The 57,671-nt window shown below is 66.5% G+C and carries 47 protein-coding genes, 1 pseudogene and 1 riboswitch; of the genes and pseudogenes, 18 read left to right on the top strand and 30 right to left on the bottom strand.

Annotated features, from left to right (window positions below; translation table 11 throughout):
* Nucleotides 1–63: 63 nt before the first annotated feature.
* The 5 genes from A5766_RS13055 to sdhC form a co-directional block, all read right to left on the bottom strand.
* Nucleotides 64–483 (bottom strand): hypothetical protein, encoded by a 420-nt coding sequence (locus tag A5766_RS13055; RefSeq protein ID WP_005207863.1) that lies wholly within the window; start codon nucleotides 481–483, stop codon nucleotides 64–66.
* A gap of 183 nt (nucleotides 484–666) precedes the next feature.
* Nucleotides 667–1,449 carry a succinate dehydrogenase iron-sulfur subunit gene (locus A5766_RS13050; protein ID WP_064864265.1) on the bottom strand — a complete coding sequence of 261 codons (783 nt, stop codon included), beginning with the start codon at nucleotides 1,447–1,449 and terminating at the stop codon, nucleotides 667–669.
* Nucleotides 1,449–3,209 carry a succinate dehydrogenase flavoprotein subunit gene (gene sdhA / locus A5766_RS13045; protein ID WP_005207861.1) on the bottom strand — a complete coding sequence of 587 codons (1,761 nt, stop codon included), beginning with the start codon at nucleotides 3,207–3,209 and terminating at the stop codon, nucleotides 1,449–1,451. The genes A5766_RS13050 and sdhA overlap by 1 nt, the downstream gene beginning before the upstream one ends.
* A gap of 14 nt (nucleotides 3,210–3,223) precedes the next feature.
* Nucleotides 3,224–3,682 carry a succinate dehydrogenase hydrophobic membrane anchor subunit gene (locus A5766_RS13040; protein ID WP_005207860.1) on the bottom strand — a complete coding sequence of 153 codons (459 nt, stop codon included), beginning with the start codon at nucleotides 3,680–3,682 and terminating at the stop codon, nucleotides 3,224–3,226.
* Between the two features lie 12 nt (nucleotides 3,683–3,694).
* Nucleotides 3,695–4,102, bottom strand: a complete 408-nt coding sequence (gene sdhC, locus A5766_RS13035; protein ID WP_005207859.1) for a succinate dehydrogenase, cytochrome b556 subunit — start codon at nucleotides 4,100–4,102, stop codon at nucleotides 3,695–3,697.
* 220 nt (nucleotides 4,103–4,322) lie between these two features.
* Here sdhC and A5766_RS13030 point away from each other — a divergent pair, with 220 nt between their 5' ends.
* Both A5766_RS13030 and A5766_RS13025 read left to right on the top strand, forming a co-directional pair.
* On the top strand, nucleotides 4,323–4,724 hold the full coding sequence (locus tag A5766_RS13030; RefSeq protein WP_005207858.1) for a cytidine deaminase: 402 nt from the start codon (nucleotides 4,323–4,325) through the stop codon (nucleotides 4,722–4,724).
* Between the two features lies 1 nt (nucleotide 4,725).
* A complete protein-coding gene (locus A5766_RS13025) occupies nucleotides 4,726–6,027 on the top strand; it encodes a thymidine phosphorylase (RefSeq protein ID WP_005207857.1) in 1,302 nt (433 codons plus the stop codon).
* Between the two features lie 196 nt (nucleotides 6,028–6,223).
* Here the strand turns inward: A5766_RS13025 and A5766_RS13020 are convergent, their stop codons facing one another.
* Entirely contained in the window at nucleotides 6,224–6,589 is a 366-nt protein-coding gene (locus tag A5766_RS13020) for a hypothetical protein (protein ID WP_005207856.1), read from the bottom strand.
* A gap of 186 nt (nucleotides 6,590–6,775) precedes the next feature.
* On the opposite strand from A5766_RS13020, the gene A5766_RS13015 reads away from it, so the two are divergent.
* Complete coding sequence (locus tag A5766_RS13015) at nucleotides 6,776–7,903, top strand: adenosine deaminase (protein ID WP_005207855.1); 1,128 nt, start codon at nucleotides 6,776–6,778, stop codon at nucleotides 7,901–7,903.
* Between the two features lie 30 nt (nucleotides 7,904–7,933).
* Here the strand turns inward: A5766_RS13015 and A5766_RS13010 are convergent, their stop codons facing one another.
* The 3 genes from A5766_RS13010 to A5766_RS13000 are packed head-to-tail and all read right to left on the bottom strand — an operon-like array spanning nucleotide 7,934 to nucleotide 10,561.
* On the bottom strand, nucleotides 7,934–9,235 hold the full coding sequence (locus A5766_RS13010; RefSeq protein ID WP_064864259.1) for a hypothetical protein: 1,302 nt from the start codon (nucleotides 9,233–9,235) through the stop codon (nucleotides 7,934–7,936).
* Nucleotides 9,236–9,293: 58 nt separating this feature from the next.
* Nucleotides 9,294–10,241, bottom strand: a complete 948-nt coding sequence (locus tag A5766_RS13005; RefSeq protein ID WP_005207853.1) for a C40 family peptidase — start codon at nucleotides 10,239–10,241, stop codon at nucleotides 9,294–9,296.
* Complete coding sequence (locus A5766_RS13000) at nucleotides 10,238–10,561, bottom strand: type VII secretion target (protein WP_064904993.1); 324 nt, start codon at nucleotides 10,559–10,561, stop codon at nucleotides 10,238–10,240. The genes A5766_RS13005 and A5766_RS13000 overlap by 4 nt, the downstream gene beginning before the upstream one ends.
* Before the next feature lie 104 nt (nucleotides 10,562–10,665).
* Here A5766_RS13000 and upp point away from each other — a divergent pair, with 104 nt between their 5' ends.
* Nucleotides 10,666–11,289: a uracil phosphoribosyltransferase gene (gene upp / locus A5766_RS12995; protein WP_039856600.1), complete on the top strand. Its 624-nt coding sequence runs from the start codon at nucleotides 10,666–10,668 to the stop codon at nucleotides 11,287–11,289.
* Between the two features lie 46 nt (nucleotides 11,290–11,335).
* On the opposite strand, the gene A5766_RS12990 is transcribed toward upp, so the two are convergent.
* Genes A5766_RS12990 through A5766_RS12975 form a run of 4 tightly spaced genes read right to left on the bottom strand, consistent with a single transcriptional unit; the run spans nucleotide 11,336 to nucleotide 15,443 of the window.
* Entirely contained in the window at nucleotides 11,336–12,130 is a 795-nt protein-coding gene (locus A5766_RS12990; RefSeq protein ID WP_005207850.1) for an ABC transporter ATP-binding protein, read from the bottom strand.
* Between the two features lie 53 nt (nucleotides 12,131–12,183).
* A complete protein-coding gene (locus A5766_RS12985; protein ID WP_039856599.1) occupies nucleotides 12,184–12,852 on the bottom strand; it encodes a hypothetical protein in 669 nt (222 codons plus the stop codon).
* Nucleotides 12,853–12,900: 48 nt separating this feature from the next.
* Nucleotides 12,901–14,598 carry a phospho-sugar mutase gene (locus A5766_RS12980; protein WP_064905002.1) on the bottom strand — a complete coding sequence of 566 codons (1,698 nt, stop codon included), beginning with the start codon at nucleotides 14,596–14,598 and terminating at the stop codon, nucleotides 12,901–12,903.
* A 32-nt stretch (nucleotides 14,599–14,630) separates the two neighbouring features.
* On the bottom strand, nucleotides 14,631–15,443 hold the full coding sequence (locus tag A5766_RS12975) for a purine-nucleoside phosphorylase (protein ID WP_039856598.1): 813 nt from the start codon (nucleotides 15,441–15,443) through the stop codon (nucleotides 14,631–14,633).
* Between the two features lie 58 nt (nucleotides 15,444–15,501).
* On the opposite strand from A5766_RS12975, the gene A5766_RS12970 reads away from it, so the two are divergent.
* Nucleotides 15,502–16,215, top strand: coding sequence for an enoyl-CoA hydratase/isomerase family protein (locus A5766_RS12970; protein ID WP_005207846.1), 714 nt, complete (start codon nucleotides 15,502–15,504; stop codon nucleotides 16,213–16,215).
* Entirely contained in the window at nucleotides 16,212–17,378 is a 1,167-nt protein-coding gene (locus tag A5766_RS12965; protein WP_005207845.1) for an amidohydrolase, read from the top strand. The genes A5766_RS12970 and A5766_RS12965 overlap by 4 nt, the downstream gene beginning before the upstream one ends.
* 34 nt (nucleotides 17,379–17,412) lie before the next feature.
* Here the strand turns inward: A5766_RS12965 and A5766_RS12960 are convergent, their stop codons facing one another.
* Entirely contained in the window at nucleotides 17,413–17,895 is a 483-nt protein-coding gene (locus A5766_RS12960) for a gamma-glutamylcyclotransferase (protein ID WP_039856596.1), read from the bottom strand.
* A 166-nt stretch (nucleotides 17,896–18,061) separates the two neighbouring features.
* Between A5766_RS12960 and A5766_RS12955 the strand changes: the two genes are divergently transcribed.
* From A5766_RS12955 to A5766_RS12935, 5 genes are all read left to right on the top strand, one after another.
* A complete protein-coding gene (locus tag A5766_RS12955; RefSeq protein ID WP_005207843.1) occupies nucleotides 18,062–19,465 on the top strand; it encodes an NAD(P)H-quinone dehydrogenase in 1,404 nt (467 codons plus the stop codon).
* A gap of 282 nt (nucleotides 19,466–19,747) precedes the next feature.
* On the top strand, nucleotides 19,748–20,995 hold the full coding sequence (locus A5766_RS12950) for a hypothetical protein (RefSeq protein WP_141630927.1): 1,248 nt from the start codon (nucleotides 19,748–19,750) through the stop codon (nucleotides 20,993–20,995).
* On the top strand, nucleotides 20,992–21,477 hold the full coding sequence (locus tag A5766_RS12945; RefSeq protein ID WP_005207841.1) for a hypothetical protein: 486 nt from the start codon (nucleotides 20,992–20,994) through the stop codon (nucleotides 21,475–21,477). Before A5766_RS12950 ends, A5766_RS12945 begins: the two co-directional genes overlap by 4 nt.
* 36 nt (nucleotides 21,478–21,513) lie before the next feature.
* Nucleotides 21,514–23,256: a glycerol-3-phosphate dehydrogenase/oxidase gene (locus A5766_RS12940; RefSeq protein WP_005207840.1), complete on the top strand. Its 1,743-nt coding sequence runs from the start codon at nucleotides 21,514–21,516 to the stop codon at nucleotides 23,254–23,256.
* Between the two features lie 85 nt (nucleotides 23,257–23,341).
* Nucleotides 23,342–23,764 carry a pyridoxamine 5'-phosphate oxidase family protein gene (locus A5766_RS12935; RefSeq protein ID WP_005207839.1) on the top strand — a complete coding sequence of 141 codons (423 nt, stop codon included), beginning with the start codon at nucleotides 23,342–23,344 and terminating at the stop codon, nucleotides 23,762–23,764.
* Nucleotides 23,765–23,774: 10 nt separating this feature from the next.
* Here A5766_RS12935 and A5766_RS12930 read toward each other — a convergent pair whose 3' ends face one another.
* Complete coding sequence (locus A5766_RS12930; protein ID WP_064865173.1) at nucleotides 23,775–24,587, bottom strand: DNA-formamidopyrimidine glycosylase family protein; 813 nt, start codon at nucleotides 24,585–24,587, stop codon at nucleotides 23,775–23,777.
* Nucleotides 24,580–29,247: an ATP-dependent helicase gene (locus A5766_RS12925; protein WP_005207837.1), complete on the bottom strand. Its 4,668-nt coding sequence runs from the start codon at nucleotides 29,245–29,247 to the stop codon at nucleotides 24,580–24,582. The genes A5766_RS12930 and A5766_RS12925 overlap by 8 nt, the downstream gene beginning before the upstream one ends.
* Nucleotides 29,248–29,300: 53 nt before the next feature.
* Nucleotides 29,301–29,455: riboswitch (cobalamin riboswitch) on the top strand.
* Nucleotides 29,456–29,477: 22 nt separating this feature from the next.
* Between A5766_RS12925 and A5766_RS12920 the strand changes: the two genes are divergently transcribed.
* On the top strand, nucleotides 29,478–29,705 hold the full coding sequence (locus A5766_RS12920) for a CbtB domain-containing protein (protein ID WP_005207836.1): 228 nt from the start codon (nucleotides 29,478–29,480) through the stop codon (nucleotides 29,703–29,705).
* Nucleotides 29,706–29,729: 24 nt separating this feature from the next.
* A complete protein-coding gene (locus A5766_RS12915; RefSeq protein WP_005207835.1) occupies nucleotides 29,730–30,548 on the top strand; it encodes a CbtA family protein in 819 nt (272 codons plus the stop codon).
* A 78-nt stretch (nucleotides 30,549–30,626) separates the two neighbouring features.
* On the opposite strand, the gene A5766_RS12910 is transcribed toward A5766_RS12915, so the two are convergent.
* Complete coding sequence (locus A5766_RS12910) at nucleotides 30,627–31,298, bottom strand: (2Fe-2S)-binding protein (protein ID WP_005207834.1); 672 nt, start codon at nucleotides 31,296–31,298, stop codon at nucleotides 30,627–30,629.
* 130 nt (nucleotides 31,299–31,428) lie between these two features.
* Between A5766_RS12910 and A5766_RS12905 the strand changes: the two genes are divergently transcribed.
* On the top strand, nucleotides 31,429–32,658 hold the full coding sequence (locus A5766_RS12905) for an acyl-CoA dehydrogenase family protein (RefSeq protein ID WP_064865180.1): 1,230 nt from the start codon (nucleotides 31,429–31,431) through the stop codon (nucleotides 32,656–32,658).
* Between the two features lie 10 nt (nucleotides 32,659–32,668).
* Here the strand turns inward: A5766_RS12905 and madC are convergent, their stop codons facing one another.
* The 11 genes from madC to A5766_RS12850 form a co-directional block, all read right to left on the bottom strand.
* Nucleotides 32,669–34,204: a MadC family VWA domain-containing protein gene (gene madC / locus A5766_RS12900; RefSeq protein WP_064865184.1), complete on the bottom strand. Its 1,536-nt coding sequence runs from the start codon at nucleotides 34,202–34,204 to the stop codon at nucleotides 32,669–32,671.
* A gap of 1 nt (nucleotide 34,205) precedes the next feature.
* Complete coding sequence (locus tag A5766_RS12895; RefSeq protein ID WP_064865594.1) at nucleotides 34,206–35,303, bottom strand: MadB family AAA-type ATPase; 1,098 nt, start codon at nucleotides 35,301–35,303, stop codon at nucleotides 34,206–34,208.
* A gap of 132 nt (nucleotides 35,304–35,435) precedes the next feature.
* A complete protein-coding gene (gene mdo, locus A5766_RS12890) occupies nucleotides 35,436–36,707 on the bottom strand; it encodes an NDMA-dependent methanol dehydrogenase (protein ID WP_005205843.1) in 1,272 nt (423 codons plus the stop codon).
* 190 nt (nucleotides 36,708–36,897) lie between these two features.
* Entirely contained in the window at nucleotides 36,898–37,608 is a 711-nt protein-coding gene (locus A5766_RS12885) for an MgtC/SapB family protein (protein WP_197500809.1), read from the bottom strand.
* 321 nt (nucleotides 37,609–37,929) lie between these two features.
* Entirely contained in the window at nucleotides 37,930–39,207 is a 1,278-nt protein-coding gene (locus tag A5766_RS12880) for an Nramp family divalent metal transporter (RefSeq protein WP_064865194.1), read from the bottom strand.
* Between the two features lie 183 nt (nucleotides 39,208–39,390).
* Nucleotides 39,391–42,240 carry a molybdopterin-dependent oxidoreductase gene (locus tag A5766_RS12875; protein WP_064904992.1) on the bottom strand — a complete coding sequence of 950 codons (2,850 nt, stop codon included), beginning with the start codon at nucleotides 42,238–42,240 and terminating at the stop codon, nucleotides 39,391–39,393.
* A complete protein-coding gene (locus A5766_RS12870; RefSeq protein WP_005205839.1) occupies nucleotides 42,237–43,082 on the bottom strand; it encodes an FAD binding domain-containing protein in 846 nt (281 codons plus the stop codon). Before A5766_RS12870 ends, A5766_RS12875 begins: the two co-directional genes overlap by 4 nt.
* A 28-nt stretch (nucleotides 43,083–43,110) precedes the next feature.
* Nucleotides 43,111–44,490 (bottom strand): 8-oxoguanine deaminase, encoded by a 1,380-nt coding sequence (locus tag A5766_RS12865; RefSeq protein WP_005205838.1) that lies wholly within the window; start codon nucleotides 44,488–44,490, stop codon nucleotides 43,111–43,113.
* Nucleotides 44,491–44,589: 99 nt separating this feature from the next.
* On the bottom strand, nucleotides 44,590–45,081 hold the full coding sequence (locus A5766_RS12860) for a hypothetical protein (protein WP_005205837.1): 492 nt from the start codon (nucleotides 45,079–45,081) through the stop codon (nucleotides 44,590–44,592).
* Nucleotides 45,082–45,174: 93 nt separating this feature from the next.
* Entirely contained in the window at nucleotides 45,175–45,780 is a 606-nt protein-coding gene (locus tag A5766_RS12855; protein WP_005205836.1) for a L,D-transpeptidase, read from the bottom strand.
* Nucleotides 45,781–45,865: 85 nt separating this feature from the next.
* A complete protein-coding gene (locus tag A5766_RS12850) occupies nucleotides 45,866–47,320 on the bottom strand; it encodes a short-chain fatty acyl-CoA regulator family protein (protein WP_064904991.1) in 1,455 nt (484 codons plus the stop codon).
* Between the two features lie 118 nt (nucleotides 47,321–47,438).
* Here A5766_RS12850 and prpD point away from each other — a divergent pair, with 118 nt between their 5' ends.
* The 4 genes and pseudogenes from prpD to A5766_RS12830 all read left to right on the top strand — a co-directional run bounded on the left by prpD (nucleotide 47,439) and on the right by A5766_RS12830 (nucleotide 54,528).
* Nucleotides 47,439–48,950 carry a 2-methylcitrate dehydratase PrpD gene (gene prpD / locus A5766_RS12845; protein WP_064863274.1) on the top strand — a complete coding sequence of 504 codons (1,512 nt, stop codon included), beginning with the start codon at nucleotides 47,439–47,441 and terminating at the stop codon, nucleotides 48,948–48,950.
* A pseudogene (prpB, locus tag A5766_RS12840) lies at nucleotides 48,950–49,895 on the top strand (methylisocitrate lyase). Before prpD ends, prpB begins: the two are co-directional and overlap by 1 nt.
* Entirely contained in the window at nucleotides 49,892–51,022 is a 1,131-nt protein-coding gene (locus A5766_RS12835; protein ID WP_005205831.1) for a bifunctional 2-methylcitrate synthase/citrate synthase, read from the top strand. Before prpB ends, A5766_RS12835 begins: the two are co-directional and overlap by 4 nt.
* A 116-nt stretch (nucleotides 51,023–51,138) precedes the next feature.
* Nucleotides 51,139–54,528, top strand: a complete 3,390-nt coding sequence (locus A5766_RS12830; RefSeq protein WP_005205830.1) for a pyruvate carboxylase — start codon at nucleotides 51,139–51,141, stop codon at nucleotides 54,526–54,528.
* 25 nt (nucleotides 54,529–54,553) lie between these two features.
* On the opposite strand, the gene A5766_RS12825 is transcribed toward A5766_RS12830, so the two are convergent.
* Both A5766_RS12825 and metE read right to left on the bottom strand, forming a co-directional pair.
* Nucleotides 54,554–55,186 carry a nucleoside/nucleotide kinase family protein gene (locus A5766_RS12825; RefSeq protein ID WP_064904989.1) on the bottom strand — a complete coding sequence of 211 codons (633 nt, stop codon included), beginning with the start codon at nucleotides 55,184–55,186 and terminating at the stop codon, nucleotides 54,554–54,556.
* Between the two features lie 94 nt (nucleotides 55,187–55,280).
* The gene (metE, locus tag A5766_RS12820) at nucleotides 55,281–57,605 is read right to left on the bottom strand and encodes a 5-methyltetrahydropteroyltriglutamate--homocysteine S-methyltransferase (RefSeq protein WP_064904980.1); all 2,325 of its coding nucleotides are present in this window, start codon (nucleotides 57,603–57,605) and stop codon (nucleotides 55,281–55,283) included.
* Between the last annotated feature and the right edge of the window lie 66 nt (nucleotides 57,606–57,671).

Here is a 57,671-nt window from a genome sequence, read left to right as displayed (position 1 = left end):
GGGCGGGAGCCAGAACCCGCCCCCGAACCGCGCCCCCGACCCGGCCGGCAACCGCGCGGCGTGTCAGCTCTTTCGACGCGGCGTCGGGCGGTCGCACGTCGCGAGGGCGTGGGCGCCGCGGGCGGTGTGGTCGCGGACCTTGACCTTGCCGACCCAGATCTCGCAGCGAGCGAAGCGACCCGTCGAGCCGAAGGAGACGTCGATGTTCTGATTGCGGGACCGGCTGACAATCGTGAGCGATCCCGACCAGAGGCCGCTCGCGTCGTCGTGCGTCGGAAGCCGCACGTCGGATTGGTGGCGGATTTTGTTGTCGGCGTCGAACCAGACGATCTGCTCGTTCCACTCGCGGTCGGAGCTGACAGAAATGGTCACCACGTCGCCGGTGCCCGGGAATCGGGTCGACGCCGCGGCGGGCGTGGCGGTGCTCAGTAGCGCTCCGCACACGAGGATCAGCAGGCTGACGAGGATGGATCGGATGGTCATGGGTTCGCTCCGTTCGGCGTGTCGAGTCCACGGCTGTGGCCTTGAGGACTTGGACGCACGCGAACCCCGATCGGTTTCATCGGGGACGAAAAAACAGCGAACCCGAAAACAGCGAACCCCACCATCCGTGAATGGTGGGGTTCGCCGGGGCTGCAGAGAGAGTCTGCGTCGGTGATGCCGAGATCAGCGCGAGAACATGAGCGCGCGCTTGACCTCCTGGATCGCCTGGGTCACCTGGATGCCACGCGGGCATGCGTCGGTGCAGTTGAAGGTGGTGCGGCAGCGCCACACACCGTCGGAATCGTTGAGGATGTCCATACGCTCGACGGCGCCCTCGTCGCGGCTGTCGAAGATGAAGCGGTGCGCGTTGACGATCGCCGCGGGGCCGAAGTAGCTGCCCTCGTTCCAGAACACCGGGCAGCTCGTGGTGCAGCACGCACAGAGGATGCACTTGGTGGTGTCGTCGAAACGTGCGCGGTCCTTCTGGCTCTGGATGCGCTCACGGGTCGGCTCGTTGCCGGAGGTGATCAGGAACGGCTTGATCGCGCGGTACGCGTCGAAGAAGGGCTCCATGTTGACCACGAGGTCCTTCTCCACCGGAAGACCCTTGATGGGCTGGATGGTGATGGTGATGTCCTTGGACTTGTCCTTGGGCAGGAAGTCCTTCATCAGCATCTTGCAGGCCAGGCGGTTGACGCCGTTGACTCGCATCGCGTCGGAGCCGCACACGCCGTGGGCGCAGCTACGTCGGAAGGTCAGCGTTCCGTCGAGGTAGCCCTTAACGTAGAGCAGGAGGTTGAGCAGCCGGTCGGTCGGCAGCGCGGGCACGCGGAAGCTCTCCCAGCCCTGGGCGTCGGGCTCCTCCGGGTTGAAACGCATGATCTTCAGCGTGACCATGGTCGCTTCGTCGGGGACTTCTGGCAACGGCGGCTCGTCGGTGTGCGGCGCCTCAATGGTGGCGGTCATCAGTACTTACGCTCCATCGGCTCGTAACGGGTCTGGATGACAGGCTTCCAGTCGAGCTCGATGTCGGAAAGGAGCTTGTCACCCTTCTTGTAGGCAATCGTGTGGCGCATGAAGTTCGTGTCATCGCGATTGGGGTAATCCTCGCGGGCGTGCCCGCCGCGCGATTCCTTGCGGTTGAGCGCGCCGACGACGGTGACCTCGGCGAGTTCGAGCAAGAAGCCCAGCTCGATGGCCTCGAGCAGATCGGAGTTGAAGCGCTTGCCCTTGTCGTGCACGCGGATGTGGTCGTAGCGCTCCTTGAGAGCGTGGACGTCGGTCAACGCCTGCTTGAGCGTCTCCTCGGTGCGGAACACCGACGCGTTGTCGTCCATCGTCTGCTGCAGCGCGGTCCGGATGTCGGCGACGCGCTCATGCCCGTGCTCGGACAGGATGGTCTCGAGCCAGCCGGTGACCATGTCGGTCGGCTTCTCCGGCAGGTCGGTGAACCCGTGGCTGTTGGCGTAGTCGGCCGCTGCGATACCGGCGCGACGCCCGAAGACGTTGATGTCGAGGAGCGAGTTGGTTCCGAGACGGTTTGCACCGTGCACCGACACGCACGCGCACTCGCCTGCGGCGTAGAGGCCGTGGACGACATCGTTGTTGTTGTTGCTGCGCAGCACCTGACCCTCGATGTTGGTCGGGATGCCGCCCATCAGGTAGTGGCAGGTCGGGTAGACCGGCACCCACTCCTTCACCGGGTCGACGCCGAGGTACGTGCGTGCGAACTCGGTGATGTCGGGGAGCTTCTCGTTCAGCACGTCCTCGCCGAGATGGGTGACGTCGATGTAGACGTAATCCTTGTTCGGTCCGGCGCCGCGTCCTTCGAGAACCTCGAGAACCATCGAGCGCGCGACGATGTCGCGGGGTGCGAGGTCTTTGATGGTCGGGGCGTAGCGCTCCATGAATCGCTCGCCGTCGGCGTTGCGCAGGATGCCGCCCTCACCGCGAACGGCTTCGGAGATCAGGATGCCGAGACCCGCGAGGCCTGTCGGATGGAACTGGTGGAACTCCATGTCCTCGACGGGCAAGCCCTTGCGGAACACGATGCCTACGCCGTCGCCGGTCAGCGTGTGCGCATTCGACGTAGTCTTGTACATGCGACCGGAGCCGCCGGTTGCGAAAATGATCGACTTTGCGTGGAAGACGTGCAGTTCGCCGGTCGCGAGCTCGTAGGCGACGATGCCGGTTGCGACAGGCTCACCCTTCTCGTTCTCACTCAGACACAGGTCGAGCGCGTAGAACTCGTTGAAGAACTCGACGTCGTGCTTGACGCAGTTCTGATACAGCGTCTGCAGGATCATGTGGCCGGTGCGGTCTGCCGCGTAGCAGGCGCGACGCACCGGCGACTTGCCGTGGTCACGCGTGTGACCACCGAAACGACGCTGGTCGATCTTGCCCTCGGGCGTGCGGTTGAACGGCAGACCCATCTTCTCGAGGTCGAGCACGGCGTCGATGGCCTCCTTGGCCATGATCTCCACCGCGTCCTGATCGGCGAGGTAGTCGCCGCCCTTGACCGTGTCGAAGGTGTGCCACTCCCAGTTGTCCTCTTCGACGTTGGCCAGAGCGGCACACATGCCGCCCTGCGCCGCGCCGGTGTGGCTACGCGTGGGGTAGAGCTTGGTCAACACTGCGGTACGGGCGCGGGGCGCTGCTTCGATCGCTGCGCGCATACCGGCGCCGCCTGCACCGACGATGATGACGTCGTAACGGTGTTCCTGCATCTTCAGTGGTCTCCTTAGTTGGCGCTGTTCACGTCGAAGGTGAGCAGCGCGTAGGTGCCCAACACCAGCACGAGGATCATCGAGACCCCGAGCAGCACGTTCAGCCAGAAGCGGGTCGAGTCCTTGCGCGAGTAGTCGGCGATCACCGTGCGCACGCCGTTTCCGCCGTGCAGCTGGGCCAGCCACAGCATGGTGAGGTCCCAGATCTGCCAGAAGGGTTCACGCCAGCGGGCCGCGACGAACGAGGCGTCGATGCGGTGCACGCCGTTGTCCCACGCCAGCATGATGAACATGTGGCCGATGGTCAGGATGATCAGCGCCAGGCCCGAGAAGCGCATGAACAGCCACGCCCACTTCTCGAAGTTGCCGCCCCGCGGCTTACGCGGCGAGCGCGGATTGTCGAGGCTGGCGGGCCGGTCGTACTGCGTGCCCAGCGACTTGGCGACGTTCTGTGAGGCAGGAGATGTGGTCATTGTCGTATCTCCTTAGAACGAATACTCGATGAGGATCTGCAGGAGTCGGATCGCCGCGGCACCGAAGACCACCACGAACAGTCCGAGAATCACCCACAGCATCTGACGCTGGTACTTGGGGCCCTTCGACCAGAAGTCGATCAGGATGATGCGCAGGCCGTTGAGTGCGTGATAGAGCACGCACGCCACGAGCGCGATCTCCATGAGACCGATGATCGGGGTCTTATAGGTGTTGATGATCTCCGAGTACTTGTTCGGATCAATACGAATCACGGCAGTGTCGAGCACATGCACGAACAAGAAGAAGAAGATCGTCACGCCGGTTATGCGGTGCAGCACCCAGGACCACATGCCTGGATCGCCGCGGTACAGCGAACGTTTGCGCACCGGCTCCGGTGCGACCTCGGTCTCGGAACTCATCGGGGAATTGGCCTCCAACATCGTCGATGGACGCGGTGGCACCGGCTGGGTGTCACCTTGGACCCATGCAAGAGACTTTAAACCTATGCTGAGTGAGTCGTTAAATTGCCCGAACCGATCTGCGGGACAAGGCATTACGAATTAGGTTTGCCTTACCAAGCTTGTTTGGGTATCTCCCATCACATCGACTCCGATAGCGACCGCCCGGCAGGAGAGTGTCTTGACCCCCGATATCGATTGGAATCTATTGCGGGACAGCGCAACTGGAATGATTTCGCGCGCATATGCCCCGTATTCTTCGTTTCCGGTCGGGGCGTCGGCACTCACAGATGACGACCGAATCGTGGTTGGTTGCAATGTGGAGAATGTCTCATACGGACTCGGTATCTGCGCCGAGGTCGGCCTCGTCGCGTCGTTGATCGCGTCGGGCGGCGGTCGACTGCTCGCAGTCAGTGTGTGCGACGCCACCGGGTCGATTCTGATGCCGTGTGGGCGCTGTCGACAGGTTCTCTACGAACACGGTGGCGGTGATCTGCTCGTCGACCATCGAGCCGGACCGACGACGCTGGCGCGACTGTTACCCGACGCATTCGGACCCGACGACCTCGACGCGGTGCGGTGACATGAGCGACCTCATCCACGCGACGTCGGTGATCGCGACCAAGCGCGACGGAGCGGAACTCACCACGCCGCAGATCGACTGGGTCGTCGACGCCTACACGCGCGGCGACGTCGCGCCCGAGCAGATGTCATCGCTGCTCATGGCTATTGTGCTGCGGGGAATGACGCGTCGCGAGATCGACGACTGGACCCGCGCCATGATCGACAGCGGCACACGGATGGACTTCTCCGGATTACGTCGTGGCGGCGCTGTGCTGCCGACCGTGGACAAGCACTCGACAGGCGGCGTCGGCGACAAGATCACCTTGCCGCTGGCTCCGGTCGTCGCCTCCTTCGGCGTCGCTGTGCCTCAACTGTCCGGCCGAGGCCTCGGACACACGGGCGGCACGCTCGACAAACTCGAATCGATCCCCGGCTGGCGAGCCGACCTGACGACAGCTGAGATGCACGCGCAGCTCGAGAACGTCGGAGCGGTGATCTGCGCCGCGGGCGCCGACCTGGCGCCAGCCGACCGCAAGCTCTACGCGCTGCGTGATGTGACGGGGACTGTCGAGTCCGTCCCGTTGATCGCCAGCTCGATCATGAGCAAGAAGATCGCCGAGGGCACCGGGGCGCTTGTCCTCGACGTCAAGGTCGGGTCGGGAGCGTTCTTGCCCGACGAGGCGCTCGCGCGACAACTGGCGCAGACCATGGTGTCGCTCGGCGTCGACGCGGGCGTCCGGACCACGGCGCTACTCACCGACATGGATTCCCCCCTCGGGTTGACGGCGGGCAACGCGGTCGAGGTCGCCGAGTCCCTGGAGGTGCTGGCCGGCGGAGGACCGTCGGACGTCGTCGAACTGACGATTGCGCTCGCACGTGAAATGCTCGACGCCGCAGGCGTTTTAGACGCCGACCCGGCCGCCGCACTGGCCGACGGCAGCGCGATGGACACGTGGCGCGCCATGATCACCGCGCAGGGAGGCGATCCGGATGCTCCGCTACCACGCGCACCGCACACCGACGACGTGACCGCGCAGACGTCCGGATACGTCCACCGAATCGACGCGCGGGCCGTCGGCGATGCCGCGTGGCTGCTCGGCGCCGGACGGTCACGACCCGGCGAAGCCGTCCAGGCGAGCGCGGGGGTTGTGATGCACGCGAAGCCCGGCGACCGCATCAGCGCAGGCTCGCCGCTGTTCACGCTCCACACCCAGACACCGGAACGATTCGACGCCGCGCGCGCGAGGCTCGATGAGGCGGCCGTGATCTTGCCTGATTCGCCGTCGGCCATCCGGCCGATCGTCCTCGACCGCATCGGTTAGACGTCTGCCTGAGGCCTTTCGCCGGGCGAGCCGGGCGCGAACCAAGGTGCGGCTTGGCCGATGACATCGCCTGCCGTTTCCGCTGCCGCCTCTGGCGGAAAGGTACTGGGCCAGTACACCTGCGCCACCGGCGCGAGGAAGCAGAGCAGTGCGGTGACGATTCCCCACGGGTGTGCACTCAGTGCCGCGATGAACGCTACGCCGATGGCTGGCCACCGGGGCGCGGACCGCGGCGGCAGAGCAACACGAGCCCGGGCAGAATCGAAAACAGCGAGCCGCCGATTCCCACGACCAGTATGACCACCTTGAGGACATTCGGGTTGTCAAATGGCCCGATGTCGCCGCTTGCCAGACCCGCGGTCACGACGGCGACGCGAGCGCGCACCACAATGTATGCCGCCGTCGCGCCGACAACGGAGCGGAACGATGAGGGAAGCCGAAGCGCCGGTCCTGTGGGAGGCGGCCCGGGCTGTCGCGAGACACCCGGTGCCACGAACTGTGTTGTGGCGCTACGGTAGTCGGGCGGTGTGGCACCGGGCGCGCGTCGCGGGTCGAAAGACATGCGCCGACCCCAAGACGGACGACTGCACCGTAGGGTCACTCGAAGCGAGGATTCGTCCGAACATACGAGCACGATTTCATCTGACCGGATCAACGAGGCCTGTGGGATTGCTCGGCGAGCGCGACCGCCGGGAAACTGCGCGTGTCCGGGCATGCCGTCGGTCGGCGCTGTCGGTAAGTTCGGGTCATGTTCTCGACGTCGACCAGCAGACCCCTCGACCTGAGCACCCTCGCGCTCGCACCGAAAGTCTTGCTCCACGATCATCTCGACGGCGGGCTCCGACCGTCGACCGTGCTCGAACTCGCCACCGAGGTCGGCTACGACGACCTCCCCGCCACCGATGCCGACTCGTTGGCGCGCTGGTTCCGGGAGGCCGCGGACAGTGGGTCACTCGAGCGATACCTGGAGACCTTTGCGCACACCGTTGCCGTCATGCAGACGGCATCTGCGCTCGAGCGCGTGGCCCGGGAGTGCGTCGAAGATCTTGCTGCCGATGGCGTCGTGTACGCCGAGATCCGTTATGCGCCCGAGCAGCACCTCGAGCGAGGACTGACGCTCGACGAGGTCGTCGAGGCAGTGCTGCGCGGGTTCGCCGAGGGCGAGGCGGTCGCCGCTGCGGGTGGGCGACCGATCACGGTTCGCTGCCTGGTGACCGCGATGCGTCACGCCGCCCGTGCGCGCGAGATCGCCGAACTCGCGGTGCGCTATCGCGACGAGGGTGTCGTCGGATTCGATATCGCCGGTGCGGAGGCGGGTAATCCGCCGACCCGGCATCTCGACGCGTTCGAGTACATGCGCGCCAACAGTGCGCCGTTCACCATCCACGCGGGCGAGGCATTCGGACTACCGTCCATCCACGAGGCGATCGCGTTCTGCGGAACCGACCGACTCGGCCACGGGGTGCGGGTGATCGACGACATCACGTTGCCCGACGGCGTCGACCTCGCGGCGTCGTCGTTTGCGGGTGCAGAACTCGGAGAGATTGCGAATGTGGTGCGCGACAAGAGGATTCCGCTCGAACTCTGCCCGAGCTCGAATGTGCAGACCGGCGCTGTCGCCTCGATGGCCGACCATCCGTTCAACGCGCTTGCGCGTCTGCGATTCCGGGTCACCGTCAACACCGACAACCGGCTGATGAGCGACACCACGATGAGCAAGGAGTTCTACCGGCTCGCGCAGCAATTCGGTTATGGCTGGGCCGATTTCGAGCGATTCACCGTGAACGCGATGAAGTCGGCGTTCATCCACTTCGACGAGCGCCTCGCGTTCATCGACGAGGTGATCAAGCCCGGCTACGCCGTCCTGATCGGCTGAGCGGGCAACCGACCTGCAGGCGGTGGCTCCTCAGCGCTTGATCTCGAGGCGGTCCTCGAAGTCATGCTCGAGTGCGCGCCACGCCTCGGCCTCGTTGTCGAACGGTGCCGACGGTGCCAATCGCTTCGGGTCCGGATTGATCGCGTAGTCGACGAACCAGCCGAGCGGGGTCGTGCTCGCCAAGGCCTCCGAGACCGCGTCGTCGTCGGCGTAATCGGCTGCGTCGGAGAACAATTCGACGGCGAGGTCGAGTTGGTTGCGGTCGATGCGGCGCGGGCCGTCGAGGATGTCCTCGGCCAGTCCGGGCAGCACGTACACGTTGTCGTCGATGACGTCGAACTCGAGCGCCCCATCGGTTGCCTCGGTGCGGACGTCGGTGAACGTCGAGACGTCGGTGAGGTCGTGGTCGTTGTTCTCGGCGAGGAACTTCGAGAGTGTGCGCGGCGAGGTGAACACGAAGATCTTGCCACGTGTACCGAGGAACACGGGATCGTCTCCGAGGTAGCAGCGCAGCGAGAGGTACTCACCGGTCCCGGTGACGATCTTGATCGGATCGATGCCGACGCCCGCCCAGAAATCGTCGTCGTCGATGTCATCGAGGTCGTCTTCCTCGGAGTCGTCTGCGCCTTTCGCGGCTGTGACAACCGCCGCGGCCTCGGCGTCTTCGGAGTCGTCGGAGTCGTCGTCGAGCAGGTCGATGTCGTCGTCGGGTTCGTCCTCGTCCTCGGCCGACGCGGCGGCTTCGAGTTCGTCGGCGGCGACCGTGACGGCCGCAGCGTCGACGTCAGGGGTCGTGATGACGTCATCGATGGAGTCGAGGACGTCGTCCCAGTGCTTGGCGATGAGACGTCCGATGCGGACCCACAGGTCGACGCCGTCGCGGCCCTCGAAGTTGCGGGTACCGGTGGTCACCGCGCCGAGGATCGGATTGCCGTTGAAGAACTTGGTGACGGTGATCAGTTCGCAGACCTCGCCGAGGATGCGCACGATCTCGAGCGCGTCCTCGAGTTCGGCGATCACCTCGGGCGTCGGGTCTTCTGCCGCGAGCTCCGGCACACCGACGAGATCGTAGGTGTGGCGGTCGTCGGGGATCAGTTCGTCGGCCGAGAGCTGCTTGACGGTGTCCCACGCGGGATGCTCGACGAGGTCGTTGTCGGTGTCGGTGCGGACGAAGCCGACGAGCTCGGCGACGCCGGGGAATACGTACAGGTCATCGTCGAGTCCGAGGAATGCCTCCCACTCGTCGTCGCCCTCACGCCAGCGTGGCGCCCACAGGGTGAAACCGTTTCCGTTGGTGAGTCCGAGTTCGATGGGAACGATGTCTCCGGCCATGAGGCAACAGCGTAGCGATGATCGCTGTGAACTCGATACCTGCCCCGTCCGCCCGGGATCACTTCGGCCGGAAGAAGCCCTGGAATCCCTGCCCCGCATTGGTGGTACGCAACGGCGAAACACCCACCGGATCGCCGGCCTCCACAAGCTGATCGTTGCCGATGTACATGGCGACGTGTCCATCCCACACGGCGAGGTCGCCGGGCAGCAACTGATCCTGTGTGACCGCCATGCCTGCGGTGTCCTGTTCCTGCGCCAGTCGAGGAAGTTCGACGCCCGCCTGGCGGTAGGCCCACTGGGTGAATCCACTGCAATCGAAGCCGTCGGGCGTGGTGCCACCCCAGACGTAGGGCACACCCTGCTGGCTCAGTGCTGCACGGACCGCGGTGGCAGCGCGTTCATTCGGTGCGTAGGCGACCGAACCGTCGGGGAGAGTGACCGCTACGCCCTTGCTTGTCGGCGACGTTGTGTTCGCGGCGGGCCGCGAGCCGACCTGCGCCGGCGCTTCGTGGCGGCCGAGTTCGCTCATCGCTCTGGTGTCGTCGGCGAGGTCGGCCTGTGCACGCGACACGATCGACAGCCCGCGCTGCACATGGTCGACTGCGACCGGCACGATGGCCACCAGGCCTGCTGACGTCGACAGCGCGGGACCCATCGCGATAGCCGCACGCTCGAACGAATCGACCAGCTCGCGCAGCTGTCGGGCCGCGAGTTCGATTCGAGCACTTGCGGTTTCCACCAGTGTGGCAATCTGCCGTCCGTCGTCGTCGACGGCGGTCGAGGCGCGGGCAGTGCGTTCGGCTGCCGCTACGGCGCCGCGTGACCCGGTTCCGTGCCACCCGTTCTGCACCGCCGACGTCGCCGCTGCCGAGGTTCGACGCACCTCGTCGAGGTCGGTGCTCGCCGACCGGATCGTCGTGGCGGGGTTCTCGACGGGCAGCACCCCGGTACCGAGTGCGGTGATCAGGATGCGTAAGGGCGCGATGAGGATGTCGACAGTGATCATGGCAGGCGGAGCCCCATGTCGGAGGCGTTCGCGGCGTCGGCGTCGGAGTAGGCGACGGCGGCGGTCGTCGTGGTGGTGCCGATCCGATCGTGAGCGCCGGCAATGGCGTCGAGACGCTCGGCGCGGGCCTGCATCGTCGCGGATAGTGCCGCGAGGAACTCGGCTCCGATCACGCCGAACGTCGGTGTCAGCGCCGCGAGGTCGGTACGGCTGGCAACAGCGTGTGCGGCGACACGGTGCTCTGCGGTGCGCTGGGTGCCCGCGTAGGCGTCGAGTGTGCCGGTGTCGAGTGAGGTTCGTTGGGAGGTGAGGGTTGTCATGCGAACTGAGACGGCGAGAAGCCCCGATCGGTTCCATCGAATTGCGTTCTCGTGGCTGCCGGACAAGCGCGCACTGCCGGTGGACGCGCCCTAGAGTGATCCGCATGCAGGTACAGATCGTCGAACATCCGCTTGCCGCGGCCCGGCTCACCACGTTGCGCGACAAGACAACCGGTAACGCGGAATTCCGTGCTGCGCTGTCGAGTCTGACGCAGATGCTCGTGTACGAGGCGTTGAGCTCTGCGAAATCCGCGGTCGTCGAGATCGAGACGCCTTTGCAGCCCTACACGGGGTCAAAACTCGAATGTGCGCCGCTCCTCGTTCCGGTCCTGCGCGCGGGGCTCGGTATGGTCGAGCAGGCACTCGCGATGGTGCCCGAGGCGCACGTCGGATTCGTGGGTATCGCGCGCGACGAGGAGACCGCCAAGCCGGTGCCGTACCTCGAATCGCTGCCCGACGATCTGTCCGGGTTCCCGGTGTTCGTCCTCGATCCGATGCTCGCCACCGGCGGATCGATGCTGCACACGATCGAACTCCTCGTCGCACGCAACGCGACGGACATCACCGCGGTCTGCGTCGTTGCTGCTCCGGAAGGTGTTGCCGCACTGGATGATTCGGGGCATCCGGTACGACTGGTGGTCGCTTCTGTCGATGACGGACTCAACGAGGCCGCCTACATCGTGCCCGGACTCGGCGATGCGGGCGACCGCCAGTTCGGCCCTCGCTGAGGACCCCACATGGAGGACGCAGCGGGGATGTCGACGCCGAAGCGCGTTACGCGGCCGTCGCCGACCAGCGACCTTCGTGGCGTCGGACAGAGACCGGGTGGTCGAAGCAGGCGCTGATCTCGTCCGAGGTCAGCGTCTGAGCAACGGGTCCCGACGCCGTCACCTCGCCGTCGCGGAGCAGCATCGCGTGCGTCGTCGAACTCGGCAGATCCTCGAGGTGATGGGTGACAAGAACGCTGGCGAGGCGATCGACGTCTGCGCGCAGGCGGTCGATGGCCGACAGCAGACGTTCGCGCGCGGCGAGGTCGAGGCCAGTCGCGGGCTCGTCGAGCAGCAAGAGCGCGGGACGTGGCATGAGGGCCCGCGCGATCAGCGTGCGACCCCGCTCGCCCTGGCTCATCACCGGCCACTCGGAGTCTGTGCGGGCACTCATACCCAACATCTCGAGCAGGTCGTCGGCGTGGCGATGCTCGTCGTCGGTGTAGACGTGGCGGCGGTCGAGCTCCGGGGTGTTGGTGAGCCCGGTCAGCACGACGTCGTGTGCGGTGATCGGCACGTCGATACGCCAGCGCGGGTCGACGTGACCGATGTGGGTTCGCAACTCGCGCATGTCGACCCGACCGAGCCGACGGCCGAGTACATCAACGGTTCCGGTCGTGGGATGACTGCGCGCGCCCAGGATCGCCATCAGCGTCGACTTGCCCGCGCCATTGGGTCCCAACAGTGCCCAGTGCTCGCCCGGCGAGACCGACAGGTTGACGTCGTGCAGTAGTTTTCGTCCGCTGCGGACGACGTCGACCGATGAGGCGTTCAGGACTGGCGCGTCGGGGGAGGTCACCAATCAGTTGTAATCCAGCGATCCCGACGCCCCGTCACGGGGTATGGAGGCGCAGGTCAGGATGCGCTCCAGTACGCGCTCATCGGCTCGGTGGCGATGGTCTCGCCGTTCTTCTCGATGTCGAGTTGGCTCGGCCCCACGACGTAGGTCACGTTGCCGTTGGTGGCGCTGTAGGTGTTGCCGCTGCGAGTCGGATAGCCGACCTCGACGGAATTTCCGTCGGCGTATCCCTTGTAGTACCAGCGTCCGGACTGCGAACCGACCTGGCAGATCACGATCTGCGAGCGATTCGTCTGGGCGATCACCATCGCCGGGTCGTCGGCCGCGTTGCAGCGCGGACCCCCGGTGAACCCCTGCCAGTCGGTTCCCGCGATGTCGGGGGTGGCGTGCGGGGTCGTGGGGCTACCCGTGTCCTGGTTGCCGTTGTTCTGGCTCCCATCGTTCTGGTTGCCATTGTTCTGGGATTCGGTGGGGCGAGTGCCGTTCTGGGCACCACCGGAGCCGCCCGTGGTGGTCGCGGGTCCGACGCTGGCCGGTGCCCCGGTCGTCGGCACAGCTGAACTCGACGCCGCCGCCGAGCTCGAATCGTCGCCTTCGAGACGCGGGAGCAGGATGAGCGTGGCCAGAACGACGCCGACGACGAGGAGGACTCCCGTCACGATCGCGATGATCACCGCCGGAGACGACCACGGCGACCGCTGCGGGGGCAGCTGGGGGTAGGTCATGCGGAGCATTCCTTCCGTCGGTGACCCGTTGCCGGACTGTGGTGTCGATCAGGTGCGGCCGTACTCGGCGAGTTCGGCCGCGACACGCAGCGTCATGTCGTCGAGCAGATGGACCAGTGCACGGGTATCTGCACCGTATGTCGTTTGCGCGGGCGATTGTGTTGCCGACACCACGAAACCGGGAGGTGTCGTCATTTCGATGTAGTACTTGAGCTTCGGCTCGGTGCCGGAGGGGCGTGCCATCACCCGCACCGACATCCCGTCACCAGCCACCCCGCTGAGCGCGATCGCGTCCGTGCGCAGGCCGTCGTCGCGGCGGGCGTAGTCCTCGGCGGTCACGGCGATGCCTGCCAGTGTGCTCGGCGGTGAGGTGCGTAGACGGTCCATCAGTGCAGCGATCACGGTGGTGTCGTCGACGCGCACCGAATGTTGGCGCGTCACATGCACGCCGTGTGTCTCGTAGAGCGACACGAGCAGGTCGGCCACTCCGACGTCGTCGCGTCGACAACGGTCGGCCAACACGGCCAATGCCACCGCCGCGCTGATGCCGTCCTTGTCGCGCACCGCGTCGGGGTCCACACAGTGCCCGATCGCCTCCTCGTAGGCGTAGCGCAGCGGTTCGCCCGCGCGCACAAGCCATTTGAAGCCGGTCAGCGTCGTGACATGACGTGCGCCCACGCGCCTGGCGATCTTCTCCAGCAGACTGCTCGACACCAGCGTGCTCGCAACGACCGGTGGCGAGCCGTCGGGGCCTGCGGCGGCGTCGGAGAGGATGAACGAGCCGAGCAGCGCACCTGTCTCATCGCCGGTGAGCATCCGCCAGGTGCCGTCGACGCGCGTGCCCACCGTGCACCGGTCGGCGTCGGGATCGAGTGCGATCGCAATGTCGGCTTCGACCTTCTCCGCGCATGCGAGCAGTAGGTCGCTTGCCCCCGCCTCCTCGGGATTCGGGAAGGCCACGGTGGGGAAGTCCGGGTCGGGGTCGAACTGTTCGTCGACGACGTGGACGTCGGTGAATCCGGCGCGCGCAAGGGCATCGACGGCGAGCGCGCCGCCGACGCCGTGCATCGGCGTCAGAGCGATCCGCAGTGAGGCGTCGGCGACCATCGGGAAACGGGTGCTGATGCGGTCGAGGTAGCGGCCGACGATCTCGTCGGCGCGGGGATCGTGCACGACGTCTCGGCGAGGAACGTCGACGGCGTGGGGCGATGCGGCGATGAGTTCCTCGATCTCACCGTCGGCCGGCGGAACGATCTGGGCGCCCCCCGCAAGGTAGACCTTGTAGCCGTTGTCGCCGGGCGGATTGTGGGATGCCGTGATCTGGACACCCGCGACGGCGTCGAGATCGCGACACGCGAACGCCACCAGCGGCGTCGGACCCGGCGCGGGAACCACGACGACGCGGAAGCCTGCCGCCGCGAGGACCTGCGCCGCCGCAGCGGCGAACTGCTCGGAACCATGACGGGCATCACGACCGACCACGACCGAACCGCCCCGGTGTCCGTGCTCGATCAGCCACGCGGCAAGGCCCGCCGTCGCTCGGGTGACGACTGCGACGTTCATTCCGTTGGGGCCCGCGCGCACCGGGCCACGCAACCCCGCGGTGCCGAACCGTAGCGGTGCGGCGAAACGCTCGGCGAGGTCGGGGCCGTCCAGTGCGGAGAGTTCGGCGCGGGTTGCGGGATCGGGATCGGCGGCGATCCACGCGGCGACCCACTCGTCCTCGACTCCTTCGCTCAGGTCCATGACTCCGTCTCTCGCGTCCTCGACTCCGCCACTCACGCCGCGCCGAGTTCTTCGATGATCGCGGCGAGCAGCGTGCCCATTCGTGCCGCCGACGCCCGCCCGACCTCGAGAACCTCGGTGTGGCTGAGCGGTTCTCCGGTGATCCCGGCCGCGAGGTTGGTGACCAGCGAGATACCGAGAACCTCCATCGCCGCCGCGCGGGCGGCGATCGTCTCGTGCACCGTCGACATCCCGACCAGGTCGGCGCCGATGGTCCGGAGCATCCGGATCTCCGCGGGGGTCTCGTAGTGGGGTCCGGGTAGTCCCGCGTACACCCCTTCGGCCAGCGACGGCTCGATACCGCGGGCGACGGCGCGCAGGCGCGGGGAGTAGGCATCGACCAGATCGACGAACTGCGCACCGACAAGCGGCGAGCGCGCGGTGAGATTGAGGTGGTCGCTGATGAGGACCGGTTGGCCGACGGACATGTCGTCGCGCAGGCCGCCCGCCGCATTGGTGAGCACGATCGTGCGGGCACCGGCCGCAGCCGCAGTGCGTACCGGGTGGACGACGCGGGCGAGGTCGTGGCCCTCATAGGCGTGAATCCTGCCCAGCATCAACAGGACTCGACAGTTTCCGATCCGCACCGAGTGGATGACGCCGCCGTGTCCTGCGGCCGTCGGCGGCAGGAAGCCGGGGATGTGCGCCATCGGCACGGACGCGATCGGTGCGCCGAACGCCTCAGCCGCCGGGGCCCAGCCGGACCCGAGGACGACCGCGACGTCGTGTGTGGAGGCATCGGTTTCGGCTGCGATGGTTGCTGCCGCGGAGATGGCCGCGGCGTCGGCGTCGACGGTGGGATCCATGGGCATCACACTAGGGGCATCCTGCGTGCGGCGTGTGACCAGGCGATAAGGTCGACCCATGCCGTATCTGTCTGACGCAGCGCAGTCCGAGAATCCCGATATCGCCTACCTGTACCTCGGGTCGCCGGGTGTCGAACTCGACGAGAACAATCCCGAGAACCGGTTCAGCCCTGCGTGGCTCGACGCGATCGAAGGCCTGCTCGACGAGATCGCGGCGGGCCCGGCCAAGGGCCTGGTGATCACCTCGACAGGCAAGTTCTTCACCAACGGACTCGATACCGACTTCGTCTTCGCCAACGCGTCGGAGCTGCCCGCGTACCTCGACCGGGTGCATGCGCTCTACGCGAAGGTCCTGACGCTTCCGCAGTCAACGGTGGCAGCGGTCAACGGTCACGCGTTCGGTGCGGGCGCCATGCTCGCGCTGTGCGCCGACTACGTGGTCATGCGCACCGAACGTGGCTTCTGGTCGCTCCCTGAGGCAGCGTTGAACATGCCGTTCCCGCGCGGGATGGCAGGACTGCTCACCACGCGCCTGCCGGATCGCACCGCCACAGAGGCCATGCTGACCAGTCGCCGCTACGGTGCGGCCGACGCCGTGACGGCGGGCATCGTCGACGACGCTGTGGCGGCCGACGACCTGCTCACGCGGGCGAGTGAGGTCGCCGCTGAGCGTACGGCGGTCGCCGGGCCGAACCTCGCCAACGTCAAACGGGCACTGCGGCAGCACCTTCTCGCCGATCTCGCGGCCCCGACCCCTGCAGCGCTGCTATGAGCGACGGCGCGTCGATCATCGACGACTGGTGGGCGGCTCACCGCGCCGACGTCGTCGGCTGGCGGCGTGCCATTCACCAGCAGCCCGAGTTGTCTCGGCAAGAGGTCAAGACCACCCAGATGGTCATGGCGCTTCTCGGAGAAGTGGGCCTGAACCCCACGCGTCTTCCGCTGGGCACTGGTGTGGTCTGCGATCTCGGCCCGACGACAAGTCAGCGCATCGCGCTCCGTGCCGACATGGACGCGCTGCCCATCACCGAGCACACCGGATTGCCGTTCTCGTCGACCGTGGAGGGTGTCTCGCACTCGTGCGGCCATGATGCGCACACCGCGATCCTGATCGGGGTGGCCCGGCTGCTCGCGGCCGTGCCGTTGCTACCGGTCGGTGTGCGACTGATCTTCCAGCCCGCCGAGGAGGTCATGCCCGGCGGTGCGCTCGACGCCGTCGCCGCCGGAGTGACCGAGGGCGTCAGTCGGATCTTTGCGCTGCACTGCGATCCCCGACTTCCTGTCGGCTCGGTCGGCCTCCGAGCCGGCGCGCTGACATCGGCGGCGGATCACATTGAACTGCAAATACATTCGCCCGGCGGGCACACATCGCGCCCGCACCTCACCGGCGACATCGTGTACGCGATGGGTACGGTGATCACCGGACTCCCCGGTGTGCTGTCGCGCAGGGTCGACCCCCGCTCGGGCACGGTCATGGCGTGGGGTGCGGCGCATGCGGGCAACGCGCCCAACGCGATTCCGCAGGAGGGCATGCTGCGGGGCACCGTCCGCACCGGGGACCACGGCACGTGGGACGAGTTGGAACCGTTGGTGCGCAGTGTCGTCGGGCAACTGCTCGGCCCGCTCGGAGTCTCCTACGACCTGTCCTACTTCCGTGGAGTGCCGCCGGTGGTCAACGACGAGACCGCGATCGCGATGTTGGCGAAGTCGGTATCGACGCTAGGGCCACAGGCCATCGCGGACACCCCGCAATCGCCTGGGGGAGAAGACTTTTCGTGGTATCTCGAGCACGTTCCGGGTGCGATGGGCAGGCTCGGCGTGTGGGACGGGCTGGGGCCGCAGATGGATCTGCACCAGCCCAACTTCGACCTCGACGAGCGCGCACTCGAGGTCGGCGTGCGCACCCTCGCGGGCGTCGTGCTCGACATAGGCTGAGCACGCCCGCCCCGCGTCGGGCCCGCGGCGTCGCTCAGGAGTCGATGGGGCCGGGTCCCGGTCCGACGTTGCGCGCCTCGCGCAGCCTGATGTCCTGCACGTAATCAGCTGGGGCGCCTGCACTTTCGGCCGCGTCGGCCATCACGCCGAGGTAGCGCGCCGACGGCAGTCCGCCTTCGAAGGCGTCCATCACGTAGAGCCACGCGAGGACGGGGCCGTCGGAGGTGTCGACGCGCGCACGGATCTTGCGGTGGATGCCGAGTTCTGAGCCCTCCCACCGGTCGAGGGTGGCCTCGTCCTCGTCGGGGACGTCGTAGAGCACGACGAAGACCTTGGCCTCGGGATCGTCGCGGTCCTCGGTGACCGTCGCGAGCGATCCCTCCCAGCCGATGTCGGCGCCGGCAAAGGTGAGTCGCCAACCACGCAGCCAGCCGGTCCCCGACATCGGGGAGTGCGGCGCGCGCTCGGTCATCTGATCCGGACTCATGTTGGACCCGTACGCGGCATATATCGGCACGTCGGGAAACTCTAGATGGTCGCGGCCCGTCACGAAAGCGGACGGTGAGCGACGCGACTCGCCCGGTGACGGCGTGGACGTCGGGGTGGGACTAGGTTGGAGGTGTTGAGCGGTGCCTCTATGCGCCGTACCCGATGGCCCCTCTCACCGAACAGGAGTGTGCTCTGTGACCAGGATCGTGATCATCGGCGGTGGCCCCGCCGGCTACGAGGCGGCGCTGGTTGCGGCAGCGTACGGCGCCGACGTCACCCTGATCGACTCCGACGGCATCGGCGGCGCGTGTGTGCTGTGGGACTGCGTGCCGTCCAAGACCTTCATCGCGTCGACCGGTATCCGAACCGAGGTTCGGCGAGCCATCGATCTCGGCATCAACCTGCGCACCGACGACGCGCTGGTCACGCTGCCGCAGATTCACCAGCGCGTCCGCGACCTCGCGTTCGCGCAGTCGGCAGACATCCGCGACAGGCTGCTCAGCGAAGGCGTGACACTCGTGTCCGGCTACGCCTCGCTGGAGGAGACGCACCCCGGCATCGCGTCGCACCGCGTCGTGGCGACGCTGCAGGATGGCACGACCGAGCACTACGACGGCGATGTCGTCCTGATCGCGACAGGCGCGTCGCCGCGCGTCCTGCCCGACGCCGCGCCGGATGGCGACCGCATCCTGACGTGGCGCCAGCTCTACGACCTCGACAAGCTGCCAGAGCATCTCGTCGTCGTCGGCTCGGGTGTGACGGGTGCCGAGTTCGTGCACGCCTACACCGAACTCGGAGTGAAGGTGACGCTCGTTTCCAGCCGCGACCGCGTGCTGCCCGGCGAGGACGAAGACGCTGCGCTGGTCCTCGAGGATGCGCTGGCCGAGCGCGGCGTCGAATTGGTCAAACATGCGCGTGCCGACAAGGTGGAGCCCACCGGCGACTCCGTGACCGTGTACCTCGCCGACGGCCGCACGGTGACCGGCTCGCATGTGCTGATGACCGTTGGTTCGGTCCCCAACACGGGGGAAATCGGTCTCGACCGTGCGGGAGTCGCGACGGACAAGGGCGGCTACATCACCGTCGACCGGGTGTCGCGCACCTCTGTGCCGGGTATCTACGCGGCGGGCGACTGCACCGGGTTGTTCCCGCTTGCCTCCGTCGCCGCCATGCAGGGTCGCATCGCGATGTATCACTCGCTCGGCGAGGGCGTGAGCCCGATCAAGCTGAAAACCGTTGCCTCCGCGATCTTCACGCGTCCGGAGATCGCCACCGTCGGCGTCTCGCAGCAGGCGATCGACGCCGGCGAGTACCCGGCGCGCACCGTGATGCTGCCGCTCTCCACCAACCCGCGCGCCAAGATGAGCGGTCTGCGGAGAGGCTTCGTCAAGATCTTCTGCCGCCCCGCGACCGGTGTCGTGATCGGGGGTGTGGTGGTCGCACCGACGGCGTCGGAGTTGATCCTTCCCATCGCCTTGGCCGTGCAGAACAAGCTGACCGTCGGCGATCTCGCCCAGACGCTCTCGGTTTATCCCTCGCTCTCGGGTTCGATCACCGAGGCCGCGCGACAGCTCGTGCGGCACGACGACCTCGACTGAGTTCTCTCGGCGTGCCCGCGGCGAAGGGCCAGCGCAGGTTGAGTTGGTGCACAGGCTGGAGTTGGTGCACAGGCGTGAGAATCCTCGGCCGCGCGCGGCGATGTCGCGGTACCGTTTCGGCGAGATCACGCGACGACTGACGGGGGGGTACGCGTGTCGGGTCGGTACTACGAGCATCCCGATTTGCCCGCGGTAAGCACTGGTACAGGCTCTCGGAACAGCTACCTGTTCAACGACGGGGGTGCTCATGCGACCAGCAACGGCCGCACTCCATGGGCTTCGATGAGTGTCGCCGAGATCCTCGCGAAGATCGAGAGCATCACCGACAGCTCTGCCAGCGGTGACGCGAACGCCATTCAAGCCGCGCTCGACGCTGTCGGGAAGGTCGTGAAGAGTCTGACGAGCGCCTTCGGAGACGACACGATGCTCGGGCGTGCGGCCGACGGAAGTACCGCGGCGGGTGCGGGTGTCGGCAAAGCCATCTCAGCGGCGGCCGAGTCCGTCCGGCCCGCGATCGACGCACTCGCGCAGGCCCAGGACGTCCTCACCGCTACCTCTCAGCAGGCCGGTGCTGTCAGGCATGCGGCCGCGCAGATCCGCGCGCATCCCGAGGATGCGTCGACGTTGCGTGCGGAGGTCGTGTCGTTGATGGAAGGCGTCTACACGAACCCGATGGTCAGCGTCCAGACGTGGCTACCCGAACTGCCGGCTGCGTCGTCGGATCCGATGGCGGGCAGCGACTCGGGCCAGGGTGTCGTCGCCGGCACCGGCGCGGGATCGGGGCGCACGCAGTCGGGCAACGTCGCCGATTCCGACCTGAGCGGCTCCGCCGGACCGGGATCGAGCGGCGAGGTCTCGACCTCGCCGTCGACGCCGGCGCCTGCGTCCCCCGCTGCGGGTGGAGTGGGCCCCGGCGGACCGTCGAGCTCCACCGGAACGTCGGCGGCAGGCACGGCCGACGCTGATGCCGACCGGCTGACGCGAGGAGGGTTCGGCAGCGCCGACTCTGCCGCGGCGAGCACACCGGTGAGCGGTATCGGTGGACCCGGTGCAGCGGACTCCGGGCGGACGGGATCGCTCGGCGCGGGTCGTAGCGGATCGTCCGGTCTCGGCGCAGGTCAGGGCGTCGGCGCCGGTTCGGGGAGTGCACTTGCGCCATCACTCGGCGCATCGCGACCGCCTGGGTTGGGCACCGCGCCGTCGACGCCTGCAATGTCGGCGAGCCCGAGTGCGGGACCTGCGATGCGGTCGGGTCCGAACTCCGCGATGCCACCGGCGTCGGGTGGCGGTGCCCGCGACCGTGGCGACAACAAGCACCAGTCGGCCCGCTACCTCAACACCCGTGAGCACGGCGAGGAGATCGTCGGCGACCTCCCGCTCGTCGGTCCGCCGGTGATCGGCGACTGGACGCCGCAGTCGATGCCGCCGCTCGATCCCGCTGCCGACACCAGCGCGAGCGAACCGAAGGTCGATGCGCAGCGATCCGGTGCGCACGCTGAGGCCTCTCGTGAGCGGGGTGCGGGCCGATGACTCCGAACGCCACCGCCGGTCGGATCGACAGGTTGTCGCCTGACGTTCGCGGTCTCGCCGACCGCATTGCCGACGACGTCGTCGACGATGCGCTCGGCCGACTGGCGGTCGTCGTTGTCGACGTCACCGACATCGGTGGGGTCGAATCGGTACGCGACGCGATGACCCAATGGCAGACCACTGGTCGGGTGTCGAAGGACACCCGCAAGCGACTCGACGCCGCGATGGTGCAGCGTGATGTCGACGGCCTCGCTGCGCACCGTGCGGGCGATGCGTTCACCCAACGGGTTCACTTTCGCGCTGCTCGCGGATTGACTTGTCTGGCAATCATTTTCGACGCCGACATCGTCGCTCGGCGTCGTATGCGAGAAGCGGTGTACGAGGCGTCGGTCGCTCTGGGTGGCAGCGCGGGTGTGGTCGGCGTGCTGGTCGACTTCACCCGACCGGGTGCCCGCGTGCCGGTCGGCGCGCCGTATCAATGACCGGTGAACCCCCGTGGTGTCGATTAGTCTCGGCTCATGGAGACGGAGTTCAATCCGGACCGACCAGCTGACCTTGGGCCGCTCTACCGCGAGCAGGCGTGGCGTCGGCTGGGTACCGAACAGTTCGACATCGTCGTCATCGGCGGTGGTGTCGTCGGCGTCGGAGCGGCTCTCGACGCCGCGACGCGTGGCCTGCGGGTCGCGCTCGTCGAGGCGCGAGACATCGCTTCGGGCACGTCGAGCCGCTCGTCGAAGATGTTTCACGGCGGACTGCGTTATCTCGAACAACTCGAGTTCGGGTTGGTGCGTGAAGCGCTCCACGAGCGCGAACTCTCACTCAGCCTGCTGGCCCCGCACCTGGTCAAGCCGTTGCCGTTCCTCTACCCGCTCACGCATCGCGTCTGGGAACGTCCGTACGTCGCCGCGGGGATCTTCCTCTACGACACGATGGGCGGCGCCAAATCGGTGCCGGGCCAGAAGCATGTGACGCGGTCGGGTGCGCTCCGCGTGGCGCCCGCGTTGAAGCGTGATTCGCTGATCGGCGGCATCCGCTACTACGACACCGTTGTCGACGACGCCCGGCACAGTCTCACCGTCGGGCGCACCGCCGCGAACTACGGTGCGGTGATCCGCACGTCGACGCAGGTGGTCGGATTTCTGCGCGACGCCGACCGCATCATGGGTGTGCGCGTCCGCGATACCGAGAACGGTGAGACCGCCGAGATCAAAGCGCACTGCGTGATCAACGCGGCAGGCGTGTGGACCGACGAGGTGCGGGCACTGTCCAAGCAACGCGGGCGGTTCAAGGTCCGGGCCTCCAAAGGCGTACACATCGTGGTGCCGCGCGATCGGATCGTGAGCGAGACGGCGATCATCTTGCGGACCGCGTCCTCGGTGCTGTTCGTGATCCCGTGGGAGACGCACTGGATCGTCGGCACGACCGACACCGACTGGCACCTCGATCTCGCGCACCCGGCCGCGACCCGCGCCGACATCGACTACCTGCTCGAACGTGTCAACGAGGTGCTGGTGACACCGCTGCGTCACGACGACATCGAAGGCGTCTACGCCGGGCTGCGACCCCTGCTCGCAGGCGAGGACGAAGCGACGTCGAAGCTTTCACGCGAGCACGCGGTGGCCGAGATCGCGCCGGGGCTCATCTCGATCGCCGGTGGCAAGTACACGACGTACCGCGTGATGGCCGCCGACGCCGTCGATGCCTGCGTCGATTTCATCCCGACACGCGTTGCGCCGTCGATCACCGAGCGTGTCCCGCTCATCGGCGCCGACGGGTACTTCGCGCTGATCAACCAGTGCGAGTCTCTCGGCGAGAAGTACGGACTGCACCCCTACCGGATCCGTCGACTGCTCAACCGGTACGGATCGCTGATCGACGACGTGTTGTTCTACGCGGCGGATGATCCGTCGCTGCTGCGTCCACTCGAGGCCGCGCCGCAGTATCTGCGCGTGGAGGTCGTGTATGCGGCCGTCGATGAGGCGGCACTGCACCTCGAGGACATCCTGGCGCGCAGAACCAGGATCTCGATCGAGTACGCGCATCGCGGCGTCGACTGCGCTCAAGAGGTCGCCGACCTCGTCGCGCCGGTTCTCGGCTGGGGCCCTGAGAAGGTGGCGTTCGAGGTCGAGACCTACAAGGCGCGGGTCGCCGCGGAGATCGCCTCACAACAGCAACCCGACGACGAATCGGCAGACGCGCTGCGTGCCGCTGCACCTGAGTCGCGGGTCGACATCCTGGAACCGGTGCCGATTCCGGACTGAATGGCACGCTTTCGCAACAGGACCAAATGCCCTTCGCCCGGCGCCTCGGCGGCGTGACAATGGATTCATGAGCAGAGGAGACGCCATGGTGCACAATCCCATTCACGAGCTTCCCGTCGACGAGGCATGGGCGCTGCTCGCCACCTCCGACGTCGGAAGGATCGCGTTGAGCGTCGGTGGCCAGCCCGACATCTTTCCCATCAACTATTTCGCCGGTGACGGTCGCGTGTTGATGCGCACAGCGGAGGGCACCAAGCTCGCCGAACTCGCCGTCAACGGCAAGGTGGCCTTCGAGGCCGATGCCTACGACGACGACGGCGGGTGGAGTGTCGTGGTCAAGGGGTCGGCGCGAATTCTGACCACCGGCGCCGAGATCGCCAAGGCCGACGAGGCCCCGTTGCGCCCGCTGATCCCGACGTTGAAGTACAACTACGTCGAGATCGTGCCGGACGAGGTCAGCGCGCGTCGCTTCGAGTTCGGGCCAGAGCCGGAGCGGTATCCGGTCTAGGCGCCGACGTTCAGCTCTGGCACCGCGGGCAGTAGTAGACGACCCGATCCTCGCTGGTCGAGTCCGGCCGGTCGCGCCAGAACTCGCGGGCGATGAGCGTTCCGCATCGTCGGCACGGTTGCCCGATTCGTCCGTAGACCCAGGTGCGCGCATTGTGTCCGGTGCGACCGGTGGTGGTGCGTGCCGTGCGAAGCCTGTTGGCCCACAACATTCTTCGGCACAGGTCGACGAGTGGTGGCACGTCGACGTCGGCGACGAGTCGGTCGGGTCGGACACCCCGGAGGAAGCACGCCTCACACCGGTACACATTGCCGACACCTGCCATGAGCCGTTGGTCGAGTAGCGCCTCGCCGATCTTCGCGTCCGGCCGTGCCTCGATGTTGGCGACGGCGCGCGCGGCGTCGAAGTCGTCGGAGAGAAGGTCGGGTCCGAGGTAGTCGAGGTCGGCGGCGGCACGGGGAAGTAGCTCGAGAATCCCGAGTTCGAAGCCGACGGCCTCGTACCCGTTTGCCTGCAACACGATTCGCGCCTGATACGCGGGTCGGCGCCACTTGGTGCCGACGCGATGTACGTGCCACACGCCTTCCATCTTCAGGTGGCTGTGGATGCTGACGCCATCGGGCGCCGACGTCGCAGTCGCCGCCGCGGGCACGACGTCGATGAGCAGATGTTTGCCCCGGGAGCGGACCGCGGCGACCCGTCCGCCGCGCAGGTCGGTGGTGGCCAGCGACGGAATGCGAAAGTCGGTGCGCTCCAACGTGGTCTGATCGAATGCGCGACGGAGACGGTCTGCGGCCTGGTAGACGGTGTCGCCCTCAGGCATGCTGTCCGTATCGCATTCGGAGGCCGCGGGGAGTGGTCGCGAATCCGGCGCCGACGAGCACCCGCTGCAGGTCGGAGCGCAACGCGGTGACGCCGTCGATGGAGTCGATGGTCAGGCGGGCGACACGACCGGCCCGCACGATGTCGGCGAGCGCTGCTGCCATGGCCTCTAATGCGGGGACGTCGTCGCTGAAGGTCAACACGGTCTTCCCGCCGCGTTCGACAAATGCGACGAGTTCGCCCTCGACGAGACATACGAGGGCGCCTGGTTTGCGGCCCGGTCGATGCCCGCCTGCGCCGGGCGTCGTGTCTGGCCAGGGCAGCGCTGCCCCATACGGATTGGCCGGGTCGGTGGCGGCCAGAACCGTCGCGGTGTTCGGTGCGCGGTGACTGCCCGGTGCGTCGTCGGTCAGGGCGTGGCGGCGCAATTGGTCGACGGTGGAGGTGCCCGCGAACTGGGCACCGCCGAGGCCGTCGACGTAGTAGCCTCGTCGCACCTGGCCGCTGTCTTCGAAGATGTTGAGCGCCTTGTAGATTCGTGCGAATCCTCCGACGACGTCCTCCGCCGTCACGCTGCCCCGGGTGACGACCCCGTAGCGTGCGAGCAGTTGGTCGCACAGGGCCTGAGTCGCGACAGTGGTCTCGAGCAGCGCTGTAGGGGTTGCGAACCAACGACCGGTTGCCGTGGAGGGCGTCGTGGCGCCGCCTGTCTGCGAGAGGAGATGCCGCGTGCTCAACCGTCCGGGCCGCAGGCGCGGAGCCTGACCGCGCGATCGGTGTGACGGCATGGACCGACTCGACGACGAGGTGCGGCGAGGCGCCTGCAACGCACGGACCGGCGCAAACGTGTCGTTGCTGACGTGACCGGCCCAGACGAGGTCCCACAGGGCGTCCTCGACCTGCTGGCGCGTCGCGGTGGCGCCCGGCGATGCTTCGCTCTCCGTCGACGCGTCGTCGAGCAGTTGGGCGAAGCGCAGTCCGCCCCCGGTGCCGAAGGTGTCGAGGAGGCGGGTGTGGATCTCGGTGGTGTCGATCTCGACCTCGGTCGGTACGAACAGCGGTGCGAGGTCGGCGGGGAAGAAGCTGATCCAGCCGTCGGTGGAGCCGATCCGGCCGTGACCCGCCCACATGAAGTCGCCGCTGGAGAGGAGTTCGTCGAGCATGGCCGGCCGGTAGTCACTGATCCTGCTCGGCAAGATCAGCGACTCCCACGCCGACGCCGGGAGCTGATGGCCCGCCAGTTGGTCGAGGACCGCCGCGAGTCCGTCGACTCCGGTGAGCCTTTCGTCGTCGGCGACGTGCTGCCACGCTCCGAGAAATCTGGCGAAGGTCGGGCCGTCGACGGGTGCGACGTCGGCTCGGCTCGCGGCAAGTGAGCCTCGTCGGATCTGCCCGAGCACGTCGCTGTGACACCACTGTGTGGTCCACGCGGGGCTGCCGTCGGGGTCGTCGTCGGTGGCGGGTAGAAAGTCGCCTTCGACGACCTTGCGTTCGGCGGCAAGGCGAATCAGCGTGTCGCGCACCACCGCGGGTGCCATTCCGATCGACTCGGCGGCCTCGTCGACGGTGAACGGGCCGTGCGTGCGCGCGTACCGATGGACGAGATCGCCGACGGGATCGGGAACAGACTCGGTGAAAGCTGCCGGAACACCCAGTGGCGCAGGAACTCCCAAGCCGTCGCGCAGGCGTGCGGTGTCTTCGACAGCGGCCCAGAGCGGCACGCCACGGATGCTCACGGAGATGATCGCGCCACGCCGATGCAACTCGGTCAACACGTCAAGCGCCGCAGGGCTGTCGTCGTCGCGCCGATACCGCAGCGCCACCTCGTCGGTCGTGAGCGGACCGAGCCACCGCAGCAGGTCGGCGATATCCTCGGCGTCGCGTGCCTTGCGGTGCTCGTCGAGGCGTTGCAGCCGTGCGACCACGGCGGCGATGACGGCGGGATCGAGCAGTTCGCGCAGGTCGACGCGCCCGAGTAGCTGTGCGAGGAGCGCGGTGTCGAGGGAGAGTGCTGCGGCGCGACGTTCGGCGAGCGGGGCGTCGTCGTTGTACATGAACGCTCCGACGTAGCCGAACAGCAGCGATGCCGCGAACGGCGACGGTTCCGGGGTCTCGACCTCGATCAGCCGAACACGTCGCGATCGGATGCGAGTGAGGAGGTCGGTGAGCGACGGCAGGTCGTAGACGTCCTGCAGGCATTCGCGGACCGTCTCCAGGATGATCGGAAAGTCGGGGAATTGCGATGCGACGGAGAGCAATTGGGCGCTGCGCTGGCGCTGCTGCCACAGCGGTGCCCGACGGCCGGGGTCGCGGCGGGGGAGTAGCAGGGCTCTGGCCGCGCACTCCCGGAATCGTGAGGCGAACATCGACGAGTCGGCGAGGGCGTCGGTGACCATCTGCTCGATCTCGTCGGGATCGACGACGAAGACTGCGGCGCCCGGCGGTTCGTCGTCGGTGTCGGGGAGGCGCACGATGATGCCGTCGTCGGATGCGGTGACCGCACCGTCGAGTCCGAGGGTGGCCTGCAGGCGGGCGGAGATCGCCGACGCCCACGGCGCGTGTACGCGTAAACCGTAGGGGGAGTGCAGGATCAGGCGCCAGTCGCCGAGCTCGTCGCGGAACCGCTCGATGACCAGGGTCCGGTCGGTCGGTACCTGTCCGGTCGCGTCGCGCTGCTCGGAGATGATCGACGCGAGGTTGTCGCGTGCGTACTCGCTGAGCCCGAGTTCTGTTGCCTGACGGTCGAGTTCGGCCTCGTCGGCGATGGAGCCGACGAACTTCCCGATCGCCGCGCCCAGTTCGGCCGGGCGTCCCTGTGCGTCGCCGATCCAGAACGGGAGGCGGCCGGGCTGACCGAATGCGGGTGAGACGAGTACGCGGTCGTGGGTGATGTCCTCGATTCGCCAACTCGTCGCGCCGAGCGCGAAGACGTCGCCGACGCGCGACTCGTAGACCATCTCCTCGTCGAGTTCGCCTACGCGGCTGGACTTTTCGCCGACCATGAACACACCGAAGAGCCCACGGTCGGGGATGGTGCCGCCAGAGGTGACCGCTAGTCGTTGCGCACCACGGCGACCGGTCAGTGTGCCAGCATCACGATCCCAGGTGACACGTGGACGTAGTTCGGCGAACTCGTCGGAGGGGAAGCGACCCGAGATGAGATCGAGTGTCGCCTCGTAGATCGACCGGCTCAACTCCCGGTACGGCGCAGCGCGGCGGACGATCTCGTACCACTCGTCGACCTCGAGCACGTCGAGAGCGGCCGCGGCGATCGTCTGTTGCGCAAGCACATCCAGTGGACTGCGCGGTACCTGCAGCTCTTCGATTGCGCCCGCACGCATCCGCGAGACGGCGACCGTGCAGCCGATCAGGTCGGTGCGATGCTTGGGGTACAGAACCCCCTGACTGATCTCGCCGACCTGGTGGCCCGCGCGTCCGATCCGCTGCAGCCCGCTGGCCACCGAGGGTGGTGTCTCGACCTGGATCACCAGATCGACCGCGCCCATGTCGATGCCGAGCTCGAGTGAACTCGTCGCGACCACACAGCGCAGGCGGCCGCTCTTGAGGTCGTCTTCGATCTCGGCGCGCTGCTCCTTGGAGACCGACCCGTGGTGTGCGCGGGCCAGGACAGTCGCGGCGCCGGTGGTGGCCCCCGAGGCCATGACCATTGCGGGTGCGCCGCCACCGACGCGGTCGTTGCGTGGTGGTTCGCGGCCAGGCTCGGTGCGTTGCTCGTGGATCTCGTTGAGCCGCGCGGTGAGACGCTCGGCGAGCCGTCGAGAGTTGGCGAACACGATCGTCGTACGGTTGGTCTCGATGAGATCGACGATCGACGCTTCGACGTAGGGCCAGAGCGAACCCGCGGTCGGCGAGAACGCGTCGTCGAGCTCATCCGCATCCGGTGCATCCGGTGGCGGCGGGATGTTGGCCATGTCGGGTACCGGGACGTCGACGCGGAGGTCGAAGGTCTTCGACGCCTTTGGCCGCACGATGGTGCACGGACGGGAGCCGGAGAGGAACTCAGCGACTAGCTCGGGCGGGCGGACCGTCGCCGAGAGTCCGATGCGTTGCGCCGGAGAGTCGAGCAGTTCGTCGAGGCGTTCGAGCGACAGCGCCAGGTGCGTGCCGCGTTTGGTGCCTGCGACGGCGTGTACCTCGTCGACGATCACCGTCTCGACCGTGGTGAGCGCTTCCCGTGCCGACGAGGTGAGCATCAGGTAGAGCGACTCGGGCGTGGTGATGAGGATGTCGGGTGGCGTTTTGGCGAGGAGTCGACGCTGGGCGGCGGGGGTGTCGCCCGAGCGCACGCCGACGGTGATCGACGGTTCGGTGATCCCGAGTTCCTGCGAGGCGCGTGTGATGCCCGCCAGTGGCGCGCGCAGGTTGCGCTCGACGTCGACCGCCAGTGCTTTGAGTGGGGAGATGTAGAGGACGCGCGTGCCCTTGGACCGATCGGGGCGGGCGGCAAGTGAATCGAGTGCCCAGAGAAACGCCGACAGGGTCTTGCCCGAGCCGGTGGGCGCGATGACCAGGGTGTTCTCGCCGTCGGCGATGGCTTTCCACGCGCCCTGCTGGGCGGGTGTCGGCGCGGGGAAGGCGCCGCCGAACCACCGACGCGTCGGGTCGGTGAAGCGGTTCAGGATGGAGGACGAGCTGGGCACTCTTCCATTGTTCCGCACGGGTCTGACAGTGCGGTGCGACGTGCTGGTCCGGCGGCGAGAACCTGGTATAGAGTCGATCCACGCTGGTTGCCAGGAACCCGGTGAGAATCCGGGACGGTCGCGCCACTGTAAGTCCGACGGGAAGCGACCTGTCGCGACGAGTCAGGACGTGGCAACCAGGCCACATTGCTCCACGTCAGGGACGCGTCATCCCGGAAGGAACCCTCTCAATGGTTGCCACCTCATCACAGGCCGAACGTCGGCCCGCTGCGCTCGCCGTACCGAATCTCTCGGTCGCTTCGGCCGCGCTCTGGCTCACCGCCACTGTGCTCATCGCCGCGCTGGCCTACTACTTCATCGGGTACGACCAGGGCGCCTGGTCGGTGTTCGGCAGCGACACCCACATCCACGAGTTCGTGCACGACTCCCGCCACTTCCTCGGCTTCCCCTGCCACTGATCTGACCCGGGAGACAACAGAACAATGGAGAAGAAGTTCGTCGGCGCGGGCCTGCTATCAGGCCTGATCGCCGGAATTTTTGCGTATGTGTTCGCTCGTATCTTCATCGAGCCGGTGGTCGCCAAGGCGATCGACTACGAAGAGGGTCGCAGCCACGCCGAGGAGATGCTCAGCGGCGAACACGGCCACGAGCACGAGGTGTTCACCAGGTCGGTGCAGGAAAACATCGGGGCCGGGGTCGGCACCGTGATCTTCGCGATCGCGATGGGCGCGTTCTTCGCGGTCGGGTTCACGGTCTTGTGGACCTACCTCGGACGGCGATACCCCGCGACCGATCCGCGCTGGGCGGCGGCCGCGCTCGGCGCGCTCGGATTCGTGGCCTTCTTCGGCGTCCCGTACTTCGCCTATCCGGCCAACCCGCCGGCTGTCGGCAACGACGAGACCATCGCCGACAGGTCGAGTGCCTATCTCACCATCACCGTGGTGTCGGTAATCGCGATCATCGCGGCCGTCGTCTTCGCGCTGTGGCTGCGTCCACGCATCGGTGGGCTGCTCGGTGCGATCGCGGGCGGCGTCGGCTACCTGGTAGTGGTCACCGTCGCGATCGCGTTGCTGCCGAGCTTCGACGAGGTACCGACGCCGGTCACCAACGACGCGGGCCAGATCGTGTTCCCAGGTTTCCCGGGCGACGTCATCGGCGACTTCCGCGTCTACGCGATCGCCAACCAGGTGATCCTGTGGACGGTGCTCACCGCGGTGTTCGCGCTGGTCCTGGGCGCGATGTCGCGCTCGCGGTCGTCGAAGCAGGTTGTCGACGACCCCGCGACGCAAACGGTCGCCTGACGCTCCTTTAAACGCGGCTCGAGTTGGCAGGCGCGGCTGGTACACCAGCCGCGTTCGCAAGTTCGGGCCGCGTTTGGCTTATCCGGACAGCACGCAGTCGCCGCACACGGCTGTGCGATCGCCCGATACCTGGTAGATCAGGCAGCAGCTGCGTCGTCGGAAACTCGGTCCGGCCCGCAGGTATCCGCCCTCGATGTCGGGGCGTGCGAGGAAAAGGTCGGCGTGGCGTCGGGCCGCGTCGGCGAGTTCTGGCCGGGCGGTACCGATCATGCGCACCGCCGAGTTGATCGCCGACGCGATGTTGCCGCCGAGGACGTGTGGCCCAACCGGGTACGACGCGTCGAAGAGTGCGGTGAGGTCGTCGACGGCGCGAGGGAACCCGTCGTCGAGCGCAGGCTTCGCGTCGACCGTCACGACGGATAGGGGGAAGGGCCCGCCGAGATGGTCCTGCCACCAGACGTCTGCGGGGTCGAGGGACAGGCGGGTGCCGATCACCGCTGCAGCGAGCGCCGGTGCAAGCAGCCTGGCGACGAGACCAAGGTGAGTCACCGACGCCGCGACGCGAGGTGAGACGTTCGACGCCGCGCCCGCAGCCAGAGCCTTCCGGACCCTTTCGACGCGGCTGTCGATGCGTCGTGGATTCGCCAGTGCCGCAGCCAGAGTCGACCACGGCCCGTCGACTGGTGCCGCGGCTGCGTGGGTGTCGGTCGCAAAGAACGGTCCGAACTCGGCGAACACGTGATCGTTCACGCTCTCTGCCTATCTCATCGACCGCTCGCGCGTCCAGCGAGCCCGCGAGGGCCGCCGCTGGACAAGTTGGGATCGGGGCTGACACAGTATGGAACGTGTTCTAATTTCCGGCGTTGAACGGTGGGTGGCAATGTTCGAGTGGTCCGAGGAAGACCTCATGGTGCGCGACGCGGTGCGGTCGTTCGTCGACAAGGAGATCCGCCCGCATTCCGACGAACTCGAGAGCGGTCAGTTGCCGCCGTACGACATCCTGCGCAAGCTGATGACGTCGTTCGGCGTCGACGCAATGGCACGCGAGGGCCTGGAGAAGGAGCTCGACGCAGAGGCCGCGGGCGAGTCGAAGTCCAAGGGTTCCGGGGGTTCCGGCGGCGGCATGATGAACTCGATGGCGCTGATCCTCAACATGGAACTCGCGGCCGCGAGCCTCGGCATGGTGGTGTCGATGGGCGTCAGTGTCGGGTTGACGGTGTCGACGATCCGGTCGAAAGGCACACTCGCACAGAAGAAGCGGTGGCTCCCCGAGCTGGTCACGCTCGAGAAAGTCGGTGCCTGGGCGATCACCGAACCGGATTCCGGCTCAGACGCACTCGGTGGCATGAAGACGACGGTCCGCCGCGATGGCGACGGTTACATCCTCAACGGGCAGAAGACCTTCATCACCAACGGTCCGTACGCCGACACGATCGTCGTGTTCGCGAAGCTCGACGAGGGCGATGGCACCCCAATGCGTGAACGCAAGGTGCTCACCTTCGTCCTCGACAAGGGCATGGAAGGCCTCACCCAGGGCAAGCCGTTCAAGAAGATGGGCATCATGAGCTCGCCGACCGGTGAGCTCTTCTTCGACAACGTTCGCCTCGGTCGCGACCGGCTGCTCGGCGAGACCGAGGACGTCGGATCGGGTAGTCGTGGCGACAGTGGCGTCAAGGCGGGCTTCACCGCTGAACGGATCGGTATCGCCGCACTGTCGATGGGCATCATCAATGAGGCGCAACGACTTTCGATCGAGTATGCGAAGTCGCGCACGCTCTGGGGTCAGGAGATCGGGAAGTTCCAACTCATCCAGCTCAAGCTGGCCGAGATGGAAATCGCACGGATCAACGTGCAGAACATGCTGTTCAACGCACTCGAACGAGCGAAGGCGGGTAAACCGCTGTCGCTTGCCGAGGCGTCGGCGATGAAGCTCTACTCGTCTCGCGCGGCCACCGAGGTCGCGATGGAAGCAGTGCAATTGTTCGGCGGCAATGGCTACATGACCGAGTATCGCGTGGAACAGCTTGCGCGCGATGCGAAGTCGTTGATGATCTACGCCGGCAGCAACGAGATCCAGGTGACACACGTGGCAAAGGGGCTGCTGGCGTAATAGCGATGTGTCAGGCCAGTGCTGAGCCGAGTTCGTCGACCTTCTCGATCAGTTCTGTCCCGTCGCGCGCGCTCACCGCGCCACTGCAATGCAGTGAGTACTCATCGAGCGCGCAACCTGTTTGGGTCCAGTAGCGGCGCGGCTCGGGGGTGAGCCAGGCCACCCGATGGACGCGCCTGGCCAGCTCGGCGAACAGATCGACTTGCGGATCGAAACCGTTGCTGCGCGCGTCGCCGACGACGAGAACCGACGTACGCGGCGTGATGAGACCGCGGTGGATCTCGAGCAACTCGGTGAGCATTCGGCCATAATCGCTGGTCGCTGACAGGTCCAGGTCGTCGGTGGCCAGCACGGCCGTGAGTGCGTCGTCAGCTGCTGCGGTTCGCAGTGCGGTGGTGACCAGCACGGGTCGGTCCACGAATGCGACGACCTCGCAGTGGTCGCCGAACTCGTACAGGGTTTGTGCGAGTCGCAGGATGAAGCCCGCGACTGGTCGCACCGACAACGAGACGTCGACAAGGACGAGAAGCCGTACCGGGCCGGGTGTGCGATTCCTGCGCCACAGTGTGAGGGGGACCCCGTCGGTGCGGACGGCGCAGCGCATCGTGCGACGCATGTCGAGCGATCCACGATCAGCCGCGCGCACCACCGTGCGCGGCGCTCCCCGAATTCGTTGGACGAGTCGGTGACATGCTCGGTCGATCTGTGCTTGGTCGGTGCCGTGAACCGGATCGGTGTCAGGACCGGTGATCACGGGTGTGGCGGCAAGACGTTCGGATAGGGCCGAGATGAACTGGGACAGAGCATGTTCGAGCTCCTCACGTTGCTCGTCGGTGAGGTTGTCCGCGCCGTCGTCGTCGTAGGCGCTGCGTGCGTCGGCGGCGTCGAGAGCGGCGAGAATCGCTGCGGCATCGGCCATGGAGAGCGACGTTCCGCTGACGCGGGCCGTCGAGCCGACGAGCTCCCCGGCCTTGGCTGCTGCTGCTCCGTCGATCTCGACCGTGTAGGTGATTCCGCCTGCGACGGTGTTGCTGTCAGAGTCGACAGCCAACTGTTCGGTCCCCGCCGATACCGAGAAGTCGTTTTCTTCGCGATGCGCGCTCTCCCCTTGACGCTCCCGTGCGTCTGGATCGTCGGCCATCAGATCGCCGATCTCATCGGTGTGCTCGTCTGCGCCGATCCTCCTCGCCGCGCCGTCGAACTCATCATCCCAGGCGATGTCATCGGGCAGTTCGGCTGCCGTGCCGCGGGGTCGCGGAAGGTCGGTGGCCGTATCGCGATGCGGTACCCCAACGAACACGAGATCGAAGGCGATCTCGAAGCCGTCTGCCTCGTGCGCATACTTGACGCTCACCGCGCGCAGCGCAGCCCGCAGTCGGTCGAGATCGTCGGCGCCGACGAGTGCCAGCGTGCGACGGATCTCGATGACCTCGGCCGGGGACACGGTGACCCGGTGGCCGCGGAGAAGGTGTCCGAACATCACCGAGAGTGCGTCAAGAACGCGATCACGTGTCCGGGCGCCGCTGCGCTCTCGAGAAGTGGTCACGTCAACGTCGACGGGCGCTACGCGCACGACCCGACCCGAAAGCTGTTGCTGTCAGCGACCCTCGCGGACTAGAACCGTCGCTCGCGGACGGCCTCGAATCCTGGATGTCGGACCCGGACGACGCTGGTGTGCCCACCATGGCCCTGGCGATATCGAGATCACTGCCGAACTTCACCAACAGTGCGAGAAGTGCACGGTCTGTCGACGTTCGATCGTGCGTGACGTCGGCTGCGTGTGCGGCAGTCGTCGTGCGCAGGTACGACGCTGCCCGCGCGGCATCGATCACCTCGGCGATGGAAGGACTCTTACGCAGCGGCAACTCCCGCAGACGGCGTGCGAGGTCGACGACGTCGGCGACCACCCCGGGTTCCACTTCCGGCGCGCGCACCGACACGATTGCCCGCTCGCGTTCGACGTCGGGATAGTCGACCTGGAAGTGCACGCAGCGTCGCTTCAGGGCGGGCGACAGTTCCCGGGTGTCGTTGGAGGTCAATATCACCCACGGTGACGAACGCGCGGCGAAGGTGCCGAGCTCGGGAATCGTCACCTGCCGCTCCGCGAGTACCTCGAGCATCACGGCCTCCATGGCCTCGTCGGTTCGATCGATCTCGTCTATGAGCAGCACGGTGGGCAGCGGTGCAGTGATGGCCGCGAGCAATGGTCGTGCGACGAGGAAGTCCTCGGTGTAGACGCCGATGTCGGTGCGCGAGAGCGCCGCCGACGCCGCGGACAGGGTGGGCTCGTCGGCGAGCTCACCGCTGATTCTGTCGCGCAACATCTGCACGTGAAGAAGCTGGCGGGCGTAATCCCACTCGTAGAGTGCTCTGGAGTCGTCGAGACCCTCGTAGCACTGCAGCCGGAGGAGCTGCCGATCCGAGGCTGCCGCAAGGGATTTGGCGAGCTCGGTCTTGCCGACGCCCGCGGGTCCCTCGAGTAGGAGAGGCCTGTCGAGCAGTGTCGCGAGGTGCACAACGACGGCAAGGTCGTCGTCGATCAGGTATTCCTGCTCAGCGAGTGCATCGGTGAGTTCTTCGACCGTGTCGAATCGGGTTGTGGCGCTGGACAAGTGGCGGGACGGCACTGTTGTGCTCTCTGGCATGGCTCCTCATGACGATCGTGCGCGGTGACCTGGGGTGCGGATCGGTCCAGGTGAAGGGTCAGGTCGCGACCTCGCCCGGACCGATCCGCGGCTCGGGAGGTGCTCAGTCTCCCGAGGGCTTGTAGCGGTGGCTCAGTAGCTACCGGTCATTGCATGGGTCACCATCGGGATGAGTGACTCGACGGTGCACTCGCGCGGGTTACCCGGCGTGCACCAGTCGTCCATCATGTGTTCGGCGATTGCGCGGATCTGCTTGTCCGAGGTGTCCATCGTGTCTCCGCGGCCCTCGTACTTGCCGGTGTTCATCCGGTTCTTCTCGTAGCTGTTGACGCTGAGCTGTCCGAAGTTGTCGGGGATACCGAGGTCCTTGGACAACCGGATCGCCTCCTCGACTGCGGCGTCGGCTGCCTGCACGGTCGACATCTTGCTGGTGTCGATACCCAGCAGTGCGGCGATGTCGGCGTAACGCTCGTAGCGGCTCGGCAGGTTGTACTCCCAGACGCGCGGAAGTGCGATTGCGTTGTTCAGGCCATGGTGGCTGTCGTAGAAGGCGCTGACCGCATGTGACAGTGAGTGAATCAGCCCGAGGCCACCCGAGTTGAATGCTTGTGCCGCAATGTATTGCGCGTGCATCATGCCGGTACGTGCCTCGAGATTGCGAGGCTCGTACACGGCGGTGCGCAGGTGGTCACGGATGAGTTCGATGGAGTACTTCGCGTTGCCCAGTGACGGCGCGAAGTCGAGTCGCGAGACATAGGGCTCCGAGGCGTGGGCCAGCACATCGAAGCCGCAGAAGGCTGTGAAGTGTTCGGGGCAGCTGTAGTAGAGCAGCGGATCGTCCATGGCGAGGTCGACGAGGCAGGTGTCGTCGAACGCGACCCACTTGTGTGGCTTGTTCATGTCCGAAGTGTCGGTGATGACATAGGCCCAGGAGGTCTCCGAGCCCGTGCCCGCAGTGGTCGAGACGGCGATGTGCGCGGGGTTCTCCTTGTTGGTGGCCTTGGAGAAGCCTTCGAACTCGTTGATGTTGCGGCCGTCGTGGGCGATCACCATGCGTGCGCCCTTGGCGGCATCGTGGCTTGAACCACCACCGACGGAGATGATCCCGTCGCACTTCTCGGACTGGTAGAGCGCCGCGGCGTCCATGCAGTTGTAGTCCTTGGGGTTGGACTCGACCTTGTCGTAGAGAACGACGTCGACACCCTGGTACTCGATCTTGCCGACGAGTTCCTCGATGATCCCCGAGCCACGCAATCCCGTGGTCATGAGCAGGACGCGGGTCATCCCCAGGTTTTTTGCTTCAACGCCGAGCATGTCGTGCGCGCCGACGCCGAGCTTGGCATTGGGGAACGGGTGGAAGTCCTTGATCGGGAAGTCCCAGATCTGATTGAGCTCGATGGCCATGTGGCGATCTCCTTGTGACGTAACCGGTGATTCACGATCCACTCTGTGCGCCATATCACGTCTGAACAAGTCCACCTGCTCAGATGAAAAGATGATCAGACCAGAAGAGCAGCGGAATCCCTGTCCATCCGGACAGGGAATCCGTGCGTGCTCGTCAGTCGGCGCTCGTCTCTCAGTCGGCGCTCGTCTCTCAGTCGGCGCTCGGTTCGGCGCTCGCCGACCAGCGCACCGACGTCACCGGTTCGGCGCGCACCACCGTCGCGAGAGCGTCTTCGATGTCGCGGTCGTTGCGCTCGGCGCTGAACACATGCGCGGTGATCGTCACGATCCCGTTTTCGTCGTCGGTCGCGGCGATGGACCGTACGGTCAGCTCCGGACGGTGCACGGCGTCGAACACCATTGCGCGCACGGTGGTTTCGGCCGCTTGTGGACAGGTGACCTCGAAAATGTAGTTCGCGGAGGGCGATTCACGGCCGGTGTCGCCGGGGTGGCGGTCGATCAGCCTACCGAGGGGTCGGAGCAGCGTATTCGCGAGCATCACGGTTGCCGTGCCCGCGATGGCGACGAGGAGGAGTCCGCCGCCGGCGAGAGCGCCGACAGCGGCCGACGCCCACAGTGTCGCCGCTGTGTTGAGACCGGAGATCGACGCGCCCTGCTTCATGATCACGCCTGCACCGAGAAAGCCGATACCGGAAACGATCTGGGCAGCAACGCGAGTCGGGTCGGCGTCTGGACCGTGAAAGCTGAATGCCCCCATCACGACGAACAGGGCCGCTCCGAGCGCGACGAGTGCGTTCGTTCGCAGACCCGCTGTGCGAGAACGCCACTGGCGTTCGAAGCCGATCGCGGCTCCACATAGCAGTGCTACGGAGATACGGGCAAAGATGTCGAGTGCGGTGATGGACATGAGGACCGCCTTGGGGTCAGGGTTCCCCAACCCGCGCGCGGCCGCGGTACCGCACGCGATACGCGCGGCGTCGGCTCACCTGTGACGAGCGAGGGGAGGGCACGATTCGAACGATGCTCTGTCAGAAGAACTGTCACCAGATGGCATTCGGATCTCACCTCCCTGCAAGCGCATTCGCACCCGGTCGGTCGAGTGCATATCAGTGATAGCCGTGCTGGCCGGTGATGTCAACGTGACGGACGACATGTGGAGCCGAGATGTCGGAATAGAGAAGTCCCATGTGGCGCCGATGACAACACGCGGTGCTGCTGATGCTCACGCGCCGATGATCAGCAGCACGATGAGGGCAAGGTTCAGCACGACGATGAGCACCGACGACACCGCGGCTCCGATGCGCAGCGGCCACCCATCGGCGTACTCGCCCATGAGCCCGCGGTCGGCGGTGAGTCGGCCGAGGGGGATGATCGCGAACGGGATTCCGAAGCTCAGCACCACCTGACTGATCACCAGCGCCCAGGTTGGGTCCACACCGACAGCGAGCACGACGAGCGCGGGAATGAGCGTGACGAGTCTGCGCACCACGAGAGGAACCCGAACGTGCAGTAGGCCGTCCATGATCGCCGAGCCCGCCGACGAACCGACAGAGGTCGCTGCGAGCCCGCTGGCCAGCAGGCCGATTGCGAAGATGGTCGCCACCGAGGGGCCGAGGGAGTCGCGGACGGCGTCGTAGGCTCCCTCGATGGTGTCGGTGCCCTCCTTGCCGCGGAGGTTGGTGGCCGCGAGCAACAGCAGTGCGATGTTCACGGCGCCTGCCACGATGAGAGCGATGACGACATCCCACCGCGTCACCCTGATCAGGCGCCGCTTTCGCGACGGCGACGAGCTGATGCCGTGTCGGTCGACGACCAGTGAGGAGTGGACGTAGATCGCGTGCGGCATCACAGTCGCGCCGAGCATGGACGCGGCGAGCAGCACTGTCTCGGGGCCCTGCAGGCGGGGCACGAGCCCACCGAGAACCTCTCCGGCGGGCGGCGGTTCGACGACGAGGCCTGCGAGGAATCCCACGACGATGATCGCGAGCATGCCAAGGATGACCCGTTCGAAAACGTGTTGTTGGCGCGCATTCTGCAGAAGCAGCATCAGGAGAGACACCACGCCGACGATCACGCCGCCGAGGACGAGTGGCAGTCCGAACAGCAGATGCAGTGCGATGGCCCCGCCGAGCACCTCCGCGAGGTCGGTTGCCACTGCGACGGCCTCGGCCTGTGCCCAGAACGCGAGTCGAGAACGACGACCCATCCGCGCCCCGATCAGGGCGGGCAGTCCCTTGCCGGTGACGATGCCGAGCTTCGCCGACTGGTACTGAATCAGCATGGCGATGACGTTGGCCAGCACCAGCACCCAGACCAGCAGAAACCCGTATCGGGACCCTGCGGTGATGTTGGCTGCGACGTTGCCCGGGTCGACGTAGGCGATCGCGGCGACGAAGGCGGGGCCGAGTAGTGCGACGTTGCGCAACAGCGCACGCGGACGACGTATGCGTCGGCGGGCCTCGGTCGGCTCCGGCTGCTCGCGCTCTTCGACCGTGCTCACCTGACCAATCTCGCACAGCTCGACGTCGAGTTCAACACGGGCGAATCAAAAAGTTCGGGTCACCGAAACTGTGCGACCGTCGGCTGACCCGACTCAGATCCCAGACGCGGCTCGAGTTGGCAGACGCGCGGCTGATACACCAGCTGCGTCCACACGCTCGGGCCGCGTCTGGAATGCCAATCGTCACTGGAGCAGGCGCCACACCCGATCACGCGACATCGGCAGCTCGTACGGGCGCTCGCCGATCGCCCGCCGGATCGCGTTGGCAAGAGCGGGGGCCACCGGGTTGTAGGGTGACTCGCTCATCGACTTCGCGCCATACGGGCCGAGTTCGTCGGCGGTGTCGGCGAAGTAGACCTCGGTCTCGGGGACATCCGCCATCTGGGGCACCCGGTAGGTGCGGAACACGGGAGTCAGTGCTACACCCTTCCCGTCGAGCATGATCTCCTCGTACAGCGACGATCCGATCGCCTGCGCCACACCGCCTTCGACCTGACCGCGACACTGCTGCGGGTTCATCACCGTGCCGGCGTCGGCCGACTGGACGGACTGCAGGATGCGCACGCAACCGGTCGCGATGTCGACGGCGACCCGAAATGCGTGCACGTTGAACGCAATTGAGCGCAGTGCGCCACTCTCGGAACCGGTGGCCACGACGCGGTCGCCCACGCGGTGCGACGGATCGACGTTGGAGATGAGCTCGTCGAAGCCGACGAGTCGTTCACCGACGAGTGCGCCGTCGGGGACCAACCGGATGGCGTCGGGTGCCGTTGCGGTGATCGACGACGCCGCGTCGAGCAGGACTGTACGCAGCGCGAGTGCTGCGCCGTAGGTCGCCTTGCCGGCGACTGTGATGCCTGCCGACGCGAAGGCCCCGGTGTCGTAGATCGCTGCGTCGGTGTCGCCGTGCGCCAACACGATTCGTGACGGATCGGTTCCCAATGCCTCGGTGACGATCTGGGTGAGCACCGTCGTCGTGCCGTTGCCGAACTCGGCCGTGCCCACACCGACGTGGTAGCTCCCGTCGCCGTCGACTCCGACGGTGACGGTCGAGAAGTGGCCGCGCGGTGCCATGGTGGCGATCGCGGCGATGGCCATGCCCTCGCCGATGCGCCACGAATCACCTTCTGGCGCAGCGACATCGTTGCCGCGGCGTAGCGCTGTCTGGGCGAGGTCGAGGCACTGGTCGAGTCCGTAGCTCCCGTAGATCAGGTCGTCCTCGGGTTCGGGGTGTGCGATGAGAAGCGGATCGCCGTCGCGGACCGCGTTGATTCGACGCAGCTCGAAAGGGTCGATGTCGAGGGCAATCGCGAGTTCGTCCATGGCGGATTCGACGGCGAGGATCACCTGCCCGAGGCCGTAGCCGCGGAAGGCACCCGACGGCGGGTTGTTGGTGTAGACGACCTCGGCGTCGATCCGCTTGACCGGGCAGTTGTACACCGAGACCGACTCGGCACACGCGTGGAACATGACACCCATGGAGTGATTGCCGTATGCGCCGGCGTCGGAGAGAACGTCGACCTTCATCGCACGCAGTCGGCCGTCGGCGTCGGCGCCGAGATCGACTGCGACACGGAAGGGATGACGATAGGTGGTGCGGGTCATCTCGTCGGTCCGCGACATCTCGTACGCAACGGGCATTCCGGTGCGTAGCACCGCGATCGCCACCAGGTCTTCGGTGAGTAGCTCCTGCTTGCCGCCGAATCCGCCGCCGACGCGGGCGCTGAACACGCGGATGCGATCTGCGGGAAGGTCGAGCAAAAGCGCGAGTTCGTCGCGTACCAGGAACGGCACCTGCGTGCTGGTGCGGATCACGAGTCGGCCGTCGTCGTCGAGCCAGCCGATGGAGCCGTGGGTCTCCAACTGTGCGTGGGAAACTCGTGCAGTCTGCCAGGTTCCGCCTACGGTGACGGCAGAGTCCGCGAGCGTGGCGTCGACGTCGCCACCGAATCCCTCGTGGAACGAGGAGATGACGTTGCGCTCTGCCTCGAACACGCGGTCCTCGGGGGTGCGTTCGGGGTGGACCAGTGGGGCGCCGGGACGTCGTGCTTCCTCGGGATCGAAGACGCCGGGCAGGAGCTCGTACTCGACGTCGATCAGGCGGCACGCTTCCTCGGCGATTCCGGCGGTGTCGGCGACCACTGCCGCCACCCGCTGCCCGACGAACCGCACCACGGAGTCGAGGATGAGTGTGTCGTCCGGATCGTCGGCACGCGACTCGTGCCTCGCGGTGGAAAACCTTCGCGTACTGACGTTCTCGTGGGTGAGGACGAGCGCGACGCCGGGAAGAGCCTGCGCCGCGGACGTGTCGATCGAGACGATCCGGGCGTGCGGGTGTGGCGAGGTGAGCACTCGCAGGTAGCGGGTTCCGGGGACTGCGACGTCGAAGGTGTACGGCTCGGTTCCGGTGACAACCCGGCGGCCCGCGGGCGGCGTGAGCGACGCGCCGATCGCGGGGGAGGTGGTCTCGACACGACGCTCGTTCCTCGCGTCTGCTCGACCAGCGGGGGACGCGTTGCTCGTGTCTGCTCGACCAGCGGTGGAGTCTGCTCGACCAGCGGGTTGGCTGGCGGGGGGATCGGCGGGCTGTGCGGCGTCGACGCCCTGCCGGATCGCCTGGCGGATCGCGCGATATCCCGTGCAGCGGCAGAGGTTTCCCTTCATCTTCCGCTGTAGTTCGTCGGTGTCGTGGGCGGTGTCGGCGTCGAGCGTTGACGCCGTGACGATCATTCCGGCCGTGCAGAAGCCGCACTGGAAGCCGAAGTTGTCGACGAAGGCCTGCTGCATGGGATGGAGGTCGTCGGGTGTACCGAGGCCCGAGACCGTTGTGACCGAACGACCTTCGATCCGCTGGGCCGGAAAGATGCACGAGTGCACCGGCGTGTCGTCGACCAACACCGAGCACGCGCCGCAGTCGCCCGCGTCGCAACCCTTCTTGACCTCGAAGTGGGCTTGGTCGCGCAGAAATGTGCGCAGGCACTGTCCCGCAGCGGGACTCGCGTCAACCGGCTCGCCGTTGATCTCGAACTTCACGGTGCAGCAGCCCCTTCCGTGTCCCGTTGTGGTTCGTCCCGTCCCAGTTCGTCACGGATCTGTTCGGCCAGGACCGCGCTGACCCCGCGCCGCCAATCGGCGGCGCCGAGCGGGTCGGTGTAGTAGCCGTCGGCCGACCAGATGTCGGAGCGCAGACGCTCGGCGTCGGGTAATCCGTTGTAGCGCAGCACGGTAGGCCATAGCGTTGCCGCGGTGATCCCGACGACGACGGTGTCATCCTCGTCGCGGCGCCCGGTGACCACCACGCCGGAGCGTCCCAACTCTGCCAAGGCGATCTTCCTGAATCCGGTTCTGCCGCGCAGTGCGTATCCGGGGATGTCGATGGCGCGCAACACCTCTCCCTCGCCCAGGGTGTTGGTTCCGTTGCCGGTGACGAAGTCGGCGACGTCGAGGCTGTAATCGGTGCCGTCCGGCCGCCAGATCAGTGCGCGACCGTCCAGTCCCGCCGCGAGCGACACCATCGATGCGGCCGCGAACGAACGGCAGATGTTTCCGCCGACGGTGGCGACGTTCCAGATCTTGAAGGACGCCAGAAGTGCTGTCGCGCACTGGAAGAGCAGCGGATGTGCCCGCCAACCGTGTTCGGCGGGCAGCTCGGCGAGTTGCGCGATGGTGGCAGTGGCCGCGATCCGCAGCCCGCCGTCGGGCAGTTCCTCGAAGGGCTCCCAGCCGATTCGGCTGATGTCGACCACCCCGCTCGACGTCACCTGCGGTTCGGAGAAGAACCACGTGCCGCCCGCGACGATGCGCTCGCCCGCCGCCAAGGTGAGGTCGTCGCGGCTGTAGGCATAGCGGTAGGTCGAGACCGTGTGCAGGTCCATCACAGTCCCCTGCGTGCCATAGGAGGTGTCATGTGAGGGCCCCGCGTGCTTTGTCGAGTAGTCGACGATGCTCGCGTGCGCAGTCGGCCGCGACGGTCGTCGTGTCGACGGTGAGCAACTCGGCGTCGGCGACGATCTGTGTGCCGTTGACCCACGACGCCTTGATCGGCGGGATGGCGCCGAGAACCAGTGCTGCCACCGGGTCGTCGATGTCGGCGTGCGCGAGCGTGGTGAGGTCCCAGAGGACGAGGTCGGCGAGCTTCCCGACCTCGATGGAGCCGATCTCGTTGGCGCGGCCCAGTACTCGAGCACCACCGATGGTGGCGAGCTCGATGGCCGTCCGGGTCGTGAGCGCGGTTGGGCCTCCCCGGGTGCGGGCCATCAGCACGGCCTGGTGTGCCTCCTCGAGGAGACGGGCCGATTCGTTCGACGCCGCGCCGTCGACGCCCAATCCCACGGGAACCCCTGCGTCGACGAGGTCACGAGTGCGACAGATGTGGTTGCCAAGGCGGGCATTGGAGGTGGGGCAGTGGGCGACGCCGGTCGACGTCGCTGCGAGCCGGGCGATCTCGTCGTCGGCGAACTCGATGCCGTGGGCGAACCACACGTCGTCGCCCGTCCAACCGACCGATTCCATGTATTCCAGTGGTGTGCAACCGAAATGCTCGTCGCAGTAAGTGTTCTCGTCGACCGACTCGGCGAGGTGGGTATGCAGCCGGACGCCGAGTTCTCGTGCCAGCACGGCGGATTCGCGGAGCAGGTCGGTGGTCACCGAGAACGGTGAGCACGGTGCCAGTGCGATGCGCAGCATCGAATCCGGTGCCGGATCATGCCAGCGCGCAACGGCATCGGAGCTTGCGGCGAGGATCTCGTCGATGCTCTGCACCACGGTGTCCGGCGGTAGGCCGCCGTCCTTCTCGGACAGGTCCATCGAACCGCGCGTCGGGTGGAAGCGCACGCCGACGGCCCGGGCTGCACCGATTTCGGCACCGAGCAGGTCGCCGCCCTCGCGCGGGAAGACGTAGTGGTGGTCGGTCGTCGTCGTGCAGCCAGACAACGCGAGTGTCGAGAGACCGCCAAGCGCTGCCGTGTGCACAGCTTGCTCGTCGATACCCGCCCAGATGGGGTACAGCGTCGTCAGCCATTGGAAGAGCGTGTGATCGGCGGCGAGCCCCCGAGTGATCCACTGATAGAGGTGGTGATGGGTGTTCACCAGGCCGGGCGTGAGCACGCAGCCCGAGCCGTCGATCCGGATGACGTCGTCAGGCAACGGCGCCGCTGGGGCATCCGCCTCGATGATCGCGCTGATCGTGGTGCCCTCGATCAGCACCGACGCGCGCGTCAATTCCCGACGATCCGGGTCGACGGTCACCACGGAGGCATTCTCGATGAGGGTTGCTGAGGGCACAGCGACACGCTACGACGATCGGGCCCGCCCGGCATGTCGGGGAGGGCGGTTGCCTTCAGCGACCGGCTCCCGACGTTGCCAATGGGTCGTCGGCAGACGTCAGCGAACCACGTACTCGGTGCTGCAATCGCCGTTGGTCATTGCGTTCGGGTTGATCGAACTGGTGTTGGTGGCGCCGATCACCAGTGCGATGCGGCCGGGGGCGGTGGCGATTCGTGGCACCGAGACCGTCGACGTGAGGCCACCGACGCGCGTCGGGTCGCTGAACACGCTGCCCGACTTCCCGGTTCGGAGGTTTGCCCACGTCACTGTCACCTTTTGCTGGTAGCCGGCGATCGACAGCGGCCTGGAGTCCAGGCGTACCTGGATGCCACCGCGACCCGACTGAGTGATCGATGCGGTGGCCGAGGTCGGCAGTGCGAACAGATTGGGGTTGGGATAGGTGATGGAGCAGTGTCCGACGGGCTGGGCGGGCGCAGCGGAAGCGAGTCCGCCGCCTGTGGCCAGCGGAACCGCCGCCGCGGCAGTGGCAGCTGCGATCGCTACGAACCTGCGGATGCGCGTCGACGGTGAATGCGTGATCTTCGACATGGGATCTCCCTGGTAGATGTACTCGAATCTCGCATTACAGACATCGTGACGACCGCGGGGATTGTTACGGAAGGTAAGCAGATCGGCCGACGGTCAGGCCGTGATCGTCACAGGCGTGCCGTCGCCCGCCCAGTCGTAGAGGTGCTTGATCTCGTTGCCGGGCACGTGAATACAGCCTTCGGAGCCTCGGGTCTTGTATGCCGTCGTGTCGCCGTAGGGGAACTTCTGCCAGGGCGAGTCGTGGAATCCGATGTCGCCGAAAAGGTGCAACCAGTAGTGCACGAACACCGTGTACCCGGGACCGCTCAGCGTGCGATCGACGTCATGACTTTCGATGCGCCAGGTGCCCAGCGGTGTGCCTGCGCCACGGTCGACGCTGCCGGTGGTGACAGGGACGTCGGAGATCTGTCGGCCGTCGAGACACAGCACCATGTGTTGCGACGCGAGTCCGACGACGATGGCCTTTCCGTCGGACTTCTCGGGGCAGGAGGGGCGCGGGATGATCGGTGCCGCGACCGACCGGGCGTTATCTGTCGGGGGTGCTGAGTCGGCAGTCGCTGACGAATGCAGGGTGAGCCCCACGACCGTTGCGATGGTGACCGCCAAGACGGCGATGGCAGCAAGAGCAGGCCACGCGTACCCGAGTACGAGTGACCTAGCCGTGCGAGCACGGCTGTGCTTCTTGGTAACCGATATCATTTCGCCCGACGTTACCGCAGACGGGACACGCGCCGACGCATGCGTGACGGACCGAACGACGTCGGACTGTCACTCACGAGCTCACCTACTCTGTGCGGGCCGGGCGATACGGGACGGAGTCACTGACAGTGACGTCGACGTCGATGGGCCTGCCGACCTGCGGGAACGCCCGCTGCGGGCAGGCAGGTCGCGGGCACACCTTGCATCCTGCGCCGATCGGTACGGTACGACGGTCGTCGGCGAGGTCGATGCCGGTGGAGTAGACGAGGCGGTCGGCGTGTGCGAGATCGCAACCCAATCCGATGGCGAAGGATTTGTGCTGTGTGAGGTAGCCCAACCCCTCGTCGGTGCTGCGCGCCAGCCAGAAATACGACCGGCCGTCCGGCATCTGCGAGACCTGGGTGACAACCCGCCCCGGCGAGGCGAATGCGTCGTGTACGACCCAGAGCGGGCAACTCCCTCCCGCCCGCGAAAAGTGAAATGCGGTGGCGGATTGTCGCTTGGAGATGTTCCCCGCGCGATCGGTCCGGACGAAAATGAACGGGACGCCGCGATGTCCAGGGCGCTGGAGAGTCGACAGCCGATGGCACACGGTCTCGAAGCCGACGTCGAAGCCGACGCAGAGCAGTTCGATGTCGTAGCGCGCGTCCTCCGCTGCGTCGCGAAAGTGTCTGTACGGCAACAACAATGCTCCCGCGAAGTAGTTTGCGAGTCCGATTCGGGCTACAGCCCGTGACTCAGAGCTCAGTTCGACGGCGTCGGCGATCACCGCGTCGATCACATCGCTCTGCGTGATCAACGCCAACTGGGTGGCCAGTTGGAACGCGCGTTGCCCGGAGGTGAGTCGACCCGCGAGCTGGACGACGCGCCGAGTGGGATCGAAGACGCGTTTGGGGCGGCGCGCGGCGGCGACGGGGTCGGTGTCACGGCTGATCGACACGGAGACGCCGTGTTCGCGTGACAGCAGCGTCGCCAACTGCAGGTCGAGTCCTCCGACGCGCAGGCCATGCTGATCGAACATGTCCTCGGCTGCCCGGTCGAGGACGTCGATGTAGTTCTTGCGGTCGTAGAAGAAGTCGCGGACCTCCTCGAACGGCATCGGAGTCGACGACGCTCCGCCCGCATTCGCGGCCTGTCCCCGGTAGGTGTCGAGCTCGGACTCTGCCGCGACGAGGCGCCTGTGGAGGGCGGCGATCGTGCGACCGACGTCGGGCATTCGGGAGACGAGCTCGGTGATCTGCGCGCGCGTGACGTCGCCGCCGTCTGGTGCGGTCGCAAGTGCGTCGGCCAGGTCGGCGACCAGCCGCGCGTCGGTGTCGGCCGCGAAGTAGTCGGCGTTGAGGTCGAACTCGCGGGTGAGTGCGAGAAGCACGCCGACGGTGATCGGGCGCTGATCGTTCTCGAGCTGATTCACGTAGCTGGTCGACTTGTCGATACGACGTGCGAGTGCGGCCTGGGAGAGTCCCTGCTCGTCGCGGAGCCTGCGTAGGCGAGCTCCTACGAGAAGTCTCCCGGGCGTCGCGGCAGAGGGGTGTGCCATGCACAGAGCCTAACTCCTCATCTGTTCACAACATTCGCAAAATTGAGGGCAGTCATCCGCAAAAATACGCATTCGCCAGGGCTTATGCGGAGACGAACGAGATGCGTACGGTGCGAACATGATCATTCACAACGTGCGGACCCACCGCAGTGCCTCCGACTTCGGTCAGTCCGAGCATCTCGCTCAGAAAATCGCCGAGGTTGCCGCCGACCCTGTCGAGGTGCCGATCGAGACAGCCGAGATGGTGATCAATCGGGTCATCGACAACGCGGCGGTCAGCGCCGCGTCGGTGATCCGTCGACCGGTGACGGCTGCGCGGTTACAGGCGCTCGTGCACCCGCACGGACGGGGCGGCCGGGGCGCGGCGGTGTTCGGTGTCGCAGGCACGTACTCCCCGGAGTGGGCCGCGTGGGCCAACGGGGTGGCCGTGCGTGAACTCGACTTCCACGACACCTTCCTCGCCGCCGAGTACTCGCACCCGGGCGACAACATCCCCCCGCTGGTCGCGGTGGCGCAGCACGTCGGCGCCGGGGGTGCAGACCTGATCCGAGGCATCGCCACCGCCTACGAGATCCAGATCGATCTGACGCGCGGAATGTGTTTGCACGAGCACAAGATCGACCACGTTGCGCACCTCGGTCCTTCCGTCGCCGCGGGGCTGGGAACCATGTTGCGTCTCGACGTCGAGACGATCTACCAGGCCGTTGGCCAAGCCCTGCACCTGACAACCGCGACGCGGCAATCGCGGAAGGGCCTCATCTCCAGTTGGAAGGCATACGCGCCGGCTCACGCGGGCAAGATCGCGATCGAGGCCGTCGACCGTGCGATGCGAGGTGAGGGTGCGCCCGCTCCGATCTGGGAGGGCGAGGACGGCGTGATCGCGTGGCTACTCGGTGGCCCCGAGAAGGTCTACGAGATACCGCTTCCCGGTCCGGGCGAGGCCAAGCGGGCGATCCTCGACAGCTACACCAAGGAGCACTCGGCCGAGTATCAGAGTCAGGCGCCGATCGACCTCGCGCGTCGGATGCGTGAGCGGATCACCGATCTCGCCGACATCGAATCGATCGTGCTGCACACCAGCCACCACACCCACGTCGTGATCGGTACGGGCTCCGGTGATCCCCAGAAGTTCGATCCGTCGGCCAGTCGAGAGACGCTCGACCACTCGGTGCCCTACATCTTCGCCGTCGCGCTGCAGGACGGTTTCTGGCACCACGAGGCGTCGTATGCGCCCGAACGTGCACATCGTCCCGACACCGTCGAGCTGTGGCGCAAGATCTCGACCGTCGAAGATCCAGAGTGGACCCGCCGCTACCACTCCACCGATCCGGGGGAGAAGGCGTTCGGCGCGAAAGCGGTTGTGACGCTGCGCAACGGTGAGGTCATCACAGACGAACTGGCTGTTGCGGACGCACATCCACTCGGTGCCCGCCCATTCGCTCGGGAGCAGTACGAGGCCAAGTTCTCCACCATGGCAGACGGCGTGATCGATACGGCCGAGCAGCGTCGATTCCTCGATGCGGCAGCCGATCTCGCGTCGCTCGAGGCGGGAGGCCTCGACGCACTCACTCCGAAGGTGCTGTCCGTCGTGCTCGACAAGGCGCCGACCATCGGGGCGGGGATCTTCTGATGACCTCATCGGAAAACGCTGTGGCGGGGCTGTTCTCGTCATCGGTACCTGCCACCGATAAGCGGCTTGCGCTGCGGGCGGGCTTGGCGTCGGGAAGTCTGCAGCGTTGGCCCGGCGCATTCTCGCCGCTTGTGGCCAAGCTCATCGCCGACGTCGGGTTCGAGGGCGTGTACATTTCCGGCGCTGTGCTCTCGGCCGATATCGGACTCCCCGACGTCGGGCTCACGACGCTGAGTGAGGTCGCCGCTCGCGGCGGGCAGATCGCCCACGCAACCAACCTGCCGTCACTTGTCGACGCCGACACCGGATTCGGTGAACCCATGAGCGCGGCGCGGACCGTTGCCACCCTCGAAGACGCGGGGTTGTCCGGCTGCCACTTCGAGGATCAGGTCAATCCCAAGCGGTGTGGTCATCTCGACGGCAAGGACGTCGTTCCCGTCGGCGAGATGCTCGCAAGGCTTGCGGCAGCGGTCACGGCACGACGCGACGACAACTTCGTGATCTGCGCGGACGGACGCGCGTGCCGTCGAGGGTCTCGACGCCGCGATCGATCGCGCCAAGGCGTATGCCGATGCCGGCGCCGACCTCATCTTCACGGAGGCATTGCGTGACGCCTCGGAGTTCGAGAGATTCCGTGCGGCCGTTGACGTTCCGCTCCTTGCCAACATGACGGAGTTCGGCAAATCCGACCTGCTCACTGCGAAACAACTGGGGGACGTCGGCTACAACGCGGTCATCTATCCGGTGACGACGCTACGCATCGCGATGGGTGCCGTTGAGTCAGGACTTCGGGAGATCGCCTCTACCGGAACACAATCGGGACTCCTCGACGGCATGCAGCATCGGAGCAGGCTCTACGAGTTGCTGCGCTACGCGGACTACAACGACTTCGATTCCGAACTGTTCAACTTCACCCTGAATTCCACGCCGGAGGTACATCCATGAGCGCGCCGCCAGTTGGCCAACCTGCTATTCACAAGGGTCTTCTCGGGGTCGTCGTCGACACCACTGCGATCTCGAAGGTTGTGCCCGAAACGAATTCGCTGACCTACCGGGGCTATCCCGTACAGGATCTCGCCGCGCACTGCAGTTTCGAGCAGGTCGCGTACCTCCTGTGGCATGGCGAGTTGCCCACCGACGCCCAACTCGCCGCGTTCACGCAGCGAGAGCGGGCGAGTCGTCGACTCGATCGGTCGACACAGGCCGTCCTCGCCCGTATTCCGGAGAACTGCCACCCGATGGACGTCGTTCGCACGGTCATCAGCTACCTCGGCACCGAGGACCCGGACGAGGACAACGCGGCGCCCACCGCGAACTACGACAAGGCGCTGCGGATGTTCTCGATCCTGCCGACCATCGTCGCGGCGGACATGCGTCGACGACGCGGACTCGACCCGATACCCCCGCACCACGGACTCGGCTACGCGGAGAACTTTCTGGCCATGTGTTTCGGGAAGGTTCCCGATCCGGTGGTCGTCTCGGCGTTCGAGAAGTCGATGGTGCTCTACGCCGAGCACAGTTTCAACGCATCGACCTTCGCGGCCCGTGTCGTGACCTCGACTCAGTCGGACATCTACAGCGCGGTGACGGCGGCGATCGGAGCGCTGAAGGGATCGCTGCACGGCGGCGCCAACGAAGCGGTCATGTACGACATGATCGAAATCGACCGCCCGGAACTGGCGAACGCCTGGCTCGAGCTCAAGCTGGAGAACAAGGACAAGGTGATGGGGTTCGGCCACCGCGTCTACAAGAACGGCGATTCGCGGGTGCCGACGATGCGTGCGGCTCTGGTCGAGGTCTCCGAACAGCTCGGCGAGGACCGGTGGCTGCGCATCTACACCGAACTCGAGCGGCTGATGGACGAGCGCACGGGCATCAAACCGAATCTCGACTTCCCGACCGGCCCCGCGTATCACCTGATGGGCTTCGACATCGGATCGTTCACGCCGATTTTCGTGATGAGCCGCATCACGGGGTGGACTGCGCACATCATGGAACAGGCAGCGTCGAACTCGCTGATCCGTCCGTTGAGTAGCTACACAGGACCCGCGCAGCGCGCTCTCACACTTTGAGACAAAAGTGAGGTATCACCCTCACTTACGGATAAGGTCGACGACGACGGCGGTGCCTGTCCCGATGGTGCCTGCCCGGGCAACGTGTATTCGACGAACGAAAGTTGTGTCCCGAGATGTTTGAGAAAGTCCTGGTCGCAAATCGCGGTGAGATCGCGATCCGAGCATTTCGTGCGGCATATGAGCTCGGGGCCGGAACGGTCGCGGTATTCCCGTATGAGGACCGCAACTCGCTGCACCGACTGAAGGCCGACGAGTCGTACCAGATCGGCGTACCGGGGCATCCGGTCCGTGCGTATCTCTCCGTCGACGAGATCATCGGTGCCGCACTGCATTCGGGCGCGGATGCGGTCTATCCCGGCTATGGCTTCCTGTCGGAGAACGCAGGCCTGGCGGCGGCGTGTGCCGAGCATGGCATCACGTTCGTCGGACCGCCCGCGCATGTACTCGAGCTGACCGGCAACAAGGCCGAGGCCATCGCTGCGGCGAAGGCTGCCGGGTTGCCGGTGCTTGCGTCCTCGGAGCCGTCGGCCGACGTCGACGAGTTGGTTGCGGCATCCGCCGACATGCAGTTCCCGGTCTTCGTCAAGGCGGTTGCCGGTGGTGGTGGTCGCGGTATGCGGCGCGTCGCCAAGCGTGAGGATCTCGCCGAGGCCATTTCGGCGGCATCCCGCGAAGCCGACACCGCATTCGGTGATCCGACAGTGTTCCTCGAGCAGGCCGTGATCAATCCGCGCCACATCGAGGTGCAGATCCTGGCCGACACGCAGGGCAACGTCATTCACCTCTTCGAGCGCGACTGCAGCGTGCAGCGTCGGCACCAGAAGGTCGTCGAGTTGGCTCCGGCGCCAAACCTCGATCCGCAACTACGGGAGCGGATCTGCGCCGATGCCGTCGCGTTCGCCAAGCAGATCGGCTATTCGTGCGCCGGGACCGTCGAATTCTTGGTTGATGTGCAGGGTCGGCACGTGTTCATCGAAATGAATCCGCGCATTCAGGTGGAGCACACGGTGACCGAGGAGATCACCGACGTCGACCTTGTCGGTGCGCAGTTGCGGGTGGCGTCGGGGCAGTCCCTCGACGACTTGGGGTTGAGTCAGGACTCGATCGCCATCCGCGGAGCAGCACTACAGTGCCGCATCACCACCGAGGACCCATCGGACGGTTTCCGGCCCGACGTCGGGCGTATCACCGCCTACCGCACGCCCGGTGGTGCAGGCATCCGACTCGACGGCGGTGCGGTTCTCGGCGGAGAGATCAGCGGCCATTTCGACTCGATGCTGGTCAAACTGACCTGCCGCGGTCGCGACTTCGACACTGCGGTGCGTCGTGCACGACGTGCCCTGGCGGAGTTCCGCATTCGCGGTGTGGCCACCAACATTCCGTTCCTGCAGGCGGTGCTCGACGACCCCGACTTTGCCGCGGGACACGTGACGACGTCGTTCATCGAAGACCGCCCGTGGCTGTTGAATTCACGTGGATCGGCTGACCGCGGTACGCGCATTCTGTCGTATCTCGCGGACGTGACGGTCAACAAGCCGCACGGGGAACGTCCGAGCACGGTGTATCCGCGCGACAAGCTTCCCGCGCTCGACCGCGCCCAACTACTCGCGCCGCCCGACGGCTCGCGGCAGCGACTGTTGACCCTGGGGCCCAACGGTTTTGCGCGCGACCTTCGCGAGCGCGCTGCGGTCGGTGTCACCGACACGACCTTCCGCGACGCCCATCAGTCGCTGCTCGCGACGCGCGTGCGGACGAGCGGAATGCTCGCCGTCGCACCGTATGTCGCGGCGACGACCCCGCAGCTGCTGTCCGTCGAGTGTTGGGGCGGCGCCACCTACGACGTCGCGCTGCGGTTCCTGAAGGAAGATCCGTGGGATCGGTTGGCGCAGTTGCGCGAAGAGATTCCCAACATCTGTCTGCAGATGCTGCTGCGCGGTGCCAACACCGTCGGCTACACGCCGTACCCGCAGAAGGTGACGACCGCCTTCGTCGCCGAGGCGACGGACGTGGGCATCGACATCTTCCGAATCTTCGACGCGCTCAACAACATCGAGCAGATGCGACCCGCCATCGACGCGGTGCTCGAGACCGATCGCGCGGTCGCCGAGGTCGCGATGAGCTACACGGGCGACCTCGCGAACCCCGACGAGAAGCTCTACACCCTCGACTACTACCTGCGCCTGGCGGAGCAGATCGTCGACGCCGGTGCGCATGTCCTCGCGATCAAGGACATGGCGGGGCTGCTGCGGGCGCCCGCGGCCGACAAGCTGGTCCGCGCGTTGCGAAGCGAGTTCGATCTGCCCATCCACGTCCACACCCACGACACCCCTGGCGGACAGTTGGCGACGTACCTCGCGGCCGTCAACGCGGGCGCCGACGCCGTCGACGGCGCGTCGGCACCCTTGGCGGGCACCACGAGTCAGCCGCCGCTGTCGGCAATCGTCGCGGCGTTTGCGCACACCGAGCACGACACCGGGCTGGACCTCAAGGCGGTCTGCGACCTGGAGCCGTACTGGGAAGCGGTGCGAAAGGTGTACGCCCCCTTCGAATCCGGTGTTCCCGCACCGACCGGGCGCGTCTACTCGCACGAAATTCCGGGCGGCCAGCTGTCGAATCTGCGTCAGCAGGCCATCGCGTTGGGACTGGGTAACCGCTTCGAGGCTGTCGAAGAGGCCTACGCTGCCGCCGATGCGATGCTGGGGCGGCTGATCAAGGTGACGCCGTCGTCGAAAGTCGTCGGCGACCTTGCCCTCGCCCTCGTCGGGCAGGGCATCGCACCGGCTGACTTTGCCGCGAACCCCGGCGCCTACGACATCCCCGACTCCGTGATCGGTTTTCTCCGAGGCGAATTGGGTGAGCCCGCGGGAGGGTGGCCCGAGCCGCTGCGTACCCGCGCGCTCGCCGGTCGCACGGCCCCGCGCCCCGTCGAAGAGCTCAGTGCAGCCGACGACACCGCACTCGACACGGCGGGCAGGCACCGGCAGGAAACCCTCAACAGACTGTTGTTCCCCGGTCCGACAAGGGAATTCGAGGAGCATCAGGAAATGTACGGGGACACGTCGAGGCTGTCGGCCAATCAATTCTTCTACGGACTGCGCTACGGCGACGAGCACCGCGTGGAGCTCGAACCGGGCGTCGAATTGCTGATCGGTCTCGAGGCGATCAGCGAACCCGACGAGAAGGGCATGCGCACGGTGATGTGTGTGCTCAACGGTCAGTTGCGGCCGGTCGCCGTACGAGATCGGTCCGTCGACTCCAAGGTTGCCGCCGCCGAGCGTGCTGATCGGGCAAATCCGAATCACGTCGGCGCACCCTTCGCGGGCGTCGTATCGCTGTCGGTGGACGTCGGCGACGAGATTGCGGCGGGCGCGGCGATCGGCACAATCGAGGCGATGAAGATGGAGGCGACCATCACCGCGCCGGTCGGCGGCAAGGTCGCCCGGGTCGCGGTGACATCCGTGCAGCAGGTTTCACCCGGCGACCTGCTGATCGAAATCGGCTGAGGTTGCGCGGGTTCGGAGTCGGCGGTCAGTCGATGGTGGTGGCGTCGAGCCCGGCGTCGGAGTGTGCGCGCGTTGCCCTGATCTGTGCGGCGTTCGGGTCGTCGACGTTCCTGATCCACTCGAGCGCATCGTCGACGCTCCGGCCGGTGGCGACGTGTCTGGCCAGGAGGCGTTCATGTCGGATGGCGTCGGGGAGGTCGACGAACCACATGCGGTCGATGAGTCGACGAACGGGCGCCCACGCGCCGTCGAATGCGAGGTAGTTGCCTTCGACGACAACGATTCTCGCTGTTACGGGGATCAGTGCCGACGCGGCGATCGGCTCGCCGAGGTTGTGATCGAAGTCGGGTGCGTAGACCTCGGTGTCGGGCGTAGCGGCCCTGCGGAGCGCCGTGACGAATCCGTCGACGTCGAAGGTGTCTGGCGCCCCACGTCGTTCGGTGCGGCGGAGGAGGTGCAGCATCGGTGTCGCGAGATGGAAACCATCCATCGGGAGATATCCGATGTGTGCGTCGCCGAGGCGGTCGGCGAGTTCGAGAGTCGCCCGACGTGCGACCGTCGTCTTGCCCGCCCCCGGTGGCCCGGTGAATCCGACGACCACTCGGGAGCGGGTGTCCGCGAGGTCGATGATCTCTGCGACCAGCGCCTCGATGATCATGACTGAAACGATACGAGACAATCGACGGGGATCGACGAGATGGAGTCATCCCGCCGACTCCCTGGTCGTCAGCGCTCTACGTCAATCCCCGACGTCAGCGCTCGACGTCGGCACGCACTGTCGTCGCGGCGGTGACGAGGTTGCTCAGCGACGCGATCACCTCGCCGGGTGTGCGGGTCTTGAGTCCGCAGTCGGGGTTGACCCAGAGTCGTTGCGGGCCAACGGCCTTCAACGCCGCGCGTAGTGACCGTTCGATCTCCGCCGTGCCCGGTACGCGAGGCGAGTGGATGTCGTAGACACCCGGACCCACGCCGTTCGAGAACCCGACGGCGTTGAGGTCGTCGAGGATCTCCATCGCCGAGCGGGCAGCCTCGATCGACGTGACGTCGGCGTCGAGGTCGGCAATCGCGCCGATGACCTCACCGAACTCCGAGTAGCAGAGATGGGTGTGGATCTGCGACGAGTCGGCCACCCCGGATGTCGCGAGCCGGAACGCGCGTACCGCCCAATCGAGGTAGTTCTGCTTGTCAGCGTCACGCAGGGGGAGGAGCTCGCGCAGTGCCGGTTCGTCGACCTGGATGATGGTGATTCCGGCATTCTCGAGGTCGACGGTCTCGTCGCGGATCGCCAGCGCAATCTGATCGGCCGACTCCGCGAGCGGCTGGTCGTCACGCACGAACGACCACGCGAGGATCGTCACCGGGCCGGTCACCATTCCCTTCACCGGTTTGTTGGTCAGCGACTGCGCGTAGGTGATCCAGTCCACGGTCATCGGATGCGTGCGCTCGACGTCGCCGTACAGGATCGGCGGCCGCACGCACCGGGTTCCGTACGACTGAACCCACCCGTTGGCCGTGGCGAAGAAGCCGTCGAGCTGTTCGGCGAAGTACTGGACCATGTCGTTGCGCTCGGGTTCCCCGTGCACGAGTACGTCGAGTCCGATTTTCTCCTGTAGCGCAACCACATCGGCGATCTCCGCGCGCATGCGCCGCTGATATTCGGCCTCGTCGATCTCACCCGAACGCAGCGCGGCACGGGCAAGTCGGATCGCCGAGGTCTGCGGGTAGGAGCCGATCGTGGTGGTCGGCAGGGGCGGAAGGTCGAGCTGCGAGTTCTGAGCCGCGATGCGCTCTTCGGCGGGCATCCGCGTGACGTCGTCGTCGGTGACCGCGGCCAGACGAGAACGAACGGCAGGGACGTGGACACGCGGATCACTTACACGCGTGGCCAGCGCCGCGGCGGACGCCTCGAAGGCCTCCCGCTCCGACTCCCGACCGTTGCGCAGTGCGCGCGCGAGCACCCCGACCTCGGCATACTTCTGCGCGGCGAATGCCAGCCAGCCTCGCAGGTTGTCGTCGAGTTCGTCCTCGGTGTCGAGCGTGTAGGGCACGTGCAGCGTCGAGCACGACGTCGAAACAGCAAGCGCGCGTGCCGATCCCAACAGGGTGCCAAGGGTCGCGAGCGCCTTGTCGAGGTCGGTGCGCCAGATGTTGCGACCGTCGACGACGCCTGCGACGAGCAGCTTCTCGGCGAGTTCTGGGACCACGACGACCGAGTCGACCGAACCCGCGACGAGGTCGACACCGATGGCCTCGACGGGCGTGCGTGCCAGGGCAGCGAGAGACGCGCCGGGGTCACCGAAGTAGGTGTTGACGAAGAGCGACGGACGGTCGGCGACAGCGCCGAGCCTCGAGTACACCGAATTGGCCAGTGCGGGAAGGTCTTCGGCATAATCGGTGACCAGCACCGGCTCGTCGATCTGGACCCACGCGACCTCGGCCCGTGCGAGTTGTACGAGCAACTGCTCGTACACCCCGAGTAGGTCGTCGATCCTCGTCAGCGGCGCCGGAGCGTCGTCGCCGGCCTTGGCGAGTGCCAGGAAGGTGATCGGCCCGACGATGACCGGTCGGGCTTCGACGCCGTGTGCGTGTGCTTCGGCGATCTCGCCGAGGACCTTGTCGGGGTGCAACCCGAACGTGGTGTCGCCGCCGATTTCGGGAACCAGATAGTGGTAGTTGGTGTCGAACCACTTGGTCATCTCAAGGGGAGCGATGTCGGCGGTGCCACGTGCCGCGGCGAAGTATCGGTCGAGTGGATCGGCGATGCCGTCGAACCGCTGGGGGAGTGCACCGAGAAGGACCGCGGTGTCGAGTACCTGGTCGTAGTAGGAGAAGGCGTTGACCGGAATCGAGTCGAAACCGGCTGCGGCCAACTGTTCGACGGTGTCGCGTCGCAGTCCGGCTGCGATCTGGTCGAGCTCGGCAGCGCTGACGCGGCCCGCCCAATAGCCTTCGACCGCCCGCTTGAGTTCGCGGCGCGGGCCGATCCGCGGCGTGCCGGGCACGGTGGCGGTGAACGGCCTGCCAACCGAATTCGACGCCGTCTCGGCGACGGTGGTGTGTGCTGAATTGATGGACATGAGTTCGTGAACTCCTGCATTCGACGTGGACGGTTCACCGCCATACAGGGAGAGTCGACGAGCCCC

Origin of the sequence: Gordonia sp. 852002-51296_SCH5728562-b, assembly GCF_001665475.1 — a bacterium.
Taxonomy (GTDB): domain Bacteria; phylum Actinomycetota; class Actinomycetes; order Mycobacteriales; family Mycobacteriaceae; genus Gordonia; species Gordonia sputi.
The sequence above is the reverse complement of the archived record's forward strand: the minus strand, read 5'-3'. Positions and strand labels throughout refer to the sequence as shown.

Bases quoted from the DNA above. Each gene is read 5' to 3' on its own strand.
- A5766_RS12985 (WP_039856599.1), bottom strand. From the start codon at position 12,852: ATGACCTACCCCCAGCTGCCCCCGCAGCGGTCGCCGTGGTCGTCTCCG.
- sdhA (WP_005207861.1), bottom strand. From the start codon at position 3,209: ATGCAGGAACACCGTTACGACGTCATCATCGTCGGTGCAGGCGGCGCC.
- A5766_RS12870 (WP_005205839.1), bottom strand. From the start codon at position 43,082: ATGGACCTGCACACGGTCTCGACCTACCGCTATGCCTACAGCCGCGAC.
- A5766_RS13010 (WP_064864259.1), bottom strand. From the start codon at position 9,235: ATGGCCGGAGACATCGTTCCCATCGAACTCGGACTCACCAACGGAAAC.
- A5766_RS12945 (WP_005207841.1), top strand. From the start codon at position 20,992: ATGACTCCGAACGCCACCGCCGGTCGGATCGACAGGTTGTCGCCTGAC.
- A5766_RS12975 (WP_039856598.1), bottom strand. From the start codon at position 15,443: ATGGATCCCACCGTCGACGCCGACGCCGCGGCCATCTCCGCGGCAGCA.
- A5766_RS12950 (WP_141630927.1), top strand. From the start codon at position 19,748: ATGAGTGTCGCCGAGATCCTCGCGAAGATCGAGAGCATCACCGACAGC.
- A5766_RS13050 (WP_064864265.1), bottom strand. From the start codon at position 1,449: ATGACCGCCACCATTGAGGCGCCGCACACCGACGAGCCGCCGTTGCCA.
- A5766_RS12895 (WP_064865594.1), bottom strand. From the start codon at position 35,303: ATGCCAGAGAGCACAACAGTGCCGTCCCGCCACTTGTCCAGCGCCACA.
- A5766_RS13000 (WP_064904993.1), bottom strand. From the start codon at position 10,561: ATGACAACCCTCACCTCCCAACGAACCTCACTCGACACCGGCACACTC.
- A5766_RS12860 (WP_005205837.1), bottom strand. From the start codon at position 45,081: ATGTCGAAGATCACGCATTCACCGTCGACGCGCATCCGCAGGTTCGTA.
- A5766_RS12915 (WP_005207835.1), top strand. From the start codon at position 29,730: ATGGAGAAGAAGTTCGTCGGCGCGGGCCTGCTATCAGGCCTGATCGCC.
- A5766_RS12855 (WP_005205836.1), bottom strand. From the start codon at position 45,780: ATGATATCGGTTACCAAGAAGCACAGCCGTGCTCGCACGGCTAGGTCA.
- A5766_RS13005 (WP_005207853.1), bottom strand. From the start codon at position 10,241: ATGATCACTGTCGACATCCTCATCGCGCCCTTACGCATCCTGATCACC.
- A5766_RS12835 (WP_005205831.1), top strand. From the start codon at position 49,892: ATGAGCGCGCCGCCAGTTGGCCAACCTGCTATTCACAAGGGTCTTCTC.
- A5766_RS12850 (WP_064904991.1), bottom strand. From the start codon at position 47,320: ATGGCACACCCCTCTGCCGCGACGCCCGGGAGACTTCTCGTAGGAGCT.
- A5766_RS12825 (WP_064904989.1), bottom strand. From the start codon at position 55,186: ATGATCATCGAGGCGCTGGTCGCAGAGATCATCGACCTCGCGGACACC.
- mdo (WP_005205843.1), bottom strand. From the start codon at position 36,707: ATGGCCATCGAGCTCAATCAGATCTGGGACTTCCCGATCAAGGACTTC.
- A5766_RS12920 (WP_005207836.1), top strand. From the start codon at position 29,478: ATGGTTGCCACCTCATCACAGGCCGAACGTCGGCCCGCTGCGCTCGCC.
- A5766_RS12940 (WP_005207840.1), top strand. From the start codon at position 21,514: ATGGAGACGGAGTTCAATCCGGACCGACCAGCTGACCTTGGGCCGCTC.
- metE (WP_064904980.1), bottom strand. From the start codon at position 57,605: ATGTCCATCAATTCAGCACACACCACCGTCGCCGAGACGGCGTCGAAT.
- upp (WP_039856600.1), top strand. From the start codon at position 10,666: ATGCAGGTACAGATCGTCGAACATCCGCTTGCCGCGGCCCGGCTCACC.
- A5766_RS12930 (WP_064865173.1), bottom strand. From the start codon at position 24,587: ATGCCTGAGGGCGACACCGTCTACCAGGCCGCAGACCGTCTCCGTCGC.
- A5766_RS13025 (WP_005207857.1), top strand. From the start codon at position 4,726: ATGAGCGACCTCATCCACGCGACGTCGGTGATCGCGACCAAGCGCGAC.
- sdhC (WP_005207859.1), bottom strand. From the start codon at position 4,102: ATGAGTTCCGAGACCGAGGTCGCACCGGAGCCGGTGCGCAAACGTTCG.
- A5766_RS12965 (WP_005207845.1), top strand. From the start codon at position 16,212: ATGAGCGACGGCGCGTCGATCATCGACGACTGGTGGGCGGCTCACCGC.
- A5766_RS12980 (WP_064905002.1), bottom strand. From the start codon at position 14,598: ATGGACCTGAGCGAAGGAGTCGAGGACGAGTGGGTCGCCGCGTGGATC.
- prpD (WP_064863274.1), top strand. From the start codon at position 47,439: ATGATCATTCACAACGTGCGGACCCACCGCAGTGCCTCCGACTTCGGT.
- A5766_RS13015 (WP_005207855.1), top strand. From the start codon at position 6,776: ATGTTCTCGACGTCGACCAGCAGACCCCTCGACCTGAGCACCCTCGCG.
- A5766_RS12905 (WP_064865180.1), top strand. From the start codon at position 31,429: ATGTTCGAGTGGTCCGAGGAAGACCTCATGGTGCGCGACGCGGTGCGG.
- A5766_RS13020 (WP_005207856.1), bottom strand. From the start codon at position 6,589: ATGTCTTTCGACCCGCGACGCGCGCCCGGTGCCACACCGCCCGACTAC.
- A5766_RS13040 (WP_005207860.1), bottom strand. From the start codon at position 3,682: ATGACCACATCTCCTGCCTCACAGAACGTCGCCAAGTCGCTGGGCACG.
- A5766_RS12935 (WP_005207839.1), top strand. From the start codon at position 23,342: ATGGTGCACAATCCCATTCACGAGCTTCCCGTCGACGAGGCATGGGCG.
- A5766_RS13055 (WP_005207863.1), bottom strand. From the start codon at position 483: ATGACCATCCGATCCATCCTCGTCAGCCTGCTGATCCTCGTGTGCGGA.
- A5766_RS12830 (WP_005205830.1), top strand. From the start codon at position 51,139: ATGTTTGAGAAAGTCCTGGTCGCAAATCGCGGTGAGATCGCGATCCGA.
- A5766_RS12970 (WP_005207846.1), top strand. From the start codon at position 15,502: ATGCCGTATCTGTCTGACGCAGCGCAGTCCGAGAATCCCGATATCGCC.